The following is a 57,671-nucleotide window of genomic DNA, read 5'->3' as shown; positions in this document are numbered from 1 at the left end:
CCCTGAATAAAACATGATCAAAAAAAGAGGTAAAAACGTGCTTATTTTTCATGGAAAACCTGTTCACGGAGCTATCTTCGATATGGATGGGACAATGTTTGATACTGAGCGATTGCGGTTTCAAACATTGCAACAAGCATCTCAAGAACTCATTGGACAGGAGTTTTCACACGAATATTTAATGCAATGTTTAGGTTTAAGTGCAACTACTGCTGAGCAATTGGCGCAACGTCTATATGGAGTAAATGTTCCATATAAAGAAATTCGAAAAAAAGCTGATGAGATGGAACTCGAATATATTCGAAAACACGGCGTACCTATCAAAAAGGGTTTAGTTCAAGTTTTAGAACGTTTACGAAAATCTGGTTTAAGAATGGCTGTTGCGACTTCAAGCCGTAGGGCAATTGCCGAAGAATATTTAATTAATGCGAATGTTTATAAATTTTTTGATGTGATTACCTGTGGGGATGAAGTAGAGCAAGGAAAGCCGCATCCAGAAATCTTTTTAAAAGCTGCTAGTCAACTTCACTTGGATGCTAACCAGTGTCTTATGTTTGAGGATTCTGAAAATGGTTTAACTTCAGCTCATACTTCAAAAGGTTTAACGATTTTATTAAAAGATATTAAAGAACCAAATGACGAAATGCTGGAAAAAGCACATTTTTATTATGATCAGATGTATGACTTTTTAACCGATCTTGATCAATTTATCCCTGTTATAGACATGCCAGAAATGCAGGAACCTTTTCCGCAAAGTCTGAATCAACTTACAGTTGGAATACATGGTTTCGGTGCTATTGGCGGTGGTTACATAGCGCAAATCTTGTCACATTGGGATGGATATACAAAACCAAAACGTATTATTGCATCAACACGAAATAGTCTTTTTCGCGAAGCCGTGAATGCATTTGGAACATATAGCATTCGCTATGGGCAATTTTCTTATGATGAACGTATTGAGAATATGACCATTGTTGATTCTGAAAATGAACAACAAATGTTAGAGATGTATACTCATTCAAGCTTAATTGCACTTTGTTTACCTGAAGAGGCCGTCGAAGTTGAGGCAAAAATAATTGCAAAAGGGTTATATGCACGTTTTAACTCATCACTTGAAACATGTATTGAACCGCTAACATTTCTAATTATTTTAAATAAAGTCGGCGCGAAATATTTAGTTATGAAACATCTTAGAGAAGCTCTGCTAGAGTTGACCAACGATGAAGATGTGACTGAGCATATTTTAAAAGAACATTACTTTTGCGACACCGTTGTAAATCGCATGGTTTCAAAATTATCTAATCAGAATTTATATCGCCAACTTCGTATTAAGCATAATTTTCTTGAACAGCATTTAGAAGATGTGGAACACGAGGAACAAATCGAAATTGAAGACTGTAATAAACTGACTCAAGATCAGCAAAATCAGGCTTCTTTATATGTTGATAATATGCGCCGTAATTTCCAGCCAGGACATATATTACAAAGCATGGACCTAATTCTGTTTCATAGCGAAACGGATATGCCAATTTATGTAGAAAAAGGCAGCCCTTTACTCAAAAAGTTGCGTCAAGTTGTCTTGGTTAATCAGATTACAGACATTCAATTAATCAAAAATCGACTATGGAATGGTGTGCATGCCATGCTTGCTTGGTACGCATCTTTAATGGGTTATGAATCTATTGGTGTTGCCATGGGCGATCATTCAGTTAAAGCATTTGCAGAGAACTTAATTGCAGAAGTGAAGCAGGGACTTGCAATCGTATTGCCTAATTATGCGAAGGATTTGGACCGCATGGCACAAAGCTTTCTAGACTCATGTGAATATGCTTTTAAAGATCCTTGTCAAAGAGTGGCAAGAGATCCACTTCGCAAATTAACTCATAATGAAAGAGTAATTGCATCAATTGGGGTGAATATCGCTCATGATTTACCTTATAAAAACCTTTTAAAAGGTGCTGCGCTAGGTTATGCCTATGCGATTCAATTTTTAGAAATTGAAGAGACTGATGCAATTAAACATTTACACGACCAAGTTCAAAAACTGGATATGAGTGCCGCTCAAAAAGGGCAACTTGAAGTTGAGTTAACACAATTAGTTCAATATTTATTTTCTGAACAAAGCAAACGGTCTTTAAACATGAAAATTACCAATTCAAAAAATGCGAGTACTCAACATGCCTAAATTCTTTTAAGTAATTAATGCTCTACAACTGAAAGGCAAACATGTTTTAATACAAAAATTGAATGATTTTGAATTAAAGCTGTGCTGCTAAAACCCTCGAGGTTCATGGTGCCAACATCTATACGTGATTATCCTGAGTGGCACCTTGGGCGTCAAAATTACGCTTTATGGTATCTAGAAATTAATGATCGGAAATTAGTTCATTATCTAGATCAATTGCGTGCGCATTTTTCAGAATTCTTATTAGAACCCAATAGCCGTCAATATCATGTCACATTATTTATATGTGGATTCTTAACTCATGAAACTAAAATTTATAGTGATGACTTTAGTTTTGGTGAATTTGAGCAGCAAAGAGAAATCTTAAGAAAAGAAGATTTTGCTTCGCTTCATTTAAAAATTGGTTCAGTCGATAGTTTTAGTAGCGCTTTATTTGTTCAAATTCAAGACACCGAAAATATCTTATCTCAAATACGCCAAAAGTTAGGTTTAGTTTCTAATGAAATTGCGGCTTTAGATTATTGCCCGCACATTACATTGGGGTTGTATAAAAAAGACTATAGTAGTGATTTGATTTTACATAAAATTTCTCAATTACCTGTACAATACAAATACGCTGAATTTGATCTTAAAGTCGAGCATTTAACATTTGGTTCTTATCAAGCTCAAACTTTACAAGGTAAGTTATATCCATCTCAGCATTTGTTTTTAGGTGATTCATGTTGCAACTGATTTTGGGTGGAGCCCGTTCTGGCAAAAGCCGACTGGCTGAACAAACGGCAATAGATAGGCAATTAGCTGTCACTTATATTGCAACGGCGCAAGCACTTGATCCTGAAATGCAAAGTCGAATAGCCCATCATCAAAAGCAGCGTCCTTCTCACTGGTCTTTGGTTGAAGAACCTTTATATTTAGCAAAAACTTTGCAAAATATTGATCGAACTAACCAAATTATTCTGGTGGACTGTTTAACACTTTGGCTAACCAATTTGTTACTTTTAGAAGATCAAAATGTTCAGCAATTTGAATGTGAACAGTTGTTAAAAATTTTACCTACGCTTGAGTCAGAAATCATTTTAGTAAGTAATGAAACTGGTTTAGGCGTTGTCCCACTCGGTGAGATTAGTCGTCGATTTGTCGATGAAGCAGGCAGGCTACATCAAGCTCTAGGACAAATTGCAGATAAGGTTTTGTTTTGTGTGGCTGGTTTTCCAATGATTTTAAAAGGTGAGAAATAAAATGAACTGGTGGTTAGAGACTGTACAGCAACCTGATTTGGACACAAAACAACAAGCTGAGCAACATCAACTTCAACTCACTAAACCTACTGGAGCTTTAGGTGATCTAGAACTGATAGCAGTCAAACTTGCTAGTTTGCAATCAAATGCACATCCGCAAGTTAGCCATCCATGGATTACAGTTTTTGCTGGCGATCATGGCGTGGTTGAAGAAAATATTTCTGCATATCCGCAAGCAGTTACCCGCCAAATGTTACAAAACTTCACGACTGGTGGTGCAGCAATTAGTGTACTTGCTAAATATCATCAAGCTCATTTGCAAGTGATTGATTGCGGTACCCTAGGTGAGGCATACGAATACACCGGAGTTGAACGTCATTGTATTCGTGCCGGCACAGCAAATTTTGCCAAACAAGTCGCAATGAATGCAGATGAATGTCGTGCTGCTTTAGAGTTAGGTAAAAACAGTGTAGACACGGCCAAATCTAAAGGTGCAGATATTTATATTGCTGGTGAAATGGGAATTGGAAATACTTGTTCTGCTTCTGCCTTAGCATGTCTTTTATTAAATGATACTGCAGAGCAATTAACTGGAGTTGGTACGGGAATTGGTGCCGATCAGTTAAGACATAAAATTGAAGTAATTGAAAAGGCAATTGAACTTCACCATAAACATGTTGTTGGTGATGTATTCAAAACACTATGTGCTGTAGGTGGTTTGGAAATTGCAGCAATTATCGGTGCTTACATTCGCTGTGCGCAGGTGGGCTTACCTATCATTGTCGATGGTTTTATTAGTTCGGTCGCTGCTTTATGCGCAGTACGAATGAATTCTAACGTGCGTGACTGGATGCTTTTTGGCCATCAATCGGCAGAATATGGACACCGACGTATTTTACAAGAACTCAATGCTGAGCCGATTTTAAAAATGAATTTGCGTTTAGGTGAAGGTAGTGGGGCTGGCGCTGCTTTGGCATTAGTTAAAATGGCATGTGTATTACACAACCAGATGGCTACATTTGCTCAAGCTGCTGTAAGCGGGGATAAAATTGGGTAAATTCAGAATTGATTTGCTCAGACATGGCGAAAGTCAGTATAGCCATACTTTACGTGGACATTTGGATGATGAGTTAACGGCAAAAGGTTGGCAGCAAATGCAGTCAACCATTGAGCAAGTTACAAATCAGTTATGGGATGTCATTATAAGTTCAACATTAAAACGTTGTGTTTGTTTTGCTGAGCAACTTGCAAAGACAACTCAGCTACCTTTACTTTTAAACCATGACTTAAAAGAAATGTATTTTGGTGAGTGGGAAGGTGTCTCAACTCAGCAAATTTATGAAACTTCACCAGAATTACTGGCAAATTTTTGGCAAAAACCGAGTCAATATTGTCCACCGTGTGCAGAAACATTAATGCAATTTCAAACAAGGGTTCTTAAAGGCTTTCATGAACTACTTGTAGAGATGCAAAAACAAAACTGGCAACATGGATTGGTTGTTACCCACGGCGGTGTAATTAAGCTATTGACTTGTTTAGCTAAACAACAACCTCTAGATGACTTACTTAAAATGCCAGCAGAGCTTGGAAAATTATATTCACTCGAATTTTCTGAAACAGATGGTCAATTAACTTTTAAGTTAAGATAGTAGTTTTATATTTTTATATATTTGTAAGTTGTTATTTTTATGAAGATATTTAAGTTTATGTAATAGAACTGTCACTCCTAAAAACTAAGCTATTGGCATTTCTTATTAATTACTCATCTGACTTATGAATATTTTATTTAAAACAACTATGCTCGCTGCATCACTATTACTCGTAGCGTGTAACAATAATGATGATCAAGAAGCTCAAACTGCACCATCTACAAACCAATCAAAATATTATCAAACGAAAACGCCTTACCAACCTCAACAAGAAATAAAAAACTATGAACAAGCACCGAATGGATTCCAGCCAGTTTTTACAGAGCTAGTGGCGCGTCACGGTTCAAGAGGCCTCTCAAGTCTGAAATATGATTTGGCACTTTATAATTTATGGAAACAGGCAAAATCAGAAAATGCCTTAACACCTTTCGGTGAGCAATTAGGTGCTGATTTAGAAGCCATGATGAAGGCAAATATCTTATTAGGTTATGGCGTGGAAGGGATCCGCCAGTACGGTTATGGAAACGAAACCATGACTGGTATCTTAGAACACCGTGGCATTGCAGATCGTTTATTACAACGCTTACCAACTCTTTTAAATTCTCAAGCCTCTATATTGGTACAAAGTTCTGGGGTGGATCGTGCGGTAGATAGTGCTAAATTTTTCACTGCTGAACTTGTAAAACAACAACCGCAACTGAAAGATAAAATTTTTCCATTGTCTTATACCAATTTATCAAGTGAGAGCGTGGCGAGTGTTGAAGATGGCGGCGTAGATCGTTTCAAACTCTATTTTCATAGTTTGAATGCAGACGAAGACTTAGCTCAACCCCTGAGTGCTAGCCAACAAAAAATTTATGATGCTAGTCAGGCCTATCAAGATTTTGAAGAAAATAATAAAGATTTAGCACAAAAGTTAGATGAGTTATCAAAAAATACTGAGGCTGAAAAAACAGCTCAAACAGTGCTCAGTCCGATTTTTAAAGCAGACTTTATTAAAAAACTGGGTACAATAGGTTATAGCTTTAGCAATACCGGATCTTTCACGGTAACCTCACCTAAAGGTGAGCAAATTACAGAAAAAGGTAAGGGTAAAAACACAATTGCCAGCGCAGTTGATGCAGCAGCTTATATTTATGAACTCTATTCAATTTCTGGTGGTATGAAAGATGAGTTAAAAGGTGTCGATTTTGATAAATATATGCCGTTAGATGCTGCGAAATTCTACGCTGAATTTAATGATGCAAACGATTTTTACGAAAAAGGTCCAAGTTTTACAGAGTCAAATCAAGTCACAAGTGAAATTGCCCAAGGACTCAAACAGGATCTGTTCCAACAAGTTGACGCTGTGGTGAATAAAGCTCAGCCTTACAAAGCAGTTTTACGGTTTGCCCATGCTGAAATTATTATTCCTCTGGCAACTAGCTTAGATTTGCATAATATGATGCAGCCGTTACCACTACGCCAGACTTATAATTACTCGACAAGTGCATGGCGTGGTGAAGTAGTTTCACCTATGGCGGCAAATGTACAGTGGGATATTTACCAAAATAGTCAAGGCTCTACTTTGGTAAAAATGCTTTATAATGAAAAAGAAACTTTGTTCAAATCTGCATGTAACTATGCACGCTACACACCAACCAGTTTTTACTATGACTACATCAAATTGAAACAGTGCTATCAAATGCAATAGATTTTCAGTTTTTTGAAGTCTTTAATGGGAATAGGGATTGCTATTCCCATTTTTATTTCTTCATAATTTAATTTGTTTTTAGATATAAATCAGTTAGAGACTTGGATATGACACCTTTTTGGATAGCATTGCAATTTTTAACTGTTCTGCCTATTGAGTTAAAGACTATACCAACGGCGCAACAAAATGGTCGAGCTATTTTGTTTTATCCTCTAGTCGGTCTGATTATTGGCGGCATACTTTTTATTGTTGCCTGTCTTTTTGCCAAATTACCCGTTATTTTGCTTGCAACTATCATCATGACTTTATGGATTTGGCTAACAGGTGGGCTGCATTTAGATGGGCTAGCAGATACGGCCGATGCATGGATAGGTGGTTTTGGAGACAAACTACGTACTTTACAAATCATGAAGGATCCAAGTTGTGGCCCAATTGGAGTCCTCAGCTTAGTTATCATATGTTTGCTTAAACTCGCATTGGTTTATGTATTGATTGAACAGCATCAAACGTTATTTTTAGTCTTTGTTCCTATCCTTGGGCGTGTGGTGCCATCTATTTTATTCTTAACTACACCATATGTACGTGAAAAAGGTTTAGGGCGTTCTTTGACTGATCACTTACCTAAAACAGCCTCATGGATAATCACTGGGTTAGTTCTACTATTACCTTTGTATTGGGAGTTGCAAGGGCTTATTGCCATCATTAGTTTTTTAATAAGTCTCGTTTATTTAAGACATCTGTTTGTAAAAAGAATTGGTGGTATTACGGGGGATACTGTTGGTGCAGCAATTGAGATTAGTGAAACCGTGCTGCTTTTTGCTTTTGTTTTGAGTTATTTTTATTTAGTTTAATTTTGAGATCCATCCAAAAATAAAAAAGCCCTCAAAAAAATGAGGGCTTAATTTTCAATCTTAAAAAGATGAATTAGCGGTTTGGTAAAACTTCTTTTAAAGCTTCATGCATTTCAAGCAATGTCTTCTCGGTAGTTTCCCAGTCAATACAGCCATCAGTTACTGATTTACCATATTCTAAATCACAAAGATTTTCAGGAATATCTTGGCGACCACCTTTTAAGTGACTTTCAACCATAATACCTACGATTGACTTATTACCATCTAAAATTTGTTCAGTAATATTTTTAAGAACAAGCGGTTGTAAGTACGGGTCTTTATTTGAGTTAGCATGGCTCGCATCAATCATAATTTTGTTGCTCACTTTTGCTTTTGCTAAAGCATTTTCTGCTTCCGCAACAGAGCCTGCGTCATAGTTCGGTTTGCCATTACCACCACGTAATACAACGTGTGCATAAGGGTTACCATTTGTATTAATAATTGAAACTTGGCCATCTTCATTTAGGCCTAAGAAACTATGGCCATATTTAACAGATTGCATCGCATTGGTTGCAACAGTTAAGCCACCGTCTGTACCATTTTTAAAACCAACTGGTGAAGATAAGCCAGAAGACATTTCACGGTGAGTTTGGCTCTCGGTTGTACGTGCGCCAATTGCAGACCATGAAATTAAGTCTTGGTAGTACTGTGGAGAGTTAGGATCGAGTGCTTCAGTTGCACATGGTAAACCTTTTTCATTTAATTCAAGCAAGAGTTTACGACCAATACGTAAACCTTTTTCGATGTTAAATGAGTCATTCATATCTGGGTCATTGATTAGACCTTTCCAACCAATTGTTGTACGTGGTTTTTCAAAATAAACACGCATAACTAGATATAGAGTATCTTTAACCTTTTCGCTTAGCGCTTTTAAGCGATCAGCATATTCGTGAGCAGCTTTTGGGTCGTGAATAGAGCAAGGACCAATAACAACAAACAAACGTTTATCTGAACCATCTAAAATATTACGAATAGTTTCGCGGCCTTTTAGAACAGTTTGCGAAGCAACATCAGATAAAGGAAGTTCTGACTTAAGCTCATTTGGTGTTACAAGAGTTTGAATGCTTTTAATATTAACGTCGTCGATATCTGGCTTTGAAACGGAATTTGAATGTGTAGTCATTGCTGTCACTGGTTCGATCATACTAAAGGTTGTTTTGTGTACTGAATATACCATGAAATAATTATGAAAATACTACATCTCATGGTATTTCAGATTGGAAAAATCCTATTGATTTTACTATCTTTCAGTCGAGTTGCCTGTTTTTTCGGCAACTACTGCTTGTTGTTGTACCACAGGTGCTTTCGGTTTTGCTTTGACTGGATGAACCATAAAGTTAACACCGAGGGCAAATAGGGTAATCCCTAGAATTTTTCGGATTAAACGTTCAGGCATACGAGAGCTAATTAATGTTCCAATAATAATTGCTGGAATTGAACCCACCAATAACCACATCAGAAGGGTAAAGTCGACGTTACCAGCACTCATGTGTCCAAGACCAGCTACTAAGGTAAGTAATACTGCATGTACAACATCCGACCCGATAATTCGGATCATTGGCAAGTTCGGGAACATAATCACAAGTGCCATGATTCCAAATGCACCCGCACCAACTGATGAAAGGGTTACGAATACACCTAAAATGATGCCCATAATCACGATAAAGCTACGTTTTTTATGGATTGCCAACAGCTCATTTTCAGTTTGGGTGACTTCTTTAGTTCTGAATTTATTAAAGAATTTCTCAATACGCGTACGGAAAATGATGGAAACACCAGTTAAGGTCAGCATAAAACCTAACACCATGGTGAGTACAGCTTTATAGTGTGTTGACTGGCTTAAATAATGCTCAAGTACCCATGAAGTACCGAAAGATGCAGGAATACTACCTACTGCTAACCATAAAACAATTGGCCAGACAATATTGAGTTTTCTAGCGTGAACCATTGATCCACAAAATTTTGAGATTGCAGCATAAAGTAAATCGGTACCAATTGCGATATGAGGTTCAATTCTAAAAAGGCTAATTAAAATTGGTGTCATTAATGATCCACCACCAACTCCTGTAATCCCTACACAGAAACCAACTAACATACCCGCTAAGATAAATTCAAAAGCACCAGACATCTTTATCGCCACTTATCACGAAACGCAGATATCTTATTCCTTTTAGAGATAAACAGTTGTCATGAATAATGATTTACTTATGCAAAAAAAAGCTAAGCAACGAAAATTTTGCTTAGCTTGCACTATTTTTCATCATTTTTTAAAGAAAATGATTATTTTGATGACTTTAGTGGGTTAATTAAAAGTATAAGAATAAAAGTTAATGGCGTTGCAAAGATCCACCAACTGACAAAACCAATTGAAAATTTATATTGTTGAATAAGAATAAATGCACATAAACCAAATAGCATGAATGCAGCTATTTTAAAGTGCCGGTAATATTTTTGAGCTAATGATTTGAAATGACCTGTTGATTTCGGCGATCGATATTTTTCGCTCGCCATAAACAATAAATACATACCTAATAAAATTAAGATGAAAGCTATAAGAATCATGAGCTCACCTCAGTATTTAATTTATTCAGCTTTTTTTGAATTTTTGCGACAGCTTTATGCTGGATAGGTTGAATTTTGCAAAATATAAAAATGGCTAAAGCTGCAAATAGCCACAAAAATACATCTATGCGTGCAAAGGTCCAATAATCACTGAGGTTTTGCATATAATCATGTTTAAGTAAATAAATTAGATTTAAGATTGGAAGTGCAATACACAGCATAATAAAAACGCTAAGTTGAGTTCGCCACAAATGCTGTTTTTTAGTGATTAATGCAATGATTAAGCTGATTAACCAAACCAAGAAAAAGCTATAAATTTCATAATTGATTGTGGTTGAAGTAACTGTAAATAATCGATTAGCGCTTAAATAGGCGACAGTTGCACAAGGCAATCCTACAAATGCTGCAATATTTAAACGGTCAACTAAGTAGAGCCCGAAATGAAACTGACTACTTTTATTTTGAATTTGGCGTTTAAGACTCCAAAGTAATAAACCAGAGGCAATCATTACACAGCCTAAAATGCCTGAGAAAAAGAATCCTAAACGAAGCAAAGGCTGAGCAAATGTCGCCATATGTAATCCATAGACACCCGCATTTAACGTTGCAATAGGGCTATTATTACGTGTATCTGCCAAGACTTCGCCAGTTGAAGCATTTAAGGTAATTTGAGGCTGATTTCGAGTAATAGTGCGGTCTTCTTTTTGAATAAATGTAATTTGAGCTTGATTGGTATTCGGGTTTTTTACACTCATCGTTGATAAAGGTTGGTTGCCCCAACTTTGTTGAACTTGGCTCAACAACTTCTCAATAGCTAAGTTTTGAGTAGGCTGAATCGATTGATTCTCAAGTACGGTCTTTGTACGAATTTCAGTAAAATATTGATAAGGGTTTTCAGCGTAAAGTTTTTGCATTCCCCAAGGCAGATATAAATAAAAGAAAATAGCTAAGCCTGTAAATGTAATGGTTAAAAAGAAGGGCAGAGCAACGACTGAAGAAATATTATGAAAGTCTAGCCATGAACGCTGAGACTTAAATGTACGTAAAGTAAAAAAGTCAGTGAATATTTTTTTATGGGTAATAATGCCTGAAACCAAAGCAATCAGCATAATAAATGCGGCAAGACATACGACTAATCGCCCAACTATGATTGGAATGCCAAAAAGTTGGTAATGGAAGCGGTAAAAAAAATCTCCGCCTAGAGTTGCCGAAAGTTTAAGCTCTTTTCCCGTGTTAGCATCAAGTGTGGCATTGCCATAACCGCCGTCAGCTTTTTCCCAATACATGGTGTTGATCGGACTTTCTGGTGTTGCAACTGTTAAATACCAAGATTTGGCGTCTGGAGCGTTTTCTTGTAAATATTGATATGCTGTTTTAATAGCTATATCTTGATTTACTTCATATTGGGCAAGTGCAGGCTGCATCCATAAATTAATTTCGTGGCGGTAATAAGATAGGCTACCCATTAAGAAAATGGCAAATACGAGCCATCCAAAAATTAAGCCAGTCCATGAGTGTAGCCATGCCATAGATTGACGTATACCTTTATGCATAACCCACCGTCCGTGTCACAATAAAGAAAAGAGCAAATAGTGCGATTGATAGAATGGTCAGTCGCACTAATGATTGAATGCAGAAACCAACAATCACAAAGACGACATAAAATAAAATCCCTATAAATGCTGAAAGATAGATAGCCTCAGCTTTGTCCAGATTCAAAAGGAAAATTCCAGTGAGTCCAAGACTTAAATACGCCATACAGGCAAACCCCATACCGAAAACTAGCAAGAATCGATAGAAAACTTTTATACGATATGACACAGGGAGATTTACAGTTTTGGACATCTTTACTGACACATAAACAAAGAATAATAAGTAAAGCCAATCCCTAAATTGGGATTGGCTACGGTATTAATATTTAAACTTTACAGCAACTGTATAATTGGCTGGAGCGCCATAAAAAGCTTGCCCATCGGGGAAACTATTTAAATATTTCTTGTCAAAAATATTATTACCATTTGCTTGAAGCGTAATATGATCATTGACTTCATAGCTTGCCATTAAATTGACTAAAGCATATGCATCTTGTTTGATCATACTGTTTACATTTGAATCATATAACTTTATCCCATCTTGCCATTGTAAGCCTGCACCAACTTTCAGCTTAGGTAAAACTGGCGGAGTATAGGTGGTTAGCAAGTTAAGTGTTTGGTTTGGATTGTAGGTTCTTGCCTCGCCACCATTTTTAGTATCTTTAATACTAAATTGAGCATAGCCGAAAGAAAGATTTACGTTATCAGTAATTTGACCTGATAGACCGACCTCTACACCTTGTGACTCTAAATCACTCGTTGGTATTTTTCGATTAAGTGGATTTCCATCAGAGCTGCGTAGAGGGTAATTCTTTTGTTCAGTTTTAAATACTGAAAGTGTTCCTGTTAAACGGTCATCTAGCCATGAACTTTTTACGCCCATTTCATAGCTTTTACCATCAATAGGTTTTAAAGCTTGATTGGTATCTTTATCAATACCAGTTTGAGGACGGAAAATTGAGGTGTAACTCATATAACCTGTATATTCAGGTGTAAAGTTATAAGTTAGTCCAACATATGGTGAGACTTTACTTTCACTATATGACATTGGTGAACCATAACTTTCACCTTTACTTTCAGCTTGGACATAGTTTGCACCAAGTAAAAGTTTTAAATCTTCATTAAGATGTAAACGTGTCGCGGCATAAATTGAGTTAATATTTTGTTTATAGTTTGCGGCTTCCGTAAAATCCGACCAAGTTATAGATTGCGGTGTCCAGCTTGCCCAATCGGTAGTAGTTGACTTTATAACATTACTATCATTAATCGTTCCTGTAGATTGTTTATCTTGTTGACGATTACGTACATAGCTGTAGCCTAAAGATGCCTCATGTTCTCGATTGAAAAGTTTATATGTTCCTTCGAGATTAAAATCGACAGCATGTTTTTCTTGGTGCTCTTGACCGCTCCAAGGGGTTAAAGAAACACCTGATCCATCAGCTTTTGGATACCCATAGTAATAGAGAAGACGGCTATTATGCTTCGTATCAAGATAGTTGTAAGTTAGCTTAGCCGTCCATAGATCATTAATTTTTTGTTTTAATTCAACAAAAGCATTTTGTGTCTCATTATCCCAGTGTGCCCAGTCAGGGTTTGGATTATATGAGCGATCATATGAAATTTGTTTACCATTGGCATCTAATAAAGGCAGAGCACCCCAGTTGTTTGCATTGGGTTTATTTTGTTCTTGGCTATAACCTGCAGTAAGTAAAGTGCTATCTGTCAAATCAGCTTCAATAATACCTGCGAAACCATTTTTCTCAGAAGAATACCGATCAAGGTAAGAATCACCAGTTTGTTCATAGCCCATAATACGGCCACGTACTTTTCCACTCGGTATTATTGCGCCAGAGACATCAGCTTCATAACGCTGCGTATCCCAAGAGCCATAACTTACACCGCCACTTGCTTGGAATTCCTGAGTCGGGCGTTTTCGAATATTATTGATTGTTGCACTTGGATCACCGAAGGCGTTAGTTAAAGAATCAGCACCTTTAACAACTTCTACACGATCATAGAAATAAGTATCAGGGTTCGTATTATTATAGTTATAACCTGAGAGGGGAAAACCTACGCCGTCAGTTAATATATTTGAAATCTCAAAACCACGAGCCATATAAGTAGTTCGCTCAGTTTCTTGATTAGATACGGTTACACCTGGGGTATTTTTTAAAACATCTCGGGTACTGGTAAGTCCGAAATCTTCAATTTGCTGACGAGTAACGACGTTAATGGTTTGAGGAGTTTCTTTAGCCTCAATATTAAGCTTGGTTGCACTACTCGAATTTTTAACATTATATGCTTTAGTTTGTTCAGAAGACTGTTCAGCATTTGATGCTTTAACTTGAATCGTCTGTAAAGATTGTACCTCTGAGTCCTGAGCATGAGAGAGGTTCGCATAACAAATCGCGCAGGCGATTACGGTAAGCTTAAATGGTCTAGGTGGGATATTCATAAGATTAAGGATAATGTAAATAATTCTCATTTATTTTATTGTTTGTAAATGTAAGCTACAATTCAAATTGCATTGTTAATTTAGATTAAAAGATGGTGAATGAGTGTAATTTTAGATAGCTTGTGCTGTGGCCGCTCTTGGTAAGTACATATAGATCAAGTTCAAGATTGATAAACCTCTATGCTAGAATGCATTATTTCAAATTCTTGGGTAAATCGCCTTGGCAAACCGAAAACTTAAAATAGGTATTGTAGTTGGGGAAGTTTCTGGAGATACGCTTGGTGTGAAACTTATGCGTAGTTTTCGAGAACAGGGAATCGATGCTGAATTTGAGGGAATCGGTGGTCCCCAAATGATTGCTGAAGGTTTTAACAGTTATTACCCAATGGAAACTCTATCTGTGATGGGGATTGTTGAGGTCTTAAAAGATTTAAAAAAATTATTCGCCGTGCGTGATGGTCTAATCAATCAATGGACTCAACATCCGGTTGATATTTTTATAGGTATTGATGCACCAGACTTTAACCTTAGACTTTCGAAAAGTATTAAAGAAAAGAATCTTCCAATAAAAACAGTTCAATATGTGAGCCCATCAGTTTGGGCGTGGCGCCAAGGGCGTGTTCATGGCATTAAACAGAGTATAGATTTAGTACTTTGTTTATTTCCTTTTGAAAAAGTTTTTTATGAACGATATGAAGTTCCAGCAGCATTTGTCGGACATCCGCTAGCTAAACAATTGCCACTTGAGAATCCAATTCAAATTGCCAAACAGCAATTGGGTATTGATGAAAATCAAAAACATATTGCCTTGTTACCTGGTAGCCGCAAAGGTGAAGTAGAGCGTCTTCTTCCTATGTTACTGGGGGCTGCCAATATTTTGCATACCAAACATCCAGACATTCAATTTTTAATTCCGGCAATTAATGATGCTCGTAAACAACAGATTGAGCAGGGTGTTGAACAATTAGCGCCTCAATTAAAAGCAAAAATTCATATTTTAGAAAATACGGATAGTGAATCGAAAATTGGTCGTATGGTCATGAACGCGAGTGACGTTATTGCTTTAGCTTCTGGAACAGCGACATTAGAAGCCATGCTCATGCATCGCCCAATGGTCACATTCTATAAATTGCATTGGTTAACTTATTTAATTGCTAAATTCTTGGTGAAAATTCCTTATTACTCTTTGCCTAATATTATTGCCGGTAAAAAAGTAATTGAAGAGCTGATTCAAGCCGATGCAACACCTGAAAATTTAGCAGCAGAAATAGAAAAACTAATGAATGTTGAAACCGCTCAAATTCAGGTGATGCAGCACTTAACCATGCATAAACAGCTTATTTCTGGAAATACGGAAGACCCAGTTCAAGTCATCCTAAATGTACTAGAGAAGTAAAAAAAAGGCATTCATATAAGAATGCCTTTTTTATTTATGCACGTACAATCAGCTCGTACCCTGTATATTTACGAATGTTGATAACACCGATATCAAAAATTAAATATTGGCCTTTAATCCCTTGTAAGACACCGCGAATTTTCGGTGTTTTATCTAAGTTTAGAGACTTAATTTTTTCAGGATATTGTTCAACTGGGTAAACAAACTCACGTGGCAATTCATTTTCTAGTAGTTCAACCGTTTCGTTAAATTCAAGGTTTTGACTAAATTCTTCACGAATAGTTTGAATTTTAGGGGCGAACTCTTCGATTAATTGATCACGTTGTTCAACCATATTTAAAGGTTCAGCTTCACCCTTGAGGAGTTTGCGCCAATCTGTTTTATCAGCAATTAAAGAACCAAACATGGTTTCAAGCTGACCAGATAAACGGCGTGATCCAACTTTTAAAATAGGTAAGGCTTGAGTTGCACCTTGATCTAACCAACGACCTGGCATATGGCTAACACGAGTAATCCCCACTTTTAAAGCACTAGAGTTTGCCAAATATACAATATGTGGTTGGAAACAAACGCTATGGGCAAAGTCATCTTCACGACATGTACCTAAATGATAGTGACATGTTTCAGGTTTCATAATACACAAGTCACATTCCGCTTTAGTTTTAAAACATTTAAAGCAGTGACCTTGAGAATAAGACTTCGGTGTTTTAGTGCCACAAGAAGTGCAATAAATATTACCTGTCCATTCGATTTCTAGTTCTTGTCCTAAATTAAAAGGAAGATCAATTTCTGAACGGTCTAATACAAATTTGTATTCAACATTTGCCTTGGTTGTCTGTTGATCAGTTACACTAGCATCTTTTAGGCCTGCATGCATTTTATGGCAAATGCCTTGTAGTTCCATAAAGTTTAAACTCACATCTTTCAATTAAGGGTTGCAGTTATGGCTGAACAAAATGTCATCACTTCTATGCTAGACGATTTATCAAACGAACAGCCCATTCATACTGCACTTTGTATTGGCCAGAAAATTGACCAGAATAACGCAATTCAATGGCACTATTTTACCGTAACTGAGCTTTTAAGTCTGCCTTTTACTCAGCGTTATGACTTGGGTTTTGTATTGTTTGATACTGATGAAATGCAGAACATCAGCGATGTACAAAAATCACAATTATTAGTAAAGCTAAGAGATTTATTAGCGAAACGAATTGTAGTGGTAAGTAAACGCAGTGATGAGCAGTTATTACGTTCTTTAGGTTTTACTCAACTTATTGATAAAACTTCACATGATAGTGATTTTGCTTTATGGCAATTTAATATATTGACTTATAAACATGTTCCAGACTGGTTTAATTCAAAGTTCTGGGCGAACCCGGAAAACTGGAATAAATTCCGCTGGTAAAAGAGCCCTAAATCTCTTTCAAAATTTAACAATTTGGCTTTTGCTGTCTTATCAAGAATCCGCGTATGCTCATGTATAAACCATACATAAGAGTTACACATGACTAATTTAAGCAACATTGTAGAAGTTTTGGCTAAGCAGGCTTTAGGTGGGAATCAGCAAGCATCAAGTCAAGGTGGTTTAGGTGGAATTTTAGGTTCAGTACTAGGACAAATGGGGGGCAATACTTCTTCTGGCGCTCAAGGTGGCCTTGGAGGAGTATTAGGTTCTGTACTAGGGCAAGTGACTGGCAATAACAATACACCTCAAACAGGTGGCGGCGTACAAAGTTTATTAATTGCAGTTGTGCCTTTAATTTTAGGTTGGGTACAGCAACAAGGTGGTTTACAAGCTGCATTAGAAAAGTTGAAAGGGGCTGGTTTAGGAAGTCAGGTTCAAAGCTGGGTTGATCCAAATCAAAGTAATAGCGAAGTTCCAACCCAACAGTTACAGAGTCTATTTAACCCAGCTGACATTGAACAAGTTGCCGAGCAAGCTCAAGCGCCCAAAGAACAAGTTTATAGTGCAATCGCATCCGTCTTACCTCAGGTCATTGACTCTTTAACACCTCAAGGTGACAGTACTGATCATCAAGAAGCAAACCAAGATATTCAAAATGTCATGAATCTTGTAAGTGGTTTTTTAAAATAAGATATAAATCTTAAAAAAGCCGATAAGTTTTATATCGGCTTTTTTTACTCAGGACAAAAAAAATAAAAGGGCATAAGCCCTTTTATTTTAGATCTGAATCAAACATAACTGATTAGAAATTATATTCGATACCAGTACCTACAACAGTTTGTTTGTCGTCTTCTTTAATCCAGTCGCGTTTTTGTTGAGCAACGATACCGTAGAAGCGAGCTTGTTTGTTGATTTGGTAGTCAAGACCTAAACCGTACAAGTCGATTTTACGATCTGATTGACCACTTACTTGTGTTTCAGCTGAAGCATATTCTGCTTTCACTTTAAGTTTAGTGTTAGGAATTTTATAAGCAGCTGTTACTGCATATGCTTCTTCTTCTAAACCACGGTAAGCTTTGCCAGCTTTATCGATTGAACCATCTGTTTTATATGATTGACCATATGCAGTCAAGTCATCAGTAGGTTCAGCGTGTTGCCATAAAGCACCTACAACAAAACCAGATTTAGCAATATCATAAGAACCAGTTACACGGTAAGCATCTGTATAGACATCTTTTAGACCGTAAGCTGCATATTTACCTTTAATACCAAAGTCACCAGCAGCAGCAATTGCTAAACCGATATCTTTGTTTTCGTAACCAAGCGAAGTTGAGACAGAGTCAAAGCTATCATTTTTGCTGTCTTTACCAGTTTCACCTGGTTTGCTATCAGAGGTGCTTTCACCAGTTTGAGTCATAATATTGAATGTTAAACCAGCTAATAATTTAGGGTCTAATTCAAAACCGATCACGTTGTCTAAACGGTTTTCACCGTACATGATATTAGTAATATCTAAACGTGTATCGTCATTAAAGATGTCTTGGTTACCACCGGCAGCTGTTTTGAAGTAAGAATCATACTTACCTACTTTTAATGTACCAACACCTTCAGTTTTTAAACCGATAAAACGGTTACGAGCACTAAGGTCAGTATCAGAACCTGAACCATCAGTAGAAATTGCCCATTCAGCTAAATAAACAGCAGATAACTTGTCAGTTAATTTCTCTTCGCCTTTTACCCCAATACGAGAAGAGTTTGAGTTAACTTCGGTAACGTCACTTTTACCATCGAAATTTTTATTATCAACTTGGTTAATAGAAACATTTAGTTTGCCATACAAAGTTGGCGCTGCTTGCACCGCGTTTACGCTCAAAGTTGCAACTGCGGCAGCGAGTAGCAATTTCTTCATTGAGATTTCTCCAAAAGGTATTTAAAAATGGCGTATGCCTAGCTAACTATTTATTTTGTAGTTGACTTATGTACAAAAAGTTACAAAAGCTCACCAACTTGCTAAGCAGTATCGGTAAATTTTGTGACAGAGAAGTGAAGAATAAATGACAGTTTTATGACGTTTAAAATTTAGAAATAAATTAGTTGTTTGTATTTTTTATAGTTTTTAGACGAAAAAAGCGGAGCCTAAACTCCGCTTTAACCATCTAAAAATCAAAGAGCTGCTTTAATTTTTTCAGCTAATTCTTTAATTTTTTCTTGATCCCCTAACTCAACAGCATGGCGTCCAAGATGATGCACATTTGTTGGGATTAGGTGAAAATGAACATGTGGAACAGTTTGTCCTGCTGCTGCTCCAGAAAGTTGCATCAATACAATACCTTCCAAATTGAGCGCTTTTTCCATTGCCTTAGCAATCTTTTGAACAATTTGTATAGTATAGGCTGCTGCTTCAGCAGGTAAGTCCAGCAGTGTTACAGCAGGTGTTTTTGGAATAACTAATGTATGACCATCGGCTTGAGGCATAATATCCATAAAAGCTAGAACTTGATCATCTTCATAGACTTTTATCGCTGGAAGTTCTCCACGTAAAATTTTTGCGAAGATGTTTTGATCATCATATGCCATGTATTATTCCTTTAAAATTATTTACATTTCAATTCTTTTTGACGTTCTTTAATAGCGTCAAGACGTTGTTGCTCTTTGTCAGAAAACTTTGGTTTTGTCGTATGACAGTTTTCATTACCATATTTTTCTTTAGCATCAGGATCTTTAAAACAAAAGCCTTTTGACGCATAAATCAAATTGTAATCATCTTGCAATTTTTGACATTCTTGCTCAGGTGTTGCAGCTTGTACGCCTAAACTAGCAATGCTCACCATGCCAGTAAAGACTGCAACCATAAATTTATTCATGAGCTTTTCCTCAGTTAAAGGTATGAACCTGTACTCAATATAAGGTTTCTTACCAATATTTCAATGACTATTAATTACTCAAGTGTCATTTTGGTTTGAATTTTGGGCAAAAAATGAATAAAATCTTTATATATCAAGGTTTTAAAAATAAACAATAAAAACAAAAACTTAACTAAATTTTTATATATCTTTCCATAATTTAACTACTATCTAATACCTTGTAATTGCTCATAATGAAGGAAATAGGGAGCTTGCTTCTATTAAATAAAAAATCAAAAAGTTCCTAGAAAAACCATATTCATGACTCATCTTTTGCTGAAAAGACAGTTTTAGTTTGAATTTTGGTCAATGGAAAAGAAAGATATTAATGCCATGATCAAAGAATAAAGCGTGATAATTATCACATTTTGTATTTTAGGATTAGGTGGAATTCACTAGGCCCATTTATTTTAGACGGAAATGGGCTTCTCTTATTGAAACAGAGATAAAATTATTTTCGACTTTTATTTAAGATTAAAATTCACCTGAAAGATGCATTGATTTTACATATTTAAAGTCTTATTATATGGCCCATAATTGCTGCGTTTGATAGTTTTTTGTTTTTATAGCCTATTTCTCCAAATGAAATAGGCTTTTTTTATTAAAGTTATTTCAAATCATGAAAAATAGAGGTTTATAATGATAATGATCATACACGATATTGTATTTCTGTGATCAAATAGATGTATCACTTTCACAATTGCTCTAGTCGTTACTTTATAGCATCAGACCCTTACATATAGTAATAGTATATCCATCATACTTCCTTAAAGGATCTAGTCATTCGTTAAGACTAAATATTAAAGGAATAGGTGATGCCACAATTTTTACTAATTGCTGAAAGAGTTTATAAAAAATTTGAAGAGCAAAAGCTTTTCTCAGAGGATATGATCGAGCATTTGAATAGCTTAGTTAGTATTATTCGACTAGAGATAAAAGACACTTCATATAAACTAAAATATAACTTTATTGATTTTGAAGAATGTTTAAATAAGCCTGCAAAGGAATGTACAGTTAAACTCGATATCAGCTTAATGCCAACTTATAAGAATAAAAGTGAGTACATTATGTGGTTGGCAAGTTTTATCGAAAAAATTACTCTAGGTGGTAGGGAAAAGTTTCCACCGCTTACAAATAGTTTACTACCGAGCTGTATAGTGACGAATCCTTATGTAACAAAACTGGAGCAGGCCAAGGCCTCTTCTGAAAAAAGTGCACAGATGATTGTAAATTACTTTAAATCATCCGATTATAAAAAAGTTAATAAAGTGCCTTCATAATGAAAATAATAATTTTCTATTAAAACAATAATATTATTGGTAAATGCACTGTTATACGAGGGTTTATTCCACCCAAGCGAATAAAAGCAATAGATTGAATCATGACCTTATTCTTAAATTTGCGTTGATCGTTCGGTGAGCCATTTTGCTAGTTGTGGCCAGAACTCCAATGCACTTGCCTGACTCGACATGAGGCCTAAATGTCCGCCAGGGATGAGAGTAAACGTAACATCTTGGCTACTGGTTAACTGGCTTAATGGTTGAGCTGCATCAGCGGTAACCAGTTGATCACTACGACCCGCGCCCACTAAGAGAGAGCAGTCGATATTTTTTAATTCAATTTTTTTATCTTTTAACTCAATAAAGCCGCGCTTCAATGGATTTTGTAGCCAAACATTGAACAACATGTCCTGATTAATTCCCCCCGGGTAATCAATCATATTATTTAAAAAGCTACTTAGAGTGGCATGCTCTTGTACGAACTGAAGATCATTAAGATTTTTTAGTAGTTGAATATGACCATCGAACCAGCCTTTAGGGTCGAGAATTTTGAAACCTAAAGAATTTAAAATTCCTGGGCTATGAATCAGACGTTTTGGTAATCCGGAATAAATACGTTCTTGAATTTTTTTATTGCGACTAATCGCGTTGTTTATGGTTCGATAGAGTTTCCCAATATAGCCAGAAGCATAACTGTCTATTGGACTACCAAGTACTATAAGGTTTTTAACATAATTTGGATGATTATGCGCTGTATATAAAGTGACGAATATACCTGCCATACTCCATCCATGAAGCGAGATTTGTTCACTTCCTGAATGTGTGCGTACAAGTTGTATTGCTTTAGGAAGGAAGTCTTCAATAAATGATAAAAAGTTAAGATGTCTGTCCTTAAACTTTAAACGGCCCCAATCTACCAAATAGACATCAAAACCAGCATTTTGGAAGTATTTAATAAGAGAACGATAAGGGTATAAATCATATATCGCCATATTAATAGCGAGTGGTGCAACAAATACCAAAGGTTCTTTAAATTGTTTTTGGTTAGCGGCGTAATAACGAATACGGGTTTGATTGAATTCACCAATCACTTCAAACGGAGTGCTTTGTGACAATACTAATGTTTGAGGGCGAAATAGTCGGGTAGAGAGGTGCTTGATTTGACTTTGTTCAGAGACAAGGGACTTTAAGCGTTTCATCTTGCTTTTACCAACTATTTACTAAAGTTGAATAAAGTCTAAGCGATAATTTTAAGGTTTACCTTGACCTTAAATACCCTAGACACTCAAAATGATGATAGTTTTTTAGTACATGACCAGTAAAGGCGAACATTTAATGAACCAGTCTGATGATTTAGAATACCAACTTGATACTTTAGCCATTCGTACCGGACATACTCGTAGTTTTGAAGGCGAACATGGCGAACCGATTTTTTTGACTTCATCATTTGTATATGAAAATGCGGCTGAAGCTGCAGCAAAATTTTCTGGTCAGGTTCAAGGAAATATCTATTCTCGTTTTACTAATCCGACTGTATCGATGTTCGAAAAACGTTTAGCAGCTTTAGACGGTGCTGAACGAGCTGTAGCGACGAGCTCTGGAATGGGCGCAATCTTGTCAGTTGCTATGGCATATCTAAAAGCGGGTGATCATGTTATTTGCTCAAGAGCAGTTTTTGGTTCAGTTGTTGCTTTGTTTGAAAAATATATTGCCAAGTTTGGTGTAGACATTACATTTGTTGATTTATGTGATTTAGACGAATGGAAAAATGCTGTACGTCCTGAAACCAAACTTTTCTTTGTTGAGTCACCGTCTAACCCTTTAGCTGAGATTGCAGATATACAAGCGTTAGCAGATATCGCCCATGCGAATGGTGCATTACTTGCGGTTGATAACAGTTTCTGTACACCTGTTTTGCAGCAACCAATCAAGTTTGGTGCGGATCTTGTGATTTACTCTGCGACTAAATACTTAGATGGCCAAGGCCGTGCATTAGGTGGTGCTGTTGTTGGTAATCATCAGTTGTTAGAAGAAGTTTTTGGTGTTGTTCGTACGCTTGGACCATCAATGAGCCCATTTAATGCATGGGTTTTCTTAAAAGGTCTAGAAACTTTACGTTTACGTATGAAAGCACACTGTGAGAGTGCTCAAATTCTTGCAGAATGGTTATCTACTCATGAAAAGGTAGAGAAGGTTTACTACGCTGGTTTACCTGCTCATGAAGGTCATGAACTTGCTGCTAAACAACAAAATGGCTTTGGCGGTATTGTATCCTTCGTTGTTAAAGGCGAGCGTGAAGGTGCGTGGAAGGTTATTGATAATACTAAGTTTATCTCGATTACAGGTAATCTAGGTGATGTGAAATCGACGATTACCCATCCAGCAACCACAACTCATGGCAAACTTTCTGTTGAAGCAAAAGAAGCAGCTGGTATTCAAGAAGGTCTAATTCGTGTTTCTGTTGGTCTAGAAGATATTAATGATATTATTGGCGATATCTCGCGTGGGTTAGATTTAATCTAATTAAGTTATGTTTGTTATGGAAAAGCCACATAGATTTTAATGTGGCTTTTTTTGTTACTTATAAACAACAATAGCAATAAAAAGTCTACGTTTTGTTATAAATCAGTCTAAAATTTCAACGTATAAAAGTTCTAAATTTAATAAAAATAACAAAGAGAGTCTTTAGTCATGCTTAAACCAATAATTATTTTAGTTACGATAGGGGCAATTGGTCTGGTTGGCTATAGAGTATTTGCCCAAAAAGATGAACCAACACAGATGAGTGAAACTGTATTATTAATTAATGATGCAAACAAATCTGTTCAAGATGCTGATCTTTCAATAGAAAAAGCCAATAGTTCGTTCAAGAAAGTTCCCTTAAGTGAATATAAAACAAACAATAAAAGTCTACAGGCTGCCCAGTAACTTTTCTAAATTTTACTTTTTTCTACTCATCAAAAGTTTTCTACATAAAAGCTTTATAGTGGATTGACCATAGAAAATAGTTTCATAGATACCAATAGAAAACATTGATTTATTGTGTCAGAATTACGGATTAATTTTGATTTAAACGTACTAACCTCAATGATCTTGATGATCTATAGGGGAGTAGAAAGAGTTTAAGTTTTGCAGTGTTATGTGACTATCAATATTACTTGAAATATTTGATAGAGATACGGAGTTAGGTTTATGAATATCAATATGCTTATGCAGCAAGCGCAGCGCATGCAAAAAGATATGGAATCAAATATAAAAAAGGCTAAAGAAGAGCTTGCTCAAACTGAAGTACACGCTGAAGCGGGCGGTGGTTTAGTTAAAGTTACAATGACTGGCCGTTATATCGTAAAACGTATCGAAATTAATCCAGAATTACTTCAAGATGAACCAGACATGATTGAAGACTTAATTGCTGCTGCAGTAAATGATGCTGTGCGTCAAGCCGAAGTGATTTCTGAAGAAAAAATGCAAAAAGCAAATTCTGGTATGGGTTTACCACCTGGCTTAGCGGGCATGTTCTAAGGAAATTCAGTGTTTAGCGATAGATTTGAACAACTCGTTCAAGCTTTACGTATATTGCCAAGCGTTGGTCCGAAGTCGGCTCAACGTATGGCTTTACATCTTTTGATGAAAAACCGAGAAGGGGCATTTGCATTAGCGCATGCTTTACATGAGGCTTCAAGTTATATACATGAATGTAGTGTCTGCCATTCTCTGACTGAACATGAAATTTGTGATATTTGCGCCTCAACTGACAGAGATGATCAGTTATTGTGTGTGGTTGAATCACCAGCGGATGTGATGGCGATTGAGCAAAGCGGTAGCTTTCGTGGAAAATACCATGTTTTAGGTGGCCATCTTTCTCCATTAGATGGTATTGGTCCAGAAGAAATTGGTATTCCTTATCTCATTCAGCGTCTAAGCCAAGGTACTATTGAAGAAGTCATTTTGGCAACCAATGCGACGGTAGAAGGACAAGCGACGGCCCATTATTTGGTAGAGGCGACTAAACATTTACCAATACAAATGACGCGTATTGCTCAAGGTGTACCTCAGGGTGGTGAACTCGAATACGTAGATAGCCATACTTTAAGTCAGGCAGTGCATAACCGCATGAGAATGAAATAAGCATTCCGATGCTTATTTCATTAATGAATGTACTATCAATTTGATTAAATTTATTAATTAAATTCAGTTATTAAACATAAATATTATTCTGTCTTTTATTATTAAAGATAGTTTAAATAAAATATGAATATAAGAATGAAAAAGATCTTATAAATTTTAAATAAAGAACATTTGGAGATAAATTTAAAAAGTACAAATAAAAGATCAAAAAATTATCTATTTTCGAAAAATTGTTCAAAAATAGAGTATTCATAAAGGTTTAAGTGGTATTTTTCTGCTTCTATGTTATATATACCAGAGTTTAAAGCACTCTTTGCAATACTTGAGAAAGCATGTTTCAGTTTATCCAACAGCAAACCCAATTGGTTGATGTTCTTCAAAAAATGGATCAATGTTCAATATATGGACTTGATACAGAATTTATTAAGGTTGACACACTCTGGCCTAAACTTGGAGTATGCCAAGTCAATGTAAATGGTGATGTCTATCTGTTGGATGGTGTTTCATTAGATCTAAGTCAGTTTTGGAAAAAGATTTTCCTCGCGCAGCAAAATATTTTTCATGCATGTGGAGAAGATATTGATTTAATCTATCATTACGCTGATCAAGAAGATTTGCTTAATGTGTTTGATACTCAAGTGGGTCTTTCTTTTTTAGGTCATGGCCTGCAAGTGAGTTACCAAGGTGCTTTGAAGCTTTGTCTCGATATTGACATTGAAAAAGATCAAACCAGATCTGATTGGTTAGCTAGACCTTTATCTCCTCAACAACTTTGTTATGCGGCAAATGATGTTCTATATATAATGAAGTTAGCTCACCATATTCAAGAACAGCTTAAGCAAAAAGGGCTTTATAACTATGTTCTTGAGGACTGTAGTAGTCTAACTAAAGAAATCATTAGTGAAACACCTACCGAATTACTATATACCGATGTGGGAAATTATCGTCACTCACGTCGTCAGCTAATGCAGCTACAAAATTTAAGCGAATGGCGTGAATACATTGTGAAAGCAACGAATCAGCCACGTAGTTTTATTCTTAGAAACTCAACTATGATTGATATGGTTGAAAAGAACCCACGCAATAGCTTTCAACTGTCGCAAGTGAAAGATATTCGTCCAAATGTGGTTCGCGAGTACGGCAAAACGATTTTAGAACTTCTTAAAGATTTGCCAGTCGAAAGCAAATGGCCATCAAAGATTGCAAAACCATTTAAGATTACGTCTAAAGAGACTTTAAATAAAATGGATATGGTGCTTGCTCATGCAATAAATGAGACTTCTATTCCTAAAGAAGTGTTGCTGAGAAAAAAATGGTTAAACGCCATTCATCAACATGTTCTGTCTCAAGGGGATGAACAGGATTTACCCGACTATCTGTTAGGATGGCGTTATGAGTTATTAACGCAACCATTAATCCAATTGTTTCAAGAAGAAAAACAAAGTTTATCTATTTAAAATGCAATAAATAATTAGAAATTTAAAGGCTCATCATATGATGAGCCTTTTTAACTAAAGCATAACCATTCTGTTAAATTTTTAATTAATTACTATTTAAAATGAGCTAATTATAATATCTAAGTATACAAAAAATAGATTTTTATGTAGTTTATCTAAATAGTTATTTAATCTAATAAAATTCATAAAATAATGTAATAAAGTAAATATAATTTGAAATTTCAATAATGAATTAAATTAACTTATATAATGAGAAAAATTCAATTGATTAAACATACAGGTCTGTATATTCTTGGATTTAAGAAAAACAACTTCAATTTATATAATATATAACTATAAGTTTGTTTCGGTGCAGAAATGAAAAGCCTACCCAATTGGGTAGGCTTTTTTATTTTTAATGATATGGCTTAGTTAAAGTGACTTAATTTATGAAATTTAAAAATGAGTATTAAAATCTACAGATATTATCTAAATGAATCAGCAAGTTTAGAAACAACTTCTTCAGCTTTTTGAAAAGCATTTTCCAATGATTCTATATGCCTATGATCTCCAAACTCTTGATACTCAGAAGTAATTTCATAAATTTTTTCTACGCCTAAATATTTGCTCAGTGTACGAATATGGGGTACAAGATGACTCATATCATGCCGAATCCCATCTTTCTCAAACCCAAATTCACCGCTGGAAGTGATAATAATTAAAATTTTTCCAGCTAAAAGAGGTTGTAAGGGAAAGTCTCCACGAGCTAGGTCAAAATCAAAGGTTTTATTGATACGAATAATTTGATCAAACCATGCTTTCAGTTGAGCAGGCATGCCGTAATTGTACATAGGTGAAGAAATTACAAGAATATCTGAGCTCGAAACTTCTGCTATTAATTGATCTGATATAGATAAAACATCACATTGAGCTTGAGTTCTTTTATCTTCAGGTGTGAATACAGCATCAATCCAATTTTGATTAATAAAGGGTGGTGGATTCATTCCTACGTCACGATAGATATACTCATCTATAGGCAATTGTTGTTTCCAAGAGTTGATCAACCGACTGGCAATATTTTTTGAAATAGAATTGTGATTTGGGTTGGGGTTAATCGCAGCTCTGACACTAGCATCTATATGTAATATTTTACTCATCATTAATTTCAAAAAAGTTAGGATTTAATTTATTTTGAGTTTTAAAACATAAGTAGACAAACGAGAAAATTACATTTATAGATGATTTTAATTCATTCATAAATGTAAATGGGGAGGAAGCATGCAAGTTTCTTTGCAAGCACTTAAAGCATTTGAATCAGCCGCTCGATTGGGTAGTTTTAAGTTGGCTGCTGAAGAACTTTCGCTTACACCGACTGCAATTTCACATCATGTTGCGAATCTAGAAAGCAGATTAAATGTTGATTTATTTCATCGACAGGTAAGGAAAATAACGCTTACAACGACAGGGCAAAGACTTGCTGCAGCAATTTCTGAGGGGTTTCGTAAGATTGAAGATGCACTAGATGAAATAACAGTAAATGGAAACGTAGTGAGAGTCGCTAGTACGTCTTCACTAGCTGCAATGCTGCTAATTCCTTCAATAAATGAATTTTATCAATTGTATCCCGATATATCAGTTGAGTTTTCTACTGGTGAAACTTTAGATAATCACTTATATACATTACCTATTCGATATGGCGACGTATCATTGGTCCAGTCTCAAGATATCGTTAAATATGAGTCTTTTAATGTATTTGGTACATCCAAACTTGATCCGCTTAAATGTTCTAGTGAACCAATAACTTTATTTACGACAGAATGGAAAAATAAGGCGTTACCAAGCCCACCACTAGAGGCTTGGCTTGAGGAAAATGAATGGAACCAAGATAGGGTGACGATTAAGAAATTTGATCAGGAAATTTTTGGGATACACGAGGCTTTATCTGCCAATGGATTAGTATTTTGCTCTACTACACTTATCCATAGGTTTGTTAAGGCGAATCTTTTACAGGAGTTTAAAACTAAAGCCGTTCAATCAAAGCTATGTTACTACATTCCAAATAAGGAAGATCTTAAAAATAGAAATGCCAGAAAATTTATCGAATGGGTAGAAAGTTTATTCAATCAATAAACTTATATCTCTGATTAGTTTTAACTACACAACACTAAAACTTATATAGCCTTTTTATGCTATAAAATTATATAGATTAATAATTAGAGAGATAAATATGCTTAACAACTTTAATGCTGAACAAGCTCGTCAAAACGCTAAAAACTTTAAAATAAATCAAGACGTCATATTGGAAAAAATTTTAACTGGTACTGAGTCTGAATCTAAGGAGGGGAAACGAAAAGCAACTTTCTGGTTTCCTGTTGATGCTATAAGCCCTGATCATCTTACACTGGTTGAAGAGGAGCTTAGAAGCAGAGGTTTTAATGTATCAACTGATATTGAGCACTCCGGTACTACGATTACAATTGAAATAAGCTTCTAATGAGTGATTGTTTTAACTAAACCACTCTTAAAAAAGAGTGGTTTTTTACTGTATATTTTTCCGTGATTTAAATGAAGTTAAATATAAATTTATTTACAATTAAATTTATATTAATCAGGATATTATTTGACAGATTCTATCTTGTTCTGTAGCTTTACTTTTTAAGTGGAATATGGATATGAACTTCCAAACAATACTTTTATCTTTCAAAAATCAATCTACTGGTACAAATGCATTTAAAGACTTAAAAAATGCATGTGAGCAGTCTCTTAAAGAATCTCAAGATACAAAAGAAAAAGCAGCAGTTTACCTAATCTACGGTTTCGCACGTAGTTATGTAATCTTATATGAAGATGAAGCTGTAACGACCGAATTTGCCCATACTTCTAAAACCCAACTCATCGCTTATATGGAAAGTCTTAATGAGGCTTTATTAAGTCAAGATGATAGCGCTATTTTGAGTGCCTTAAATCAAGTAAGCGATGACTATATAAAAAGCTCTCGCGTCTTCTAGAAAAAAATTAAAACGTCTTTAAATAAAAAATACTTCTTTAGTTTGGCTAAAGAAGTATTTATTTTTATATATTAATGGGACTTTTTCTTACCGCCACCATCTTGTTTGTTGACGGTAGACCATGCAATTCGTTCGGCTTCTTCTTGAGAATGGCCTCTATCTACTTCACTCTCAACAATATGTTTGGCCTGACGTTTTTGCTTTGCTGTATAAGCAGTTTTATCACCACGAGGCATAAGTTCATCCTCCACCATATCTATGAACAAGATACTTATTATTGAAACATATCTCGCTATTAAACGAGTTAAGTAACGTCTGGTGATGTGTAGTGAAGTAGTTAAAAGTTTTACTCAAGTGTGTATTCTTAAATAGGTGAAAAAGAAATTTATTATTTTGATAGCTTAAGTATAAATCTTGCAAGAACACTATTATCAAATCTTTGATGATGAATACTTTTTTAAAATCCAAGAACTGCTTTTATTTTAATAAAATAGATTTTGTATTTTAATATTTAAAATCAAAAACTTATATTGTTTTTATGAAATCTAACTCCTGTTTGGAACAAAGTTATTATCGACCTTAATCAATGTTGTAGGTTAATATTTCTCAAGAATTAAAAAAACGACTGATGCGTAAACAAACCTGCGTGTGTGTGTCGTTTTTTTTCATGTATGCTGTCCTTAGTTCAAGAGTTGATTTGAAATGCACTGTGATATTTATAGATCGAGCAAAAAAGATGAAATGTACATGTATATTGCTCGTCCAAACTATCCTGACAATACGGAACAAGCTGATCCGTTTGAAAATGTTCCTGAAGCTGTTTTACAAGCGTTTGGTCGTGCAACGTTTGTCATGCATTTAGAGTTGGCTCCAACACGTAAATTGGCGCGTGTTAATGTTTTACATGTTTTAGACTCATTACAAACAAAAGGTTTCTTTATTCAGATGCCGCCAGAAGGGTTAATTAACCCGAATGCAGTTGAACCAGAGGGCTTACGTGGTGCGTGAAGATCAAACAGGAATAATGAATCAGTTATTCTCTTTTTTGGATGTTATTCCTGAAGGTGTTATTGCTTTAACAGCTTATGGAATAGGCGCTATTATTGCTTTGTGGTGTTGGTGGCGATTAATGCGCCGTCTTCCTACCACTTTTGGTGCAATTAGCTGGTTGATTGTATTTGCTATTTTAGTTACACCAACAGTGTCTGAAGGACCGAATGCATCTGTAGCACCTGCTATTTTTGGACTTCTTTTTGGTATTTTAACTAAAGATAGTCCGTTAATTTGGTCAAATTTATCTTTAATTCTGTTTGTAGTTGGTCTAGGTTTGGTGATTGGATATTGTTGGTCAAAATATTCAACAAACAAAAGCATGCGTTCCATCTAACCATTGAAATAGAAAAATAAGGTCTTTACATGTCTGCTGATACCCAACATTTTACCGGTACAGATCAATATATCGCGACTGATAGTCTTAAGCTTGCTGTAAAAGCAGCTCGTGCTTTGCAAAAGCCTTTACTGATTAAGGGTGAACCGGGCACGGGTAAAACTTTACTTGCTGAACAAGTAGCACAAAGTTTAGGTTTAAAACTGATTACTTGGCATATCAAATCTACAACTAAAGCACAGCAAGGGTTGTATGAATATGATGCAGTTTCTCGTTTAAGAGATAGCCAGTTAGGTGATGACCGAGTTTACGATATTAAGAACTACATTAAACCCGGTAAATTGTGGGAAGCTTTCACCAGTGAAGAGCGTTGCGTATTATTAATTGATGAAATTGATAAGGCCGATATCGAGTTTCCAAATGACTTGTTGCATGAACTCGATAAAATGTCTTTTTATGTTTACGAAACGAATGAAACAATTACGGCAACGCAACGCCCAATTGTAATTATTACTTCAAATAATGAAAAAGAATTACCGGATGCATTCTTGCGTCGTTGCTTCTTCCACTATATTGAGTTTCCAGATGAAGCCACAATGCGAGAAATCATTGCGGTTCATTTCCCAAATATCTCTGCCACACTAGTAAACGAAGCTTTACAGGTTTTCTTTAAACTACGTGAAATTCCTAATTTAAAGAAACCACCATCAACCTCTGAGTTAATTGATTGGTTAAGCTTACTCATGGCAGATGATATGCCTGAAGATGTATTACGTAATCGAGATACCTCTAAAGCTATTCCACCTTTATATGGTGCTCTCATCAAAAACGAGCAAGATGTACAACTTCTCGAACGCTTGGCTTTCATGTCTCGACGTTAAGGGAGGGAGTAACCCATGTTTGTGCGGTTATTTTACACCTTACGTAAATATGGTGTTCCAGTTACCACTCGTGAACTCATTGATCTAAACCGTGCGGTGAGTGAAGGTTTGGTTTTTGCCGACCAAGAAGAGTTCTATCAGCTTGCTAAAACTATTTTAGTTAAAGATGAGCGATTTTTTGATAAGTTTGATCGTGCCATGAAAGATTACTTTGATGGCATTGAAACTTTTGATATCGATGAGTTGCTTAAGCAAGTTCATAAATTACCAAAAGACTGGTTCGATTTAGAACTTCTCGAAAAGCATTTAACACCAGAGCAAAGAGCTGAACTTCAAAAAGCAGGTTCTTTAGAAGAACTGATGAAAATGCTAGAAGAGCGTTTACGCGAACAGCATAAGAAACACCAAGGTGGTAACCGTATGGTTGGCACAGGTGGAACTTCACCTTTTGGAGCTTTTGGTGACCATCCAGAAGGCGTCAGAATTGGTGGGCCGGGGCGTAAACGTTCGGCGGTTAAAGTCTGGGAACAGCGGAAATACCAAAATCTAGATGATGACCAAGTTCTTGGAACTCGTCAGATGCAAATTGCGTTACGACGTTTACGCAAATTTGCTCGCCAAGGCGCAGCTGAAGAGTTAGACGTTGATGGAACTATTCGAGAAACAGCCAAACAAGGTATCTTGGATGTTCAGATGGTGCCAGAGCGTCGCAATCGAATCAAAGTACTCATGTTGTTTGATGTGGGTGGTTCGATGGATGCACACATTGCCCAATGTGAAAAGCTTTTCAGCGCAGCTAAAACCGAATTCAAAACGCTTGAATACTTTTATTTCCATAACTGTCTTTATGACTATGTTTGGAAAGATAACTACCGAAGAACAGCAACCCGCATGAATACATGGGATCTGTTCCATACTTACGGACGCGACTATCGTGTAATTGTGGTGGGTGATGCCAGTATGGCACCGTATGAGCTGAAATCGGTAGGTGGCTCGGTTGAATATATGAATGATGAAACAGGTGAGGTTTGGTTACGTCGCCTACGTCAACATTTTGATAAAACAGCATGGTTAAACCCTGAAACTGAAGGGTATTGGCATTACACTCAAACCATTGGTTGGATTAAAGAGATTTTTGAAAACCATATGTATCCAATGACCTTAAAAGGCATTGAGGACTTAACACGCTACCTTTCTCGATAAATTTGATAACTTTAATAATTTAAAAAGAGGGATGATATGCAACATCAAATTAATGGTATTGCTTTGCCAAATGAACAGGGATTTTTTGGTGAATATGGAGGCCAATTTATTCCTCCGCATTTAAAAGAAGCAATGGATGAAATTAATGTTGCTTATGAAGAAATTCGACATACACCAGAATTTCAAAATGAATTATCGGACCTCTTTTCAAATTATGTAGGTCGTCCAAGTCCGTTATTTCATGTGAAGCGTCTATCTGAACAGTTAGGTGGCGCACAAATTTACTTAAAACGTGAAGATTTGAACCACACGGGCGCTCACAAAATTAATCACTGCTTAGGTGAAGCTTTACTTGCTAAATATATGGGCAAAAAGAAAGTTATTGCTGAAACAGGTGCTGGTCAGCATGGGGTCGCTTTGGCAACCGCTTGTGCTTTAGTTGGTATTCCATGTGAAATTCACATGGGTCAAGTAGATATTGAAAAAGAACACCCTAATGTGGTCAAAATGAAAATTTTGGGTGCTCATTTAGTTTCAGTAACACGTGGTACAGCAACCTTAAAAGATGCAGTTGATAGCGCTTTTGAAGAATATTTAAAAGACCCTAAAAACTTTATTTATGCAATTGGTTCTGTGGTTGGACCACATCCATTTCCAAAAATGGTTCGAGATTTTCAATCGATTATTGGTAATGAAATTAAAGAGCAGACGCATCATCGTTTTGGTAAAAACCCAGATTATGTTGTCGCATGTGTTGGTGGTGGTTCAAATGCAATCGGTGCCTTTACAGTATTTCTAAATGATTCGGATGTGAAATTGGTTGGGGTTGAACCAGCAGGACATGGTTTAGAAACTAACATGCATTCGGCAACTTTAACCTTAGGTAAACCAAGTCAAATTCATGGTATGGCGTGTTACGTGCTTGAAAATGAAGCTGGTGAACCGTTACCCGTGCATTCTATTGCTTCAGGATTGGACTATCCTGGTGTTGGGCCACAGCATAGTTTCTTAAAAGATTTAGGCCGTGTGGAATATAGCACTGCAACTGACCAAGAATGTTTGGATGCTTTTATGACCTTATCTCGTGTAGAGGGAATTGTTCCCGCACTTGAAAGTTCACACGCTGTTGCATGGGCAATACGAGAAGCACCAAAGCTGTCGAAAGAAACCATGATTGTGGTTAATCTTTCTGGTCGTGGAGACAAAGATTCGGATTATGTGGCAGAAAAACTTAAGCTTTAAACCAACTAAACATAAAAAGCGGTCAAACTTCAAAGACCGCTTTTTTATTTCATAGGCGAAATCTATACCTGGTTAAAAGTTCATTATTTCTTAATTAAAACAAAGTATTCTGATTTTAAGCTGTGATTGTTAGAGATAGGTGTGTAAAACACTGCTTCATAAGGCAAAGCGTTGCGTTGCTTTGTCTCACTCAGTAGAATAGTCACTTTGCAAAATTTGCCTTTGGAGACGCCTAAGTGGAGCGACCGACGATTAGCCCTGAACATTTACAGGAAGCTGCTGAAAATTTATCTACAATTCGAGATTTTATTCGCTTTGGGGTATCAGCATTACGTCAACATGATGCACATTTAGGACAAGGTACTGAAGATTATTTTGCAGAAAGTTCTGCATTAGTTTTACAAACCTTATCTCTTGAATGGTCAGCAGACTCAGAGATTTTAGATGCTAAGCTTTTGCCAAGTGAAAAAGCAGAATTCTTAAGTTTGTTAGAACGTCGTATTAATGACCGTATTCCGACTTCTTATTTATTAAATTTAGCTTACTTCTTTAATAAGCCATTTTATGTGGATGAGCGCGTACTTATTCCGCGTTCACCAATTGCTGAATTAATTGAACAGCGCTTTGCACCATATTGCTTAGATGAAAATGGTCAAATGCGTGAAGCACTTAATAACCTGCCAGAAAATGCAAAACCTAAAACTCCACAGCGTATTTTAGATATGTGTACAGGTTCTGGTTGTATTGCTGTTGCTTTGGCTTATGCATATCCAGATGCGGAAGTGGATGCAACGGACATCTCTAAAGAAGCCTTAGAAGTAGCATCGATTAATGTTGAACACCACAATAAGCAATATCAAGTTGCGTTACTTGAATCTGATTTATTTGCCAAGATTCCAGCTGAAAACCAGTACGATTTAATTGTAAGTAATCCTCCGTACGTTGATGCCGAAGATATGGCTGACTTACCGGAAGAGTTTTTACACGAACCTGAGCTTGCATTGGCAGCAGGTCAAGACGGTTTAGATCTAGTGCGTAAAATGCTTGCTCAAGCGGCAGATTATTTAACTGAAGATGGTTTAATTGTCATTGAAGTGGGTAATTCTGAATGGGCTATGCGCCAAAACTTCAATACGATTGATTTCAACTGGCTTACTTTCCAAAAAGGTGGTTCTGGCATTTTTGCTTTAACCGCAGAACAATGTCGTCGTTATAGAAAATTATTTGAACAGCAACAAGCATAAGGAGTTGTACATATGGCAGGGAACAGTATTGGACAACTCTTTCGTGTAACGACATGTGGCGAGTCTCATGGCGTTGGCTTAATGGCAATTGTTGATGGTGTGCCACCTGGTCTTGAGTTAACCGAAGAAGATCTACAAAAAGATCTGGACCGCCGCAAGCCGGGTACATCAAAATTTGCGACCCAGCGCAAAGAACCTGATCAGGTTGAAATTATTTCTGGTGTGTTTGAGGGTAAAACTACTGGTACGCCAATTGGTTTACTTATTCGTAATACTGACCAAAAATCGAAAGATTACGGCAATATTGCTCAGACTTTTAGACCGGGTCATGCGGACTACACCTATACACAAAAGTATGGTTTCCGTGATTACCGTGGTGGCGGTCGTTCGAGTGCACGTGAAACTGCTATGCGTGTTGCAGCGGGTGCTATTGCTAAAAAATATTTAGCAGAAAAATTTGGTGTATTGATTCGCGGTCATGTCACACAAATTGGTAATGAAGTTGCTGAAAAACTGGATTGGAATGAAGTTCCAAATAATCCATTTTTCTGTGGCGATGTAAATGCTGTTCCTCGTTTTGAAGCATTGGTTACGTCTTTGCGTGAACAAGGCACAAGCTGCGGGGCTAAGCTAGAAATTTTAGCTGAAAAAGTTCCTGTAGGTTGGGGTGAACCTGTTTTTGACCGTCTAGATGCTGACATTGCTCATGCCATGATGAGCATTAATGCGGTTAAAGGTGTTGAAATCGGGGATGGTTTCGCAGTTGCTGGGCAGTTTGGTCATGAAACACGTGATGAGTTGACGAGTAATGGCTTCTTAGCGAACCATGCAGGCGGTATTTTAGGCGGTATTTCGAGTGGTCAAACCATTCGAGTCGCTATTGCATTAAAGCCTACTGCAAGTATTACAACGCCAGGTAAAACGATTAATTTAAGCCGTGAAGATACTGATGTGTTAACTAAAGGTCGTCATGACCCATGTGTAGGTGTACGAGCAACTCCAATTGCAGAAGCAATGTTGGCTATTGTCCTAATGGATCACTTCCTACGCCATCGTGCACAAAATGCAGATGTTGTTCCACCGTTTGCACCAATTGAACCATAGTCATAATTTTGACTATAGTAAATTAAGCCCCCATATTTAACTTAAACTTGGGGGGCTTTAATTTTTTATCATATTCGGCTCTATTAAATTTTAAATTATTTCCTTGTCTTATAATCTCTATATAAATATAATACCCGCGATTTATTTCTGAATATATTTATCTGCTTAAGTAAAAAATTAAAATCTTATTAATTTTTATACTTGCACAAGATATTTATATCCTAAAACTAATTTTATTAAAATTAGTTTTATATAAGTTTATTACATATTTAAATTTTATTACTTTAAACAAATAATTTTCAAAGTCATCATTGAAATTGGGGAAATATCAATGAATCAATGTACATATAGAATTGGCTGTATGTCAAAGGATAAACTATTGCCTAAAAACTTAGAGGCAATGATAAAAGTTATTCATGACTTATCTTTATCGTCTCAGCTATCTGAAAACTGGATATATAGTGATGATAATCCAGATATATATATTATTGATTTAGATAGCGGCTATACAAATATTCTTATTCCTAAAAAAATTAAAATTGTATTAAGTAATAATCCTGAGCTTTTAAAAGGTTATCAATATGGTCTAAAGAGACCCTTAAGGTATCAGGAACTATTAAAAATTTTATTAGAAATTGAAAATAATGAATATTTTAAAAAATCTTATCGAGAACGAATAGAAAATATAACCGCTACAGATCCGTTTGAGACAAAAATTCTATATAAACTTGTTTGTTATCCAAACTTTAAAAATATTCATGCAGAGCAGATTGTTAATGTCACTAGAGTTTGTGCTTTATTATCTATTGAATCAAAAACAGTCCAAGAAATTAAAAAATTCTTGAACTTATCTGTAGATGAAATACAAAAAATTATAGAGATTATTAAAAAAGAGGCTTATCCGAACTATGAAACGATACATGAGAATATTGTCTCGATATTGCCATTTTCAAATGAAATTGTTCAGACAGCCCCTCCTAGAATGGAGCAAAACTTATTGCTCTATTTTATAAATAAACTTTGGAAGAAGTTAAAAGGAGAATTCTGATGAACTTGATTTTTTTAGCTTAGAGTAGGTATGTATTAATCTTAACTAAATCATTCTTAATTTAATATTAGGAACTAAACAACAATATTTAGTACATATTAAATCTAGATTACATTTTAGCTTTACCACGGATGGAAAAGCTAAATAGAGAATTCTTTCATTATTTTAATTCAAAAGATTAATATCAAAAAAAAATAATGTAATCACTAGCCAAAAGTTATCCTCAATTGTTATTTGCCATTATTAAGTTAAATCTACAATTTGTTCTTCATTTACAGCAATCTTATATTGATTACGTCCATTGGTTTTTGCTTTATATAATGCATGATCAGCTCGTGCCACAAAAGCAGAAATAGAATCGTTTAGACGTGGAATTGTGGTTGCTACTCCAACGCTAATAGTGACTTGTGGTGAAACATCACTACATGGGTGTTTAATCGCAATTTTATTAATCGCATTCATTAAACGTTCGACTTGTATCAAAGCTTGCTGAGAATTTGTCATTGGGAATAGTAGTAAAAACTCTTCACCACCATAACGAGCAACTAAATCACCACTACGAGCAGCAATAGAAGAAATAGCAATTGCGATTTCTTTTAAACATTCATCACCTTTGAGATGTCCTAGCGTATCATTGTAGGCTTTAAAATAATCGATATCGACCATCATAATAGTGAGTGGGGTTTCATGTCGTAATGCACGGCGCCATTCATTATCCAAGGTTTCATCTAGATAACGTCGATTGGCTAAACCAGTAAGTGCATCTTGCTGAGAAAGTAAGGATAACTGCTGCGCTTGTTGCATGAGCTCAATGCGGTTCAGCTCAATCATACAGTTTTGTAAATAGTTTTCTCGATGTTGACGGTCCGTTGCATAGGCGAGGGTCATTCCCAAAAAACTACTAAAAGTGTAAGTTCGGTTTAAGAACGTCCAGTCGATCACACCATTTAAGTAGTTACTTACTAAAATTCCAACTAGTCCTCCCATCCATCCAGCAAATATGGCGGTATAAAAGCGCATACCAACAGCACCATAAATAATAACGATTGCATACATCATGGCAGCATGAAAAAGAACATTATCTTGTCCATTCTCAATAACGTTAATTAAAATAAAAGTAATTGCTACCGCTAAAGCCGAGCCAACTCCTACATAATAATCAAAATACTGATTTAATTTTTTAATAAATGATAAAATCCAAGCGATAAGAACAATTACACCAACCCAAGAATAATAGCTAAACCAGGATAAAACTTGTTCACTTGGTAAAACTTGATATATACCAAAGCTTAAAAATATATATAATATTAAAATAATAGGCGCTCTATAGCGGAACTCATAGGCAGCACCGTTTTGGTATTGAAAACGATAAATCGTTTCAAGCTGCTTTGGAAACCATACAAAGTTTAATCCTCGTGTGGTTAATAAATCTATTTGTTCCTGTCCCAATATATTGGAACCCTGCAACTTCATAATTAATGCTCTCTATATTGGAAGTTGTCATAAAATGAGACTTATTTTAAGTAAAGTTCCATCTAAAAATATTGATTATATAATGTGTGGTTTATTCAAAATAATAATACAGATTTTTTAAAAAAGTAATGATTTTTATCTATGTTAAATGTGATAAAAATCACGACATTTCAATGATTAGCCTAATAATTATCTAAAGTTCTCCAATCCATCGAAAAAAGTTACAAATGGTCGATTAACGATTGTATCTTTATCATTTTCGGATAGACTTATAGTGTGAAATACAGATGATTGCTGTCATATAAATAGGAAAATTAGCAATGACTGCTCTAAATCAATATGGAATGAATTTAGAAATTACGCCGCATAATGGATGGTCACAACGGTTCTGGGACGACCTGTTACCAGCTAAAGAACGGGTGAGTAAACATCCGTTTTTTACGGAAATGGCCAATGGGGGATTGAGCCTAGATAGTTTCCGTTATGCTCTACTTAATTTCTATCCATTAGTCGCCCATTTCCCGTCATATATGGCTGGAGCATTGGGGAAAGCGACTGGATTTTCTGAACCGGGAGTTACTGAAGCGCGAGATTGGTTAATTCAAAATATTAAGGTAGAAGAGCGACACTTAAAATGGTATCGCGATTGGGCTGGAGGTTTTGGCTTAACAGTTGAAGAACTTGATCATGTACGACCACCCGCTGCTATGAATGCTGTAAACCATTTTCTATGGAATATGAGTCATCGAGGCAATTTGGCAGAATGTCTGGCTGCAACAAATTTGGCGATTGAATGGGCAACTGGAGATTGGTCTATTCAGGTGTATAAAGGTATTCATACCTATACTAATCATCCTGAAGTCACGATTGATAAACGTTCTTTAGCTTGGTTGCGCGCTCATGCACATTACGATGATCTTCATCCTTATGAAGCTATGGAGTTGATTAAACGCTTATGTAATGACCGTCCTGACTGGCAGCAAAAAGCATTTCATGCTGCTGAAGAAGGGCTACGATATTATGAATTAGCTTTGGACGACTGCTATAGGGTACAGCTTCAAGCCTCTGCTTGATCTAGCCTTAAAAAGGGAGAATATCGTATGGATATTCTCCCTTTTATTTTATTCGAGCAACTTTAAGAGTTTAGTTCGATAAGGTGTTTCTTCGGGTAATAATTCAAGTAAACGTTCAACGGCATCTACACGGTCTGGTACACGACTGACCACTCGTAATAATTGATCAATATCTTCAATTTGATAAATCACATGACTCAAACGAGCGTCAAAACAATCTCTCCATGCGCATAAAAAAGGACTTTCTGATTTAGCTAAGAAACTTCCTCTATAGAGTGTAAGCGTAGTTGATGTAAAACCAAGGTTTAAGGCTTGTTCGGCCATTAAAAAATCACATTGAATTTCGCAGTTAAGTCTATATGGTCGTGACTCGATAACATCGGGTATTAAGTTTCTGAGTTGAGAAAGTTCTGCTTTTAAAGTGGTGGTACTTACAGGTCGATCACCATATAGAGCATAGTGAAGTTCTTCAAGATTAATCCCTTCGGGACAAAGAGTTAAAATACACAGAATCTCAATTTGACGTTGAGTCAATGTAAGGCTGTGTTGGTTATATTGAACTTTAGGAGTACCGAAAGCTTTAATATATAAGATATTTTTCTGATGAAGCTGAATTGCTTGTTTAACAATGTCAGCACAACGCTCTACTGCTAAAACTCCAAGTGAATTATGTTTTTGATATTTAGTCGATAAATTCATAATTCCATAAAACTGACCTGTATTTGTATCGGTAATCGGTGCTGCATAACAGACCCAGTCTCTGACACTATTCATTTGGTTTTCATGTGAGTAAACACAGCTTGCAGAATGTGTATTTAATGCTAGACCAATGGCGTTTTGACCTACTGCCTGAGTAGACCACTGACCACCTTCAACAAAGTGTACTTGCTCAGCCGATGAGCGCATAGGGTGACTACTCCATGTCCAAAGTAGAGTACCATGAGGATCAGTCACACCAATGGCCATATCGGCATCTTCGGCAATATGCATTAAGTTGCGATGGCACTCGTGAATCGAACGACCAAATAATGAGTGTTCCCATTCCTCACCCAGATCAAACAAAGGTGCTGCTTCAAGGTCAAGTGATGGTTTTTTTCCTAATTGTTTAGAATGAGATGAGGATTCCGACCGAAATAAGGACGGACTAGTGTCTATTAAAGGCGATGATAATTGTTCTGACATATCCATATCGAAATTCCTTTATCATTGAAATGGCGTATCCGTAGCCGCTCAACAGTTATAACTTTCTTATTGTGACTATTTCCTAGTTATCTCCTTACCTTAAATAATTTTATAAGTCTTGACCATTATCCTATTGGATAAGTTTTGTTAATTGCCTAATCATTAAGATAAGACATCTTGTCGGCTGAAAGGCTTTGGCACTTCTTCTCCGAAATATTGTCGATCAGCAAAATAGCTAGAACGAACCATAGGTGCACTCCAAATATTTTTAAAACCTAATCGCTTACCGTGTCGGGTATATCGTTCAAATTCTTGTAAATTTACAAACCGATGAATAGGCGCATGTGATTTTGAAGGCTGAAGATATTGACCAATCGTGACAAGATCGACTTGATAGTCTTTTAAATCGTTGAGTAGGGCAAGCACTTCAGCCTCTATTTCTCCTAATCCAACCATCAGGCCAGACTTGGTTTTGATATCGGGACAATATGCTTTAAAGCGTTTAAGTAACTCAAGCGAATGTTGATAATCTGAACCGGGGCGCATCGCTTTATATAAACGAGGAACCGTCTCAATATTATGGTTAAACACATCTGGAGGAGATAAGCTTAGAGTTGAAAGCGCTGTCTCTAAACGACCGCGAAAATCTGGTACTAAAATCTCAATCAATGTTTCTGGACAATGTTTTCTAATTTCTTCAATACACTTTACAAAATGTGCAGCACCGCCATCATGTAGATCGTCGCGGTCTACAGAGGTAATCACGACATACTTTAAGTTTAGATTTGCGACTGTTTCTGCCAAATGCTTAGGTTCATCTTCATCTAGCGGTTTTGGGCGACCATGAGCGACATCACAAAATGGGCAGCGACGAGTACAAATATCGCCCATAATCATAAATGTTGCCGTACCTCCACCAAAACATTCCGGTAAATTTGGACACGCCGCTTCTTCGCAAACACTGTGTAACTTCTGTTGGCGTAGCAAATTTTTTATGCGGTTAATTTCTTCAAAATCGGTTATTTTGGCTCTAATCCAGTCAGGTTTAGTCGGTAACTCTTCTGTAGGTAAAATTTTAATCGGAATGCGAGCAACTTTATCCGCTCCTCTTAATTTAATACCAGTTTCTATTTGCCTTTTTAAGTCCATATATAAAATTCCATTTTATATTAAATAATATTTAACTAGACTCTATATAATAAAAATCCTTATAATTTAAATAAAGGACATAGAGTTTATTAATGAGCGTAGTACACAGCTAATATTATAAATTAATAAAGGTTGGTTAAAGGTTTGTTTCACAAGCCAATGAAATGTATTAAAATTTTTTAATTTTATTTTTGCTGTACAAGTTTTTGAAAAATAAAAAATAATATCCATAAGAACCATTTAAAAATTTTTAGTCTAATAGCATATTAAATTAAATTGAGCTTTATTATTTATAGCGAAATATATAACTCTCGCTGAAACTTGGTTGATTTTTAATAATCAAGATAATAAAGGAAAAGGATATGCAATTAACGGAAGAGCAATTACTCGCAGCATATAAACGCATGCGCGATATTCGTGAATTTGAGGATCGACTTCACGAAGAAAATACCAATGGTGATATTCCTGGCTTTATTCACTTATACAGTGGTGAAGAAGCTGTAGCAGTCGGGATTTGCGAAAATTTAACCGACAAAGACTATATCACTTCAACACACCGTGGACATGGACACTGTATTGCAAAAGGTTGTGACATTCACGCCATGATGCTGGAAATTTTCGGTAAAGATGACGGGCTATGCCGTGGAAAAGGCGGTTCTATGCATATTGCCGATTTAGATAAAGGTATGCTCGGTGCCAACGGGATTGTGGGTGGTGGACCTCCTTTAGCAATTGGTGCGGCGTTGACAGCGAAAACCTTAAAGACTGGTGGGGTCGGACTGTCTTTTACAGGTGACGGTGGCTCAAACCAAGGCCTTACTTTTGAAGCGATGAATATGGCTGTTGTACTTAAACTTCCAGTAATTTTCGTTTTCGAAAATAACGGCTTTGGTGAAGGAACAGGGCATGATTACGCAGTAGGAAGCAAAGACATTGCTGGTCGTGCCGCAGGTTTTGGTTTACCTGCAGTTAAAGTTGATGGTACAGACTTCTTTGCCGTTTATGAAGCCGCTCAAACTGCTATTGAACGTGCACGTCGTGGTGAAGGTCCGAGTGTGATTGAAACCATTACAAACCGTTTTTATGGCCACTTCGAAGGTGACCCTGGCTTGATTCGTTCTAAAGAAGAAGTCGAGTTCATCAAAGAAAATAAAGATCCTTTGAAAATTTTCCGCGAAAAAGTCAAAGGCAAAATTGATGAAGCCAAACTAGACGAGATTGATGCATCTTCTAAGGCAAATGTTGATGATGCCGTTGCTAAAGCTCGTGCTGCGGCATACCCAAAACCAGAACAACTCCTTACTGACGTCTATGTCTCTTACTAAAGGAATAGTAAAGATGCCAAATAAAAGTTTTCGTAATGCAATTAAAGAAGCCATTGAATCAGAAATGCGTCGTGATCCAACCGTATTTGTTGTTGGTGAAGATGTTCGTGGTGGGCACGGCGGTAAAAATACCGAAGAGAACGAGCTTGAAGGCTTCGGTGGGGTACTTGGTGTAACCAAAGGTTTATGGACGGAGTTTGGTTCAGAACGTGTGATTGATACACCAATTACCGAGTCTGCAATTATCGGTATGGCCGCCGGTGCGGCTGCAACAGGTTTACGTCCTGTTGCTGATTTAATGTTTATGGACTTCTATGGCGTGTGTCATGACATGCTCTATAACCAAGCCGCTAAATTCCGTTATATGTTTGGTGGAAAAGCAAAAGCACCCATGGTTGTACGTGGCATGATTGGCGCAGGTTTTTCTGCGGCAGCTCAGCATTCTCAGTCACCATATAACGTATTTGCCGCGGTTCCAGGCTTAAAAGTTGTGGTTCCATCTAGCCCATATGATGTGAAAGGGCTATTAATTCAGGCCATTCGTGATGACGACCCTGTGGTGTTCTGTGAGCATAAAATGCTCTATGACATTAAAGGCGAAGTTCCAGATGATGCCTATACCATTCCTTTTGGTGTAGCAAATTACACCCGTGAAGGGACAGACGTGACCATTATTGCTTTAGGCTTGATGGTACATCGTGCTAATGAAGTGGCAGACAAATTGGCAAAAGATGGTATTTCGGTTGAAGTGGTCGACCCTCGTACAATTTCACCTCTGGATGAAGAAGGAATTTTAGAGTCTGTTGCGTCGACTGGACGTGTGGTTATTGTGGATGAATCAGCTGCACGTTGTGGTTTTGGACATGATGTTGCTGCACTAGTTGCACAGAAAGGTTTCCACTATTTGAAAGCACCTGTTGAACTTGTAACGCCACCACATACGCCTGTTCCATTCTCTCCAGTTTTAGAAAAAGAATGGATTCCAAGTGTAGAGCGTATTGAGCAAGCTGTGCGAAAAACATTGGAGGCTTAGGATGAGCGAAATTAAAACGCTGGAGATCCCGAAATGGGGATTATCCATGGAAGAAGGTACTATTGCCCAATGGTTGATTAAAGAAGGCGATAGCTTTAATAAAGGCGATGAAATTTGTGAAATTGAAACCACAAAAATCGTCAATGTATTAGAAGCGCCTTTTGCTGGAACACTCCGTAAAATTTTAGCAAAAGACGGGGATACTTTACCCGTCGGTGGTCTTATTGCGGTATGTGCTGATAGTGAAATTTCTGATGCAGAAATTGAAAAATTTATTGCATCACTAGGTGGTTCAGCAGATAAGGCCCCTGAAGCATCTTCGGAACAAAGTAAAGCGGAAACATCTGCACCTGTTGCTGAAAAAGCCGAACAACCACAGTCTGTAGCTGCAAGTGCTCCAGCTCCTGCAAAGGTAGCTAAAGGTGACTACGATGTACCGGAATCATTACAAGGTTATCAAACATCTGATGATTTGTTTGCAACACCGCATGCGTTAAAGCTTGCAGAAAAGCACAATGTGAACTTGGCAAAAGTCACAGGTTCTGGCCGTGAAGGACGTATTAGTGTTCAAGACATCCAGAAAGCTGTACAAGCTGCTGGTGGTCAGTGGCCTAATGTTAAGCAGCAAACTCAAGTTAAAGTAGTTAAATCTACTGCCGACGATAGTCAAGTTTCAGCGACACCTGTAGCACGCCGTTTAGCAAAACAATGGGGCATTAACCTAAATGACTGCCGTGTTTCAGGTACTCGTGGCCGCGTCTGTAAAGAAGATGTTGAAGCAGTTTACTATCGTAATAATCCAACCTCGGTAAATGAACAATCTGCTCAATGTGCTGTTGCTCAACCACAATCGACGGTTACGACTGTGGCGATGAATGGGATGCGTAAAGCGATTGCTTCACGGTTACAGGCTGCAAAACGTAATGCACCGCATTTCCGCTTGGTGGTCGATCTCAACGTAGAAGCTTTGCAAAAACTACGTAAGCAGATTAATGAGACTGTTCCACAAGTGAAACTTTCTATTAATGACATGCTAGTTAAAGCAGCTGCTGCGGCACTGATTAAAGTACCTGAGGTAAACGTTCAATTTGATGAAGCGACTCAATCAATTTTACAGTTCTCTCAAGCGGATATTTCGGTGGCCGTAGCGATTCCAAACGGTTTAATTACACCGATTGTAAAAGCTGCGAATCAAAAATCTTTGGCACAAATTTCTGATGACATGCGTGATTTGGCAACCCGTGCTAAGACTGGCAAGTTACAACCTGACGAGTTTCAGGGGGGGAGCTTTAGCATTTCAAATTTAGGAATGTTAGGCATTAAACAGTTCGATGCCATTATTAATCCACCGCAAGGTGCAATTATGGCATTAGGCGCTTCTGAATCACGTGCTGTTGTTGAAAATGGCAATATAGTGGTTCGTGAGATTGTCACAGCGACGTTGTCATGTGATCACCGTGTCATTGATGGCGCAGTTGGGGCGAAATTCTTGGCCAGCTTTAAGCAGTTTGTTGAAAACCCTGCTTTAATTTTGGTGTAGGAGAACCCGCATGTCAGAAGCTCAATTTGATTTAATTGTGATTGGCGCGGGACCGGGTGGGTATGTGGCTGCAATTCGTGCAGCCCAGCTCGGATTAAAAACCGCAATTGTAGAAGAGCAACATTTAGGCGGAATTTGCCTAAATTGGGGCTGTATTCCAACCAAAGCTTTGCTTGCAGGGGCAGAGCTTGCAACTCAGTTTAAACATGCTGGACAGTTTGGTTTTCAGGTATCTCAACTCGATTTTGATATACAAAAGCTTGTGCAACATAGCCGACAAGTGTCAGCTCAGTTAGTACAAGGCATCGATTATTTACTTAAAAAGAATCAGGTGACGGTTTTTAATGGCCGTGCTCAACTTACGGCTAAAGAAAAACTTGAAGTGACAGATGCTCAAGGTAACAGTCAGGCTTTAAGTGCGCCACATATCATCTTAGCAACTGGAGCTAAAGCTCGACATGTTCCTCAACTTCCTGTCGATGGAACATATGTCTGGAGCTATAAAGAAGCGCTTGTGCCAGAGGATTTACCAAAAAGTTTACTGGTTGTAGGTTCAGGTGCAATTGGTAGTGAGTTTGCTAGTCTTTATCAAGACTTGGGGTGTCAAGTCACCCTTATTGATTTAGCCAAGCAGATTTTACCAACTGAAGATGCCGAAGTTGCTCAATTTGTTAGAAAGCAATTTGAACAAAAAGGAATGAAAGTCTTAACCGATGCTGTCGTTCAAAGTATTCAAATTGAAAATGGTCAAGTTCACTGTGTGATTGAAACGGCAAATGACGTTCAAACGATTGTTTTTGACCGAGTGCTTTCAGCAATTGGTGTGCAGCCGAATACCACGGGGCTAGGATTAGAACGTTTAGGTGTAGAACTCAATCCACAAGGTTTTGTGACAATTGATGACTATTGTAAAACCAACGTAGCAGGGTTTTATGCGATTGGTGATGTGGCTGGTGCACCGTGTCTTGCCCATAAAGCAAGCCATGAAGCCATGATATGTGTCGAGAAAATCGCTGGTGTAGCAAACGTACATTCACTGGATCGTAGCCAGATACCGGGTTGTATTTTTACACATCCACAAGTGGCGAGTATTGGTTTAACGGAAAATGCAGCAAAAGCTAAGAATCTACCTATACGTATTGGTAAGTTTTCTTTAACTGCAAACGGCAAAGCTTTGGCAATTGGAGATGCGTCAGGTTTCGTTAAAACGGTGGTACATGCAGAAACGGGTGAATTACTTGGTGCACATATGGTCGGTCATGAAGTGACCGAACATATCCAAGGATTTGCGATTGCCAAATATCTAGAAGCAACTGATGAAAGCTTAGCTCAAGTGATTTTTCCACATCCAACCTTATCAGAAGCCATGCATGAATCTATTTTGGCTTCAATGCAACGAGCGATTCATATGTAGAAATTCTACATTTACAGGAGTTGAACATGGTTAATGGATTAAAAAATAAAGTCGTTTTAGTGACTGGGGCAGCTCAAGGCATAGGCCGTGGGATTGCCCTGCGCTTGGCGCAAGAAGGGGCACATATTGCATTAGTGGATATGAAACAAGATCGACTGAATGATGTGCAGCAGGAAATTCAAGCTTTAGGTGTAAATGCGAGCACATTTATTGCTAATGTAAGTGACCGCGAGCAAGTGTATGCCGCTATAAATCATGCTGAGCAGACACTTGGTGGGTTTGATGTCATGATTAATAACGCTGGAATTGCACAAGTACAAGCGATTGCGGATATCACACCTGATGAATTCCAAAAAATTGTTGATATTAATATTGGCGGCGTGCTGTGGGGAATACAGGCTGCTGCTGCAAAATTTAAGCAACGCCAACATAAAGGTAAAATCATTAATGCTTGCTCAATTGCAGGCCACGATGGGTTTGCTTTACTCGGTATTTACTCGGCAACCAAATTTGCGGTACGAGCACTTACCCAAGCTGCGGCAAAAGAATATGCCAGTCACGGTATTACGGTAAATGGATATTGCCCCGGAATTGTCGGAACTGATATGTGGGTTGAAATCGATAAACGTTTTGCTGAAATTACCGGTGCCGCAATTGGTGAAACTTATAAAAAGTATGTGGAAGGTATTGCTTTAGGTAGAGCCCAAACACCAGACGATGTAGCCGCATTAGTTGCTTTTCTGGCAAGTGAAGATTCGGACTATATTACGGGTCAATCCATTTTAACGGACGGTGGAATAGTCTATCGCTAAAACAACATCCTGATTTGAGGGAGATAATAATGAAAGCAGCGCGTTTTTATGACAGAGGAGATATTCGTATTGAAGATATCCCTGAACCAGAAGTCACTCCCGGCACTGTAGGCATTAAGGTAGCTTGGTGTGGAATCTGTGGCACAGATTTGCATGAGTTTATGGAAGGGCCAATATTTATTCCACCGTGCGGACATCCGCATCCTATTTCAGGCGAATCTGCGCCGATTACGATGGGACATGAATTTTCAGGGGTGGTCTATGCCGTAGGTGAAGGTGTTAATGATATTGAAATTGGTCAACATGTGGTGGTAGAGCCTTATATTGTGGCCGATGATGTACCGACTGGACCGGGCGATAATTATCATCTTTCCAAAAATATGAACTTTATTGGTTTAGGCGGTCGTGGCGGTGGCCTATCGGAAAAAATTGCGGTTAAACGCCGTTGGGTACATCCAATTTCCAATAAAATTCCGCTAGATCAGGCAGCCTTAATTGAACCGTTATCGGTGGGTCATCATGCTTTCGTACGTAGTGGTGCAAAGGCTGATGATATTGCACTGGTTGGCGGTGCGGGGCCAATTGGGTTATTGCTTTCGGCAATTTTAAAAGCGAAAGGTCTTAAGGTCATCATTACCGAACTAAGTGCTAAACGTAAAGAAAAAGCCAAAGAGTCGGGTGTTGCAGATTATATTTTAGACCCGTCAGAAGTTGATGTTGTTTCTGAGGTCATGAAAATTACCAATGGCGATGGTGTTGATGTTGCATTTGAATGTAGCAGCGTTAACAAGGTATTAGATACTTTGGTTGCGGCAGTGAAACCAACAGGTGTTATTGTTATTGTTTCGATTTGGAGCCATCCAGCATCAATTAATGTGCATAGTGTAGTAATGAAAGAGCTTGATGTAAGAGGCACAATTGCCTATGTAAATGACCATCAAGAAACTATTAAATTGGTTGAAGAAGGTAAAATAAATCTGGAACCTTTTATTACGCAGCGCATTCAACTTGATGATTTGATTTCACAAGGTTTTGAAACCTTAATTCATAACAATGAGTCAGCCGTTAAGATTATTGTACATCCATAAACAGACACTTAAACCTATAAAAAAGAGCGATGATTCGCTCTTTTTTATTAAAGTAAATTGTTGTTTTTGGCTTCAATAATAGGCGGCAATGGCTGTCCTAAAGAGCTTAGAGACTCTCGCTCAATCAAACGCACAATTGAATCGAGCGGTAAATCATTTTCTTGCAAACCAAAAGGTTCTTCAATTTGAGCACTTAGAGCATCTAAACCTAAAAATATATAAGCGATTAAACCCACAATCAGCGGTGTCCAAATACCTAAAGCTGCTTCAAGGCTAAACGGTAAGATGAAACAAAAACAGTAAACGGCGCGGTGTAAAAGTACTGAATATGAATAGGGCAAAGGCGTGCCAGCAATTCGGTCGCAACCCGCTTGAATATTACCTAGCTCAACAATATGTCGATTTAGCGTGCTATAGATAATGTCACTAATTTCGCCGTCTTTTAGAGCTTTGACTAAATCTTTTTGAATATTTTCGAGTACAAATTGAGGTGCATTAATATGCTCATTTAAATAATTAAGTGAAGAGTTATTTAAATAGGCATGCTCAAGAAATTTTGTGGGTTCGACTGTTTGTTGACGCAATCGATCACGCAACAAATTACTAAAAATTAAGACCTGATGAATTAAATGTTCACGTTGTTCATTAGATAAAACATGGCTATCTCTAACAATATGTCTGGCATTGGCAATTAAAGCCCCCCAAAGTTTCCGGCCTTCCCACCAACGGTCATAACACGCGTTATTTCTAAAACCAGTACAAATCGAAAGAATCACACCAAATATTGTAAATCCAATCGCGGGTACGGTAGGAATTTGAATCCAATGATAATAAGAGAGCCAGACCACACATGCTGAAATAAAGACAACAAAACTCAGTGCTGGCAAGACCTTAGGTAAAATTGTTCCTTTCCAAGCAAATAATAATTTAAATACATTGCTTTTATCACGGACAATCATATAAAGCCTTTGAACTAACGAACCTAACCAAGTGCAATATGATACGCCTTAGACGAGCTAAATACCTAACTAAAGCTTATGCTTTTGTCTGTATCGCCAAAGCGTTGTACGGCTAATACCAAAAATATTCGCGACCATATTTAGGTTATGGTTATATTTTTCTAAAGCGGCTTGCACATTTTCAGGGGTAAGTTCTGTATATGTCTCGGGTAATTTAACGTAATCCTCGGCATTTAAGAGCTCATTTGGTAAGTCTTCAACCTCAATTTCATCCTTACCATTTGCCATGGTTAAGGCATAAAGCAAAGTGTTTTTAAGCTCACGAACATTTCCTGGCCAGTCATAATTTAAAAGAACTTGCATGGCTTTTTGATTAACATGACGAGGCATTGTGTCGAGTTGAGTGGAGCTTTCTTTTAAAATCTGATCGACAATGAGAGGAATATCGACTTTTCGCTCTCTGAGTGGCGGTATAAAAATTGGAATTACGCGTAAACGGTAGAGCAAATCATGACGGAAACGCCCAGCTTTGGCTTCTTCGCGTAAAGCTTTATGTGTTGCGGTAATAATTCGGACATTGGCCTGAATCGGTTTTTCACCACCTACAGGAGTAAATTCACCTGTTTCTAACACCCGTAATAATTTAGCTTGAAGCTCTAAGGGAATCTCGGCAATTTCATCTAGAAACAGCGTTCCACCAGCGGCACGTTCAAACACACCTTTATGGTCACGAATTGCTCCTGTAAAAGCACCTTTCACATGCCCAAAGAGTTCACTTTCTAGAATATTGGCATTAAGAGCTGCACAGTTAATCGCTACAAAAATCTTATTTTTACGTTGGCTATAATCATGAATTGCTTGTGCCACCAGTTCTTTACCGCTACCAGATTCACCGCGAACAAGCACAGGAAACTCAGTAATTGCCACTCTTTGAATAATTGAAAACATACGTGCCATTTCTGGTGAACAACTATTAAAAACTTTAGCCAAGTCTTGCAATTGTTCTGTTAGCTCTCCTTGATCAGCAATATCATTCTCTATGCCAACAGGCTGTAGAATATGCAATTTCCCGATAATGCGATGCTCTGCGATGTAAATATCATGTTCTTGATAGATAAATCGCTTTCTCATTTTTGGAGTATTAACTTCGAGATATTGATTGTGATGATCTTGAGTAAGCGCTGCCATGCTCTCAACAGAAATATCATCTGTATTAAATTTATAGTGAATTGCTTGAGTCGTTGTGTCGGCTAAAAACAGACTTGCATTTGGGAATAAAGCTTTTAATTGCTCAAATAAAATAAAAAAATCTTGTTCTGACTCAAAATTTAACTTTGCCATTTCATATGTTTCACAATCGTTTCATTGAAACATACTTGAGTTTCATAGAAACATCAAGCTGCGTTTGTTTTCTAACTTTAATTTCATTTTTTATTTTAAGTATTTGATTTTTATATTTATTATTTAATTTTAAATAATTGGCATCTTATTTGCAAAATATAGGAAAGAAATAAATTATTGGGGTATAAATCATGTTCTTTAAGCAGTTTTTTGAAAAAGAAAGTTCGACTTATACATATATGCTTGGGTGTAAAGAAACACGAGAGGCTGTTTTAATTGACCCAGTAGCATCAGATATAGAGATTTATGCAAAAGAATTAGAGCAGCATCAATTTACGCTCATCTATACCTTAGATACTCATGTTCATGCAGACCATATTACCGCTGCAAATTTACTTCGTGAACGTTTCCATTGCAAATCAGTTTTACACAGAAACTCAGAAGTAAATTGCGGAGATATTTTAATTACTGATGGTTGCATGCTTAAAGTTGGCAACCTCAGTATTGAAGCACGTTATACACCAGGTCATACCAATGCTTGTACGAGTTATTTAGTTGAAAACATGATTTTCACTGGTGATGCATTATTAATTGACGGCTGCGGTCGAACCGATTTCCAGCAAGGTAGTGCGGGCACACTTTATGACAGTATTCATAGACAACTTTTTAGCCTACCTGACGACACTATTGTGTATCCGGGACACGATTATAAAGGTCGCCTGTCTTCAACAATTGGTAATGAACGTTTAAATAACTCACGTTTAGGTCAGAATCGCTCACGAGAAGATTTTATTAAATTGATGAATAACTTAAACCTGCCATATCCAAAACAAATCGATAAAGCACTTCCTGCCAATCAGGCTTGCGGCTCAATTTCACAATTATAAGGTGGCAATATGGAACTTAAACGAGTTAATCAAGATTTTTATGTTGCTGACCAGATTACTGCCAACGATATTGCAAAAATTGCAGACCAAGGAATAAAAACTCTGATATGTAACCGTCCAGATGGAGAAGGTGCAGATCAACCTAATGTGATTGAAATTGAAGAAGCAGCTCAGCGACATAGCCTAAACGTAATCTATCAGCCTGTTACCAGTGGCAAAATTACCGACCAACAAGTTGTCGAGTTTAAGCAGCTTTATCAGAATGCTCAGAAGCCCGTTTTAGCATATTGTCGCTCTGGTATGCGTGCAATCAGTTTGTGGGCTTTGGCTGAAGTTGCTCCACAAGATGCAGCACTGTTAGTTGAGTCGGGTAATAAGCTTGGGTTTAACTTAAAAGGCTTGGTGCCACGTATTTTAAAACGTGATCATGAACCAGCCACAATTCCTTGTTATAGCGTTGTGATTGTTGGCGCTGGGGCAGCAGGAATTTCTGTAGCGTCGAGTCTTTTATGTCGTGAACCTCATTTAGATATTGTCATTATTGATCCGGCAGATACCCATTATTATCAACCAGGCTGGACCATGGTTGGTGGCGGTATTTTCAAACTACAAGTAACCGCACGCTCAATGGCAAGTGTGATTCCTTCAAAAGTGAAATGGATGAAAGCAGCCGTTGCCGGATTCGACCCTGAGCATAATCAGGTCATTTTGGAAGGATGCCAACCCATTCAATATAAAGCTTTGGTCGTCTGTCCCGGTTTAAAACTGAATTGGCATGGGATTGAAGGTTTAGTTGAAACCTTAGGAAAAAATGGGGTGACGTCTAACTATCGTTATGATTTAGCGCCGTATACATGGGAACTGGTGCAACAATTAAATGGTGGAAAGGCAATCTTTACCCAACCGCCTATGCCGATTAAATGTGCAGGTGCTCCTCAAAAAGCGATGTACCTTTCAGCCGATTACTGGTTAAAGCAAGGCAAACTTAAAGATATCTCTATTCATTTTTATAACACTGGCGCTGTTTTGTTTGGTGTGAAGGAATATGTGCCTGCACTAATGCAATATGTCGAAAAATATGGCTCTGAACTTCATTTTAACCATCAACTTGTCAAAGTAGATGGACCTGCAAAAAAAGCATGGTTTAAAGTCGTGAACGATGAAAATGCAGCATTGGTCGAAACTGATTTCGATATGTTACACGTTGTTCCACCACAACAAGCCCCAGATTTTATTCGTGCCAGTACACTCACTGATGAAGCAGGCTGGGTGAGTGTGAATCCTCAAACCTTACAACACACACAGCATGCCAATATTTTTGCTTTAGGCGATGTGATGAATGCACCTAATGCCAAGACTGCTGCGGCGGCACGGGCACAAGCCCCGATTGTTGCTGTGAATGTTCTAGCACAACTGAACGGTGAGCAAAACTTCTGCGAGTACAACGGCTATGGTTCATGTCCACTCACTGTCGAGCGTGGAAAAATCGTTCTGGCTGAGTTTGGTTACGGCGGTAAGCTTCTTCCAAGTTTTCCAAAATGGGTGATTGATGGGCAAAAGCCATCTCGTTTGGCATGGTTACTTAAAGAGCAGATTTTACCACCGATTTATTGGCAAGGCATGCTTAAAGGCCGCGAGTGGATGGTCAAACCTGAGCGAGGATAAGTAAAGCTTAATAAGTTTTACCCGAGCGCAAGACGAGAACTATGTTCGAGTTAAGAGGATAAACAAAGCAACGCTTTATCCTGAGAAGCGGTTAAAGCTTCGCAAGAAGACGAGATCTACTCACTCATTAACCAGCAGTCTACTGCAAATAATGTATATGCAATTTTAGGCTTTTGATATGTTATTACTTGTCGTTGAAGGCATCGTGATTGGCTTTTTACTTGGTCTTACTGGTGCTGGTGGGGGTATTCTTGCTGTACCCGCGCTCATGACCAGTCAAGGCTGGAGTGTGGCGCAAGCTGCACCGATTGGGTTGTTGGCGGTTGCGCTATCTACTCTCATAGGAACCATTGAAGGCTTATTTAAAAAGATTGTGCGTTATCGCGCTGCAATCTGGATTGCCCTAATTGGTGCTCCTATGGCACATATCGGCATTTTAATAGCTAACACGATTTCACCTATTTGGCTCATGTTAATGTTTAGCTTGGTCATGTTTACAGTGGGCTATCGACTTATTAGTAACCGAGTATCAGACTTTCATAACCCGCCGTGTCAGGTTAACCCAAGTACGGGACGCTTTATCTGGAATTTTAAAACGGGAAGCGTTCTTGCCAGCATCGGAATTATTGCTGGGCTTTTAACAGGCATGCTAGGGGTTGGTGGCGGCTTTGTAATTGTACCAGCGCTTAGAAAAGTCACAAATTTGGATATGCATAGCATTGTTGCAACGTCACTTATGATTATTTTTCTCATTAGTGGAATGAGTATTGTGATGCATATTGTAGAGGGTTTTCACTATCCAGTAGGCATTACCAGTGCGTTTGCGCTCGCATGTGCAGTTGGTATGTTATTAGGGCGCAGAGCTATTCGTTTTATTCCGTCTGCAATTGTGCAAAAAGTCTTTGCTTTAATGGTTTTTGCTGTCGCAATTTATATGGTTATTAAGATTGTTAATCTAACAAATATCTGAGCGATATAGTATTTTAACCATCTCTATAATTAGCAATTTTCCAAAGACGAGATGTTAAAATTCTCTTGGGAAATTTGATTTAAACGATATAAATTTTTGAGAAAGTGAAATGAAGCAAATTAATGTGGCAATTTGTGGTTTTGGACGGATTGGGCAACAAATTGCAGAGCTTCTTTTAAATCGATCGACCTACTATAAACAAAAATATCAAATTGATACCCGTTTAGTGGGTGTCTGCAACTCATCATCAGGCTTAATTGACCAAGATGGTTTACAGGCTTCAAAGTGGCTAGATAAAACACGATTTCAGGAAGGCCTAACAGAGCAAAAGTTTTTAGAACAGGTTCAAGCAGATGTCATTATTGAGACTGGACCAAGTGATTATGTGACAGGTGGGAAAGGCTTATTTTATTTAAATTATGCTTTAACACACAACATGAATGCGATTGCGGTATCTAAAGGTGCTTTAGTCGTAGATGGTAAAAAATTAGTTAACTTGGCACATCAGCACAATAAAAAACTATTTTTTAGCGGTGCGACAGCTGCTGCCTTACCAACTGTTGATTTGTTTGAATATAACTTATCTGGCTGCCAAATTTTAGAAATTGAAGGTGTCTTTACCGGAACCACGAATTTTATTTTGAATGATATGTTGCAACACGAATGTACATTTGCAGAATCTCTTGGAAAAGCTCAAGCAAAAGGAATTGCAGAACCTGACAGCTCTTTCGATGTAGATGGATGGGATACCGCTGCTAAAATTACGATATTGGCAAATACTGTTTTGGGAGCTGATGTAAAAATTCAAGATATTCCAAGACAAGGAATCAGTCATGTTACGGCTGAACATATTCGTGATTGGAAAAAAGAAAATCTAATTCCTCGTCTGGTGGGTTTTATTCATATTAAAAATCAGCAAATTCAAACAGGTGTTGAATTAAGGTTAGTCCCAGCAAATCATCCGTTTGCTCATTTGCAAGGTTCCAATAAATGCATTCGAGTGTTAACACAAGAAATGGGTGAACTTGTTGTAAGTGGAGGGGCATCTGCACCTTTAGCTACGGCAGCTGCAGCTTTAAAAGATTTCGAGTTGATGCTAAAAACGGGCTGCTAAAATTAATTATGATTTATAAAAAAGCAGGCTTTTATGCCTGCTTCTCACAATTTTTTTGACTGTTAAATAACTTTTTTCCAATTTCTAACTTACTAAACATTAAGTAGTTGCCGAGTAAGATTAATAAAATTCCAAATACAGCATTTAAAGTCCATACATATCCTTCAAAGAAAGTAGAAACTGTTAGAGCAACTAACGGGAAGAGCAATGTGCTATAGGCTGCTTTGGCTGCGCCAATTCGTCCAACAAGAGAAAAGTAAGCAGAGAACCCAATAACCGTACCAAATACAGCCAAGTAAAGTACCGAGCTTAAAAATGGGAAATTCATTGGAGGCATTAAATCTTGGCCAGTAAATAAAGCTAGACTTAACATTACCAGTGCGCCATACGTCATGGCATAACAGTTTGTTGAAAAGATATTTAGACCACGTTTTTGGTGTCTAACACTAATCATATTACCTAAAGAAAAACCGTAAGTGCCTACTGCACATAACCCAATACCCATTAATAACTGCGCATTAAACTGGCTATTAATGAGGTCATGCCAAAATAGTAAAACAATACCACCTAGGCCTAAAATTGCAGCTGGGGCAAAGTTTGGCGATGGTTTTTGCTTAAAAAAGATAAGTGCATTAATAGCATTAAAGAAAACAGCCATTGAAAAAATGACAGACTCTAAACCACTGTTTACATATTTAACTGCAGTATAAAAGCAAA

At 37.2% G+C, this 57,671-nt stretch carries 58 protein-coding genes (1 of these 58 running past the window's edge); 39 read left to right on the top strand and 19 right to left on the bottom strand.

Features of this window, described 5'->3' with window-relative positions:
- Positions 1–37: 37 nt before the first annotated feature.
- The 7 genes from mtlD (at position 38) to RMB06_RS13820 (ending at position 7,616) form a co-directional block, all read left to right on the top strand.
- On the top strand, positions 38–2,185 hold the full coding sequence (gene mtlD, locus RMB06_RS13850; protein ID WP_311079974.1) for a bifunctional mannitol-1-phosphate dehydrogenase/phosphatase: 2,148 nt from the start codon (positions 38–40) through the stop codon (positions 2,183–2,185).
- 105 nt (positions 2,186–2,290) lie between these two features.
- Positions 2,291–2,917, top strand: coding sequence for a 2'-5' RNA ligase family protein (locus RMB06_RS13845; RefSeq protein ID WP_311079973.1), 627 nt, complete (start codon positions 2,291–2,293; stop codon positions 2,915–2,917).
- Positions 2,905–3,423, top strand: a complete 519-nt coding sequence (cobU, locus tag RMB06_RS13840; RefSeq protein ID WP_311079972.1) for a bifunctional adenosylcobinamide kinase/adenosylcobinamide-phosphate guanylyltransferase — start codon at positions 2,905–2,907, stop codon at positions 3,421–3,423. Before RMB06_RS13845 ends, cobU begins: the two co-directional genes overlap by 13 nt.
- A gap of 1 nt (position 3,424) precedes the next feature.
- Complete coding sequence (gene cobT / locus RMB06_RS13835; RefSeq protein WP_311079971.1) at positions 3,425–4,480, top strand: nicotinate-nucleotide--dimethylbenzimidazole phosphoribosyltransferase; 1,056 nt, start codon at positions 3,425–3,427, stop codon at positions 4,478–4,480.
- On the top strand, positions 4,473–5,072 hold the full coding sequence (locus RMB06_RS13830; protein ID WP_311079970.1) for a histidine phosphatase family protein: 600 nt from the start codon (positions 4,473–4,475) through the stop codon (positions 5,070–5,072). The genes cobT and RMB06_RS13830 overlap by 8 nt, the downstream gene beginning before the upstream one ends.
- A gap of 124 nt (positions 5,073–5,196) precedes the next feature.
- The gene (locus tag RMB06_RS13825) at positions 5,197–6,765 is read left to right on the top strand and encodes a histidine-type phosphatase (protein WP_311079969.1); all 1,569 of its coding nucleotides are present in this window, start codon (positions 5,197–5,199) and stop codon (positions 6,763–6,765) included.
- 107 nt (positions 6,766–6,872) lie between these two features.
- Entirely contained in the window at positions 6,873–7,616 is a 744-nt protein-coding gene (locus tag RMB06_RS13820; protein ID WP_311079968.1) for an adenosylcobinamide-GDP ribazoletransferase, read from the top strand.
- Positions 7,617–7,689: 73 nt separating this feature from the next.
- Here the strand turns inward: RMB06_RS13820 and RMB06_RS13815 are convergent, their stop codons facing one another.
- Both RMB06_RS13815 and RMB06_RS13810 read right to left on the bottom strand, forming a co-directional pair.
- Complete coding sequence (locus tag RMB06_RS13815; RefSeq protein WP_014206644.1) at positions 7,690–8,799, bottom strand: 3-deoxy-7-phosphoheptulonate synthase; 1,110 nt, start codon at positions 8,797–8,799, stop codon at positions 7,690–7,692.
- Between the two features lie 96 nt (positions 8,800–8,895).
- Positions 8,896–9,783: a sulfite exporter TauE/SafE family protein gene (locus RMB06_RS13810; protein ID WP_069140407.1), complete on the bottom strand. Its 888-nt coding sequence runs from the start codon at positions 9,781–9,783 to the stop codon at positions 8,896–8,898.
- Positions 9,784–9,844: 61 nt separating this feature from the next.
- Here RMB06_RS13810 and RMB06_RS13805 point away from each other — a divergent pair, with 61 nt between their 5' ends.
- Positions 9,845–9,961 (top strand): hypothetical protein, encoded by a 117-nt coding sequence (locus RMB06_RS13805; protein WP_002122212.1) that lies wholly within the window; start codon positions 9,845–9,847, stop codon positions 9,959–9,961.
- Here the strand turns inward: RMB06_RS13805 and RMB06_RS13800 are convergent.
- The 4 genes from RMB06_RS13800 to RMB06_RS13785 all read right to left on the bottom strand — a co-directional run bounded on the left by RMB06_RS13800 (position 9,936) and on the right by RMB06_RS13785 (position 14,264).
- Entirely contained in the window at positions 9,936–10,217 is a 282-nt protein-coding gene (locus tag RMB06_RS13800; protein WP_017482232.1) for a hypothetical protein, read from the bottom strand. The genes RMB06_RS13805 and RMB06_RS13800 overlap by 26 nt on opposite strands.
- On the bottom strand, positions 10,214–11,770 hold the full coding sequence (locus tag RMB06_RS13795; protein WP_311079963.1) for a PepSY-associated TM helix domain-containing protein: 1,557 nt from the start codon (positions 11,768–11,770) through the stop codon (positions 10,214–10,216). Before RMB06_RS13795 ends, RMB06_RS13800 begins: the two co-directional genes overlap by 4 nt.
- Positions 11,763–12,062, bottom strand: coding sequence for a hypothetical protein (locus RMB06_RS13790; RefSeq protein WP_311079962.1), 300 nt, complete (start codon positions 12,060–12,062; stop codon positions 11,763–11,765). The genes RMB06_RS13795 and RMB06_RS13790 overlap by 8 nt, the downstream gene beginning before the upstream one ends.
- Before the next feature lie 66 nt (positions 12,063–12,128).
- A complete protein-coding gene (locus RMB06_RS13785; protein WP_311079960.1) occupies positions 12,129–14,264 on the bottom strand; it encodes a TonB-dependent siderophore receptor in 2,136 nt (711 codons plus the stop codon).
- A 220-nt stretch (positions 14,265–14,484) separates the two neighbouring features.
- On the opposite strand from RMB06_RS13785, the gene lpxB reads away from it, so the two are divergent.
- On the top strand, positions 14,485–15,660 hold the full coding sequence (gene lpxB / locus RMB06_RS13780) for a lipid-A-disaccharide synthase (protein WP_069123205.1): 1,176 nt from the start codon (positions 14,485–14,487) through the stop codon (positions 15,658–15,660).
- A 34-nt stretch (positions 15,661–15,694) separates the two neighbouring features.
- Here the strand turns inward: lpxB and RMB06_RS13775 are convergent, their stop codons facing one another.
- Positions 15,695–16,564, bottom strand: a complete 870-nt coding sequence (locus RMB06_RS13775) for a DUF2797 domain-containing protein (protein WP_004708933.1) — start codon at positions 16,562–16,564, stop codon at positions 15,695–15,697.
- A gap of 39 nt (positions 16,565–16,603) precedes the next feature.
- Between RMB06_RS13775 and RMB06_RS13770 the strand changes: the two genes are divergently transcribed.
- On the top strand, positions 16,604–17,065 hold the full coding sequence (locus RMB06_RS13770; protein ID WP_005069394.1) for a DUF6231 family protein: 462 nt from the start codon (positions 16,604–16,606) through the stop codon (positions 17,063–17,065).
- Positions 17,066–17,164: 99 nt separating this feature from the next.
- On the top strand, positions 17,165–17,755 hold the full coding sequence (locus RMB06_RS13765; protein ID WP_304397447.1) for a YidB family protein: 591 nt from the start codon (positions 17,165–17,167) through the stop codon (positions 17,753–17,755).
- Between the two features lie 112 nt (positions 17,756–17,867).
- Here RMB06_RS13765 and RMB06_RS13760 read toward each other — a convergent pair whose 3' ends face one another.
- The 3 genes from RMB06_RS13760 to RMB06_RS13750 all read right to left on the bottom strand — a co-directional run bounded on the left by RMB06_RS13760 (position 17,868) and on the right by RMB06_RS13750 (position 19,929).
- Positions 17,868–18,974 carry a porin gene (locus tag RMB06_RS13760; protein WP_311079958.1) on the bottom strand — a complete coding sequence of 369 codons (1,107 nt, stop codon included), beginning with the start codon at positions 18,972–18,974 and terminating at the stop codon, positions 17,868–17,870.
- 254 nt (positions 18,975–19,228) lie between these two features.
- Positions 19,229–19,642, bottom strand: a complete 414-nt coding sequence (locus tag RMB06_RS13755) for an HIT family protein (protein WP_005069390.1) — start codon at positions 19,640–19,642, stop codon at positions 19,229–19,231.
- Between the two features lie 17 nt (positions 19,643–19,659).
- Positions 19,660–19,929: a YARHG domain-containing protein gene (locus RMB06_RS13750; protein WP_002122146.1), complete on the bottom strand. Its 270-nt coding sequence runs from the start codon at positions 19,927–19,929 to the stop codon at positions 19,660–19,662.
- 854 nt (positions 19,930–20,783) lie between these two features.
- On the opposite strand from RMB06_RS13750, the gene RMB06_RS13745 reads away from it, so the two are divergent.
- Positions 20,784–21,248, top strand: a complete 465-nt coding sequence (locus RMB06_RS13745) for a hypothetical protein (RefSeq protein WP_033849959.1) — start codon at positions 20,784–20,786, stop codon at positions 21,246–21,248.
- Positions 21,249–21,361: 113 nt separating this feature from the next.
- Here the strand turns inward: RMB06_RS13745 and RMB06_RS13740 are convergent, their stop codons facing one another.
- A complete protein-coding gene (locus RMB06_RS13740) occupies positions 21,362–22,447 on the bottom strand; it encodes an alpha/beta fold hydrolase (protein ID WP_141315403.1) in 1,086 nt (361 codons plus the stop codon).
- A gap of 136 nt (positions 22,448–22,583) precedes the next feature.
- Here RMB06_RS13740 and RMB06_RS13735 point away from each other — a divergent pair, with 136 nt between their 5' ends.
- The 5 genes from RMB06_RS13735 (at position 22,584) to RMB06_RS13715 (ending at position 26,833) form a co-directional block, all read left to right on the top strand.
- Entirely contained in the window at positions 22,584–23,771 is a 1,188-nt protein-coding gene (locus RMB06_RS13735; protein ID WP_311079954.1) for an O-succinylhomoserine sulfhydrylase, read from the top strand.
- A 168-nt stretch (positions 23,772–23,939) separates the two neighbouring features.
- Entirely contained in the window at positions 23,940–24,176 is a 237-nt protein-coding gene (locus RMB06_RS13730; protein WP_311079952.1) for a hypothetical protein, read from the top strand.
- Between the two features lie 264 nt (positions 24,177–24,440).
- Positions 24,441–24,770, top strand: a complete 330-nt coding sequence (locus RMB06_RS13725) for a YbaB/EbfC family nucleoid-associated protein (protein ID WP_002113538.1) — start codon at positions 24,441–24,443, stop codon at positions 24,768–24,770.
- Between the two features lie 9 nt (positions 24,771–24,779).
- Positions 24,780–25,376 (top strand): recombination mediator RecR, encoded by a 597-nt coding sequence (gene recR / locus RMB06_RS13720; RefSeq protein WP_002113756.1) that lies wholly within the window; start codon positions 24,780–24,782, stop codon positions 25,374–25,376.
- Between the two features lie 332 nt (positions 25,377–25,708).
- Complete coding sequence (locus tag RMB06_RS13715) at positions 25,709–26,833, top strand: HRDC domain-containing protein (RefSeq protein ID WP_311079949.1); 1,125 nt, start codon at positions 25,709–25,711, stop codon at positions 26,831–26,833.
- 464 nt (positions 26,834–27,297) lie between these two features.
- Here the strand turns inward: RMB06_RS13715 and RMB06_RS13710 are convergent, their stop codons facing one another.
- Positions 27,298–27,972, bottom strand: coding sequence for an FMN-dependent NADH-azoreductase (locus tag RMB06_RS13710; RefSeq protein WP_081313913.1), 675 nt, complete (start codon positions 27,970–27,972; stop codon positions 27,298–27,300).
- 118 nt (positions 27,973–28,090) lie between these two features.
- Between RMB06_RS13710 and RMB06_RS13705 the strand changes: the two genes are divergently transcribed.
- From RMB06_RS13705 to RMB06_RS13695, 3 genes are all read left to right on the top strand, one after another.
- Positions 28,091–28,942 carry a LysR family transcriptional regulator gene (locus tag RMB06_RS13705; protein WP_060465693.1) on the top strand — a complete coding sequence of 284 codons (852 nt, stop codon included), beginning with the start codon at positions 28,091–28,093 and terminating at the stop codon, positions 28,940–28,942.
- Between the two features lie 97 nt (positions 28,943–29,039).
- Positions 29,040–29,306 (top strand): hypothetical protein, encoded by a 267-nt coding sequence (locus RMB06_RS13700; RefSeq protein ID WP_014206661.1) that lies wholly within the window; start codon positions 29,040–29,042, stop codon positions 29,304–29,306.
- A 178-nt stretch (positions 29,307–29,484) separates the two neighbouring features.
- The gene (locus tag RMB06_RS13695; protein ID WP_311079943.1) at positions 29,485–29,820 is read left to right on the top strand and encodes a hypothetical protein; all 336 of its coding nucleotides are present in this window, start codon (positions 29,485–29,487) and stop codon (positions 29,818–29,820) included.
- A gap of 71 nt (positions 29,821–29,891) precedes the next feature.
- On the opposite strand, the gene RMB06_RS13690 is transcribed toward RMB06_RS13695, so the two are convergent.
- On the bottom strand, positions 29,892–30,056 hold the full coding sequence (locus RMB06_RS13690) for a hypothetical protein (RefSeq protein WP_002113596.1): 165 nt from the start codon (positions 30,054–30,056) through the stop codon (positions 29,892–29,894).
- A 466-nt stretch (positions 30,057–30,522) separates the two neighbouring features.
- Here RMB06_RS13690 and RMB06_RS13685 point away from each other — a divergent pair, with 466 nt between their 5' ends.
- The 8 genes from RMB06_RS13685 to RMB06_RS13650 all read left to right on the top strand — a co-directional run bounded on the left by RMB06_RS13685 (position 30,523) and on the right by RMB06_RS13650 (position 37,929).
- Complete coding sequence (locus RMB06_RS13685) at positions 30,523–30,828, top strand: YcgL domain-containing protein (protein ID WP_005069366.1); 306 nt, start codon at positions 30,523–30,525, stop codon at positions 30,826–30,828.
- On the top strand, positions 30,821–31,207 hold the full coding sequence (locus RMB06_RS13680; RefSeq protein WP_025469819.1) for a hypothetical protein: 387 nt from the start codon (positions 30,821–30,823) through the stop codon (positions 31,205–31,207). The genes RMB06_RS13685 and RMB06_RS13680 overlap by 8 nt, the downstream gene beginning before the upstream one ends.
- 29 nt (positions 31,208–31,236) lie before the next feature.
- The gene (locus RMB06_RS13675) at positions 31,237–32,088 is read left to right on the top strand and encodes a MoxR family ATPase (RefSeq protein WP_002113662.1); all 852 of its coding nucleotides are present in this window, start codon (positions 31,237–31,239) and stop codon (positions 32,086–32,088) included.
- Positions 32,089–32,103: 15 nt separating this feature from the next.
- A complete protein-coding gene (locus RMB06_RS13670) occupies positions 32,104–33,291 on the top strand; it encodes a VWA domain-containing protein (protein WP_000498060.1) in 1,188 nt (395 codons plus the stop codon).
- 36 nt (positions 33,292–33,327) lie between these two features.
- Positions 33,328–34,533 (top strand): tryptophan synthase subunit beta, encoded by a 1,206-nt coding sequence (gene trpB / locus RMB06_RS13665; protein WP_311079939.1) that lies wholly within the window; start codon positions 33,328–33,330, stop codon positions 34,531–34,533.
- A gap of 236 nt (positions 34,534–34,769) precedes the next feature.
- Complete coding sequence (prmB, locus tag RMB06_RS13660; protein ID WP_002113580.1) at positions 34,770–35,777, top strand: 50S ribosomal protein L3 N(5)-glutamine methyltransferase; 1,008 nt, start codon at positions 34,770–34,772, stop codon at positions 35,775–35,777.
- A 12-nt stretch (positions 35,778–35,789) separates the two neighbouring features.
- Positions 35,790–36,881, top strand: a complete 1,092-nt coding sequence (gene aroC / locus RMB06_RS13655) for a chorismate synthase (RefSeq protein ID WP_005069354.1) — start codon at positions 35,790–35,792, stop codon at positions 36,879–36,881.
- A 331-nt stretch (positions 36,882–37,212) separates the two neighbouring features.
- Positions 37,213–37,929: a hypothetical protein gene (locus tag RMB06_RS13650; RefSeq protein ID WP_005069352.1), complete on the top strand. Its 717-nt coding sequence runs from the start codon at positions 37,213–37,215 to the stop codon at positions 37,927–37,929.
- A 243-nt stretch (positions 37,930–38,172) separates the two neighbouring features.
- Here the strand turns inward: RMB06_RS13650 and RMB06_RS13645 are convergent, their stop codons facing one another.
- Complete coding sequence (locus RMB06_RS13645; protein WP_005069350.1) at positions 38,173–39,402, bottom strand: GGDEF domain-containing protein; 1,230 nt, start codon at positions 39,400–39,402, stop codon at positions 38,173–38,175.
- A gap of 320 nt (positions 39,403–39,722) precedes the next feature.
- On the opposite strand from RMB06_RS13645, the gene RMB06_RS13640 reads away from it, so the two are divergent.
- Positions 39,723–40,475, top strand: coding sequence for a TenA family transcriptional regulator (locus RMB06_RS13640; protein ID WP_002113940.1), 753 nt, complete (start codon positions 39,723–39,725; stop codon positions 40,473–40,475).
- A gap of 48 nt (positions 40,476–40,523) precedes the next feature.
- Here the strand turns inward: RMB06_RS13640 and RMB06_RS13635 are convergent, their stop codons facing one another.
- Entirely contained in the window at positions 40,524–41,663 is a 1,140-nt protein-coding gene (locus tag RMB06_RS13635; protein ID WP_032003586.1) for a hypothetical protein, read from the bottom strand.
- Positions 41,664–41,819: 156 nt separating this feature from the next.
- Entirely contained in the window at positions 41,820–42,806 is a 987-nt protein-coding gene (gene lipA / locus RMB06_RS13630) for a lipoyl synthase (RefSeq protein WP_032003587.1), read from the bottom strand.
- A 362-nt stretch (positions 42,807–43,168) separates the two neighbouring features.
- Between lipA and RMB06_RS13625 the strand changes: the two genes are divergently transcribed.
- Genes RMB06_RS13625 through RMB06_RS13600 form a run of 6 tightly spaced genes read left to right on the top strand, consistent with a single transcriptional unit; the run spans position 43,169 to position 50,018 of the window.
- Complete coding sequence (locus RMB06_RS13625; RefSeq protein WP_001177519.1) at positions 43,169–44,131, top strand: thiamine pyrophosphate-dependent dehydrogenase E1 component subunit alpha; 963 nt, start codon at positions 43,169–43,171, stop codon at positions 44,129–44,131.
- Between the two features lie 13 nt (positions 44,132–44,144).
- The gene (locus tag RMB06_RS13620) at positions 44,145–45,164 is read left to right on the top strand and encodes an alpha-ketoacid dehydrogenase subunit beta (RefSeq protein WP_004792520.1); all 1,020 of its coding nucleotides are present in this window, start codon (positions 44,145–44,147) and stop codon (positions 45,162–45,164) included.
- Position 45,165: 1 nt separating this feature from the next.
- Positions 45,166–46,704, top strand: a complete 1,539-nt coding sequence (locus tag RMB06_RS13615; RefSeq protein WP_311079930.1) for a 2-oxo acid dehydrogenase subunit E2 — start codon at positions 45,166–45,168, stop codon at positions 46,702–46,704.
- A gap of 10 nt (positions 46,705–46,714) precedes the next feature.
- Entirely contained in the window at positions 46,715–48,118 is a 1,404-nt protein-coding gene (gene lpdA, locus RMB06_RS13610; RefSeq protein ID WP_311079928.1) for a dihydrolipoyl dehydrogenase, read from the top strand.
- A 26-nt stretch (positions 48,119–48,144) separates the two neighbouring features.
- Positions 48,145–48,930, top strand: a complete 786-nt coding sequence (locus RMB06_RS13605) for an acetoin reductase (protein WP_057084856.1) — start codon at positions 48,145–48,147, stop codon at positions 48,928–48,930.
- A gap of 29 nt (positions 48,931–48,959) precedes the next feature.
- Positions 48,960–50,018 carry a 2,3-butanediol dehydrogenase gene (locus tag RMB06_RS13600; RefSeq protein WP_057084858.1) on the top strand — a complete coding sequence of 353 codons (1,059 nt, stop codon included), beginning with the start codon at positions 48,960–48,962 and terminating at the stop codon, positions 50,016–50,018.
- A gap of 47 nt (positions 50,019–50,065) precedes the next feature.
- On the opposite strand, the gene RMB06_RS13595 is transcribed toward RMB06_RS13600, so the two are convergent.
- Complete coding sequence (locus tag RMB06_RS13595; protein WP_311079926.1) at positions 50,066–50,977, bottom strand: bestrophin family protein; 912 nt, start codon at positions 50,975–50,977, stop codon at positions 50,066–50,068.
- A 69-nt stretch (positions 50,978–51,046) separates the two neighbouring features.
- Complete coding sequence (locus tag RMB06_RS13590; protein ID WP_311079925.1) at positions 51,047–52,318, bottom strand: sigma-54 dependent transcriptional regulator; 1,272 nt, start codon at positions 52,316–52,318, stop codon at positions 51,047–51,049.
- 191 nt (positions 52,319–52,509) lie between these two features.
- On the opposite strand from RMB06_RS13590, the gene RMB06_RS13585 reads away from it, so the two are divergent.
- The 4 genes from RMB06_RS13585 (at position 52,510) to RMB06_RS13565 (ending at position 56,954) form a co-directional block, all read left to right on the top strand.
- Positions 52,510–53,205 carry an MBL fold metallo-hydrolase gene (locus RMB06_RS13585; RefSeq protein WP_311079924.1) on the top strand — a complete coding sequence of 232 codons (696 nt, stop codon included), beginning with the start codon at positions 52,510–52,512 and terminating at the stop codon, positions 53,203–53,205.
- Positions 53,206–53,214: 9 nt separating this feature from the next.
- Positions 53,215–54,870 (top strand): TIGR01244 family sulfur transferase, encoded by a 1,656-nt coding sequence (locus RMB06_RS13575; RefSeq protein ID WP_404976477.1) that lies wholly within the window; start codon positions 53,215–53,217, stop codon positions 54,868–54,870.
- A gap of 178 nt (positions 54,871–55,048) precedes the next feature.
- Complete coding sequence (locus tag RMB06_RS13570; protein ID WP_311079923.1) at positions 55,049–55,840, top strand: sulfite exporter TauE/SafE family protein; 792 nt, start codon at positions 55,049–55,051, stop codon at positions 55,838–55,840.
- A 109-nt stretch (positions 55,841–55,949) separates the two neighbouring features.
- The gene (locus RMB06_RS13565) at positions 55,950–56,954 is read left to right on the top strand and encodes a homoserine dehydrogenase (RefSeq protein WP_311079920.1); all 1,005 of its coding nucleotides are present in this window, start codon (positions 55,950–55,952) and stop codon (positions 56,952–56,954) included.
- A gap of 31 nt (positions 56,955–56,985) precedes the next feature.
- On the opposite strand, the gene RMB06_RS13560 is transcribed toward RMB06_RS13565, so the two are convergent.
- Positions 56,986–57,671, bottom strand: partial view of a DMT family transporter gene (locus tag RMB06_RS13560; protein WP_311079918.1) — the 3' portion only. 232 nt of this gene lie beyond the right edge of the window; 686 of the gene's 918 nt are visible here — the last part of the coding sequence; the start codon falls outside the window, past its right edge — the gene reads right to left on this strand; it ends in the stop codon at positions 56,986–56,988.

It is taken from the genome of Acinetobacter sp. V104_13 (genome assembly GCF_031798995.1).
GTDB classification, from domain to species: Bacteria; Pseudomonadota; Gammaproteobacteria; order Pseudomonadales; family Moraxellaceae; genus Acinetobacter; species Acinetobacter pittii.
The sequence above is the reverse complement of the archived record's forward strand: the minus strand, read 5'-3'. Positions and strand labels throughout refer to the sequence as shown.

Bases quoted from the DNA above. Each gene is read 5' to 3' on its own strand.
- RMB06_RS13650 (WP_005069352.1), top strand. From the start codon at position 37,213: ATGAATCAATGTACATATAGAATTGGCTGTATGTCAAAGGATAAACTA.
- RMB06_RS13600 (WP_057084858.1), top strand. From the start codon at position 48,960: ATGAAAGCAGCGCGTTTTTATGACAGAGGAGATATTCGTATTGAAGAT.
- RMB06_RS13800 (WP_017482232.1), bottom strand. From the start codon at position 10,217: ATGATTCTTATAGCTTTCATCTTAATTTTATTAGGTATGTATTTATTG.
- RMB06_RS13605 (WP_057084856.1), top strand. From the start codon at position 48,145: ATGGTTAATGGATTAAAAAATAAAGTCGTTTTAGTGACTGGGGCAGCT.
- RMB06_RS13745 (WP_033849959.1), top strand. From the start codon at position 20,784: ATGCCACAATTTTTACTAATTGCTGAAAGAGTTTATAAAAAATTTGAA.
- RMB06_RS13590 (WP_311079925.1), bottom strand. From the start codon at position 52,318: ATGGCAAAGTTAAATTTTGAGTCAGAACAAGATTTTTTTATTTTATTT.
- RMB06_RS13645 (WP_005069350.1), bottom strand. From the start codon at position 39,402: ATGAAGTTGCAGGGTTCCAATATATTGGGACAGGAACAAATAGATTTA.
- RMB06_RS13750 (WP_002122146.1), bottom strand. From the start codon at position 19,929: ATGAATAAATTTATGGTTGCAGTCTTTACTGGCATGGTGAGCATTGCT.
- RMB06_RS13725 (WP_002113538.1), top strand. From the start codon at position 24,441: ATGAATATCAATATGCTTATGCAGCAAGCGCAGCGCATGCAAAAAGAT.
- RMB06_RS13715 (WP_311079949.1), top strand. From the start codon at position 25,709: ATGTTTCAGTTTATCCAACAGCAAACCCAATTGGTTGATGTTCTTCAA.
- RMB06_RS13775 (WP_004708933.1), bottom strand. From the start codon at position 16,564: ATGGAACTACAAGGCATTTGCCATAAAATGCATGCAGGCCTAAAAGAT.
- RMB06_RS13740 (WP_141315403.1), bottom strand. From the start codon at position 22,447: ATGAAACGCTTAAAGTCCCTTGTCTCTGAACAAAGTCAAATCAAGCAC.
- RMB06_RS13795 (WP_311079963.1), bottom strand. From the start codon at position 11,770: ATGCATAAAGGTATACGTCAATCTATGGCATGGCTACACTCATGGACT.
- RMB06_RS13695 (WP_311079943.1), top strand. From the start codon at position 29,485: ATGAACTTCCAAACAATACTTTTATCTTTCAAAAATCAATCTACTGGT.
- RMB06_RS13820 (WP_311079968.1), top strand. From the start codon at position 6,873: ATGACACCTTTTTGGATAGCATTGCAATTTTTAACTGTTCTGCCTATT.
- RMB06_RS13770 (WP_005069394.1), top strand. From the start codon at position 16,604: ATGGCTGAACAAAATGTCATCACTTCTATGCTAGACGATTTATCAAAC.
- RMB06_RS13760 (WP_311079958.1), bottom strand. From the start codon at position 18,974: ATGAAGAAATTGCTACTCGCTGCCGCAGTTGCAACTTTGAGCGTAAAC.
- RMB06_RS13765 (WP_304397447.1), top strand. From the start codon at position 17,165: ATGACTAATTTAAGCAACATTGTAGAAGTTTTGGCTAAGCAGGCTTTA.
- aroC (WP_005069354.1), top strand. From the start codon at position 35,790: ATGGCAGGGAACAGTATTGGACAACTCTTTCGTGTAACGACATGTGGC.
- RMB06_RS13845 (WP_311079973.1), top strand. From the start codon at position 2,291: ATGGTGCCAACATCTATACGTGATTATCCTGAGTGGCACCTTGGGCGT.
- RMB06_RS13785 (WP_311079960.1), bottom strand. From the start codon at position 14,264: ATGAATATCCCACCTAGACCATTTAAGCTTACCGTAATCGCCTGCGCG.
- RMB06_RS13670 (WP_000498060.1), top strand. From the start codon at position 32,104: ATGTTTGTGCGGTTATTTTACACCTTACGTAAATATGGTGTTCCAGTT.
- RMB06_RS13815 (WP_014206644.1), bottom strand. From the start codon at position 8,799: ATGATCGAACCAGTGACAGCAATGACTACACATTCAAATTCCGTTTCA.
- RMB06_RS13620 (WP_004792520.1), top strand. From the start codon at position 44,145: ATGCCAAATAAAAGTTTTCGTAATGCAATTAAAGAAGCCATTGAATCA.
- lpdA (WP_311079928.1), top strand. From the start codon at position 46,715: ATGTCAGAAGCTCAATTTGATTTAATTGTGATTGGCGCGGGACCGGGT.
- RMB06_RS13575 (WP_404976477.1), top strand. From the start codon at position 53,215: ATGGAACTTAAACGAGTTAATCAAGATTTTTATGTTGCTGACCAGATT.
- RMB06_RS13730 (WP_311079952.1), top strand. From the start codon at position 23,940: ATGCTTAAACCAATAATTATTTTAGTTACGATAGGGGCAATTGGTCTG.
- RMB06_RS13710 (WP_081313913.1), bottom strand. From the start codon at position 27,972: ATGATGAGTAAAATATTACATATAGATGCTAGTGTCAGAGCTGCGATT.
- RMB06_RS13690 (WP_002113596.1), bottom strand. From the start codon at position 30,056: ATGCCTCGTGGTGATAAAACTGCTTATACAGCAAAGCAAAAACGTCAG.
- lipA (WP_032003587.1), bottom strand. From the start codon at position 42,806: ATGGACTTAAAAAGGCAAATAGAAACTGGTATTAAATTAAGAGGAGCG.
- RMB06_RS13625 (WP_001177519.1), top strand. From the start codon at position 43,169: ATGCAATTAACGGAAGAGCAATTACTCGCAGCATATAAACGCATGCGC.
- RMB06_RS13570 (WP_311079923.1), top strand. From the start codon at position 55,049: ATGTTATTACTTGTCGTTGAAGGCATCGTGATTGGCTTTTTACTTGGT.
- RMB06_RS13675 (WP_002113662.1), top strand. From the start codon at position 31,237: ATGTCTGCTGATACCCAACATTTTACCGGTACAGATCAATATATCGCG.
- RMB06_RS13635 (WP_032003586.1), bottom strand. From the start codon at position 41,663: ATGGATATGTCAGAACAATTATCATCGCCTTTAATAGACACTAGTCCG.
- RMB06_RS13705 (WP_060465693.1), top strand. From the start codon at position 28,091: ATGCAAGTTTCTTTGCAAGCACTTAAAGCATTTGAATCAGCCGCTCGA.
- RMB06_RS13685 (WP_005069366.1), top strand. From the start codon at position 30,523: ATGCACTGTGATATTTATAGATCGAGCAAAAAAGATGAAATGTACATG.
- RMB06_RS13825 (WP_311079969.1), top strand. From the start codon at position 5,197: ATGAATATTTTATTTAAAACAACTATGCTCGCTGCATCACTATTACTC.
- RMB06_RS13640 (WP_002113940.1), top strand. From the start codon at position 39,723: ATGACTGCTCTAAATCAATATGGAATGAATTTAGAAATTACGCCGCAT.
- RMB06_RS13790 (WP_311079962.1), bottom strand. From the start codon at position 12,062: ATGTCCAAAACTGTAAATCTCCCTGTGTCATATCGTATAAAAGTTTTC.
- RMB06_RS13755 (WP_005069390.1), bottom strand. From the start codon at position 19,642: ATGGCATATGATGATCAAAACATCTTCGCAAAAATTTTACGTGGAGAA.
- trpB (WP_311079939.1), top strand. From the start codon at position 33,328: ATGCAACATCAAATTAATGGTATTGCTTTGCCAAATGAACAGGGATTT.
- RMB06_RS13735 (WP_311079954.1), top strand. From the start codon at position 22,584: ATGAACCAGTCTGATGATTTAGAATACCAACTTGATACTTTAGCCATT.
- RMB06_RS13810 (WP_069140407.1), bottom strand. From the start codon at position 9,783: ATGTCTGGTGCTTTTGAATTTATCTTAGCGGGTATGTTAGTTGGTTTC.
- RMB06_RS13615 (WP_311079930.1), top strand. From the start codon at position 45,166: ATGAGCGAAATTAAAACGCTGGAGATCCCGAAATGGGGATTATCCATG.
- RMB06_RS13565 (WP_311079920.1), top strand. From the start codon at position 55,950: ATGAAGCAAATTAATGTGGCAATTTGTGGTTTTGGACGGATTGGGCAA.
- cobU (WP_311079972.1), top strand. From the start codon at position 2,905: ATGTTGCAACTGATTTTGGGTGGAGCCCGTTCTGGCAAAAGCCGACTG.
- RMB06_RS13585 (WP_311079924.1), top strand. From the start codon at position 52,510: ATGTTCTTTAAGCAGTTTTTTGAAAAAGAAAGTTCGACTTATACATAT.
- RMB06_RS13595 (WP_311079926.1), bottom strand. From the start codon at position 50,977: ATGATTGTCCGTGATAAAAGCAATGTATTTAAATTATTATTTGCTTGG.
- RMB06_RS13700 (WP_014206661.1), top strand. From the start codon at position 29,040: ATGCTTAACAACTTTAATGCTGAACAAGCTCGTCAAAACGCTAAAAAC.
- cobT (WP_311079971.1), top strand. From the start codon at position 3,425: ATGAACTGGTGGTTAGAGACTGTACAGCAACCTGATTTGGACACAAAA.
- RMB06_RS13805 (WP_002122212.1), top strand. From the start codon at position 9,845: ATGAATAATGATTTACTTATGCAAAAAAAAGCTAAGCAACGAAAATTT.